The 41,365-nt window shown below is 72.2% G+C and carries 26 protein-coding genes and 1 tRNA gene; 12 read left to right on the plus strand and 15 right to left on the minus strand.

Features of this window, described 5'->3' with window-relative positions:
- The coding region (locus tag AB0B89_RS11375; RefSeq protein WP_358551131.1) for an aldehyde dehydrogenase family protein at window positions 1–1,226 on the minus strand (1,226 nt) is incomplete at its 3' end.
- Window positions 1,227–1,234: 8 nt separating this feature from the next.
- Window positions 1,235–2,152 (minus strand): proline dehydrogenase family protein, encoded by a 918-nt coding sequence (locus AB0B89_RS11380; protein ID WP_358551133.1) that lies wholly within the window; start codon window positions 2,150–2,152, stop codon window positions 1,235–1,237.
- Between the two features lie 95 nt (window positions 2,153–2,247).
- Here AB0B89_RS11380 and AB0B89_RS11385 point away from each other — a divergent pair, with 95 nt between their 5' ends.
- Window positions 2,248–3,321 carry a helix-turn-helix domain-containing protein gene (locus tag AB0B89_RS11385; protein ID WP_358551135.1) on the plus strand — a complete coding sequence of 358 codons (1,074 nt, stop codon included), beginning with the start codon at window positions 2,248–2,250 and terminating at the stop codon, window positions 3,319–3,321.
- On the opposite strand, the gene AB0B89_RS11390 is transcribed toward AB0B89_RS11385, so the two are convergent.
- Complete coding sequence (locus tag AB0B89_RS11390; RefSeq protein WP_358551137.1) at window positions 3,306–4,439, minus strand: glycoside hydrolase family 16 protein; 1,134 nt, start codon at window positions 4,437–4,439, stop codon at window positions 3,306–3,308. The two genes, AB0B89_RS11385 and AB0B89_RS11390, sit on opposite strands and share 16 nt — an antisense overlap.
- A gap of 85 nt (window positions 4,440–4,524) precedes the next feature.
- On the opposite strand from AB0B89_RS11390, the gene AB0B89_RS11395 reads away from it, so the two are divergent.
- Window positions 4,525–4,788: a hypothetical protein gene (locus tag AB0B89_RS11395; RefSeq protein WP_358551139.1), complete on the plus strand. Its 264-nt coding sequence runs from the start codon at window positions 4,525–4,527 to the stop codon at window positions 4,786–4,788.
- 36 nt (window positions 4,789–4,824) lie between these two features.
- Here AB0B89_RS11395 and AB0B89_RS11400 read toward each other — a convergent pair whose 3' ends face one another.
- Both AB0B89_RS11400 and AB0B89_RS11405 read right to left on the minus strand, forming a co-directional pair.
- A complete protein-coding gene (locus tag AB0B89_RS11400) occupies window positions 4,825–6,000 on the minus strand; it encodes a glycosyltransferase (protein ID WP_358551141.1) in 1,176 nt (391 codons plus the stop codon).
- 346 nt (window positions 6,001–6,346) lie between these two features.
- Window positions 6,347–8,242 carry a SpoIIE family protein phosphatase gene (locus AB0B89_RS11405; protein WP_358551143.1) on the minus strand — a complete coding sequence of 632 codons (1,896 nt, stop codon included), beginning with the start codon at window positions 8,240–8,242 and terminating at the stop codon, window positions 6,347–6,349.
- Between the two features lie 130 nt (window positions 8,243–8,372).
- Here AB0B89_RS11405 and AB0B89_RS11410 point away from each other — a divergent pair, with 130 nt between their 5' ends.
- Window positions 8,373–9,101 carry a GAF and ANTAR domain-containing protein gene (locus AB0B89_RS11410; RefSeq protein ID WP_358551145.1) on the plus strand — a complete coding sequence of 243 codons (729 nt, stop codon included), beginning with the start codon at window positions 8,373–8,375 and terminating at the stop codon, window positions 9,099–9,101.
- 26 nt (window positions 9,102–9,127) lie between these two features.
- Here AB0B89_RS11410 and AB0B89_RS11415 read toward each other — a convergent pair whose 3' ends face one another.
- Window positions 9,128–9,496, minus strand: coding sequence for an STAS domain-containing protein (locus AB0B89_RS11415; protein ID WP_358551147.1), 369 nt, complete (start codon window positions 9,494–9,496; stop codon window positions 9,128–9,130).
- Between the two features lie 225 nt (window positions 9,497–9,721).
- Here AB0B89_RS11415 and AB0B89_RS11420 point away from each other — a divergent pair, with 225 nt between their 5' ends.
- The 3 genes from AB0B89_RS11420 to AB0B89_RS11430 all read left to right on the plus strand — a co-directional run bounded on the left by AB0B89_RS11420 (window position 9,722) and on the right by AB0B89_RS11430 (window position 12,524).
- On the plus strand, window positions 9,722–10,504 hold the full coding sequence (locus tag AB0B89_RS11420; protein ID WP_358551149.1) for a SigB/SigF/SigG family RNA polymerase sigma factor: 783 nt from the start codon (window positions 9,722–9,724) through the stop codon (window positions 10,502–10,504).
- A 249-nt stretch (window positions 10,505–10,753) separates the two neighbouring features.
- Complete coding sequence (locus AB0B89_RS11425; protein WP_358551151.1) at window positions 10,754–11,116, plus strand: ATP-binding protein; 363 nt, start codon at window positions 10,754–10,756, stop codon at window positions 11,114–11,116.
- Window positions 11,117–11,159: 43 nt separating this feature from the next.
- The gene (locus AB0B89_RS11430; RefSeq protein ID WP_358551153.1) at window positions 11,160–12,524 is read left to right on the plus strand and encodes an NAD(P)/FAD-dependent oxidoreductase; all 1,365 of its coding nucleotides are present in this window, start codon (window positions 11,160–11,162) and stop codon (window positions 12,522–12,524) included.
- Between the two features lie 175 nt (window positions 12,525–12,699).
- Here AB0B89_RS11430 and AB0B89_RS11435 read toward each other — a convergent pair whose 3' ends face one another.
- The 5 genes from AB0B89_RS11435 to AB0B89_RS11455 all read right to left on the minus strand — a co-directional run bounded on the left by AB0B89_RS11435 (window position 12,700) and on the right by AB0B89_RS11455 (window position 15,597).
- Window positions 12,700–13,119: a CBS domain-containing protein gene (locus AB0B89_RS11435; protein ID WP_358551155.1), complete on the minus strand. Its 420-nt coding sequence runs from the start codon at window positions 13,117–13,119 to the stop codon at window positions 12,700–12,702.
- 53 nt (window positions 13,120–13,172) lie between these two features.
- Window positions 13,173–13,358: a hypothetical protein gene (locus tag AB0B89_RS11440; RefSeq protein ID WP_358551157.1), complete on the minus strand. Its 186-nt coding sequence runs from the start codon at window positions 13,356–13,358 to the stop codon at window positions 13,173–13,175.
- A gap of 3 nt (window positions 13,359–13,361) precedes the next feature.
- Window positions 13,362–14,225, minus strand: coding sequence for a hypothetical protein (locus tag AB0B89_RS11445; protein WP_358551159.1), 864 nt, complete (start codon window positions 14,223–14,225; stop codon window positions 13,362–13,364).
- Window positions 14,226–14,231: 6 nt separating this feature from the next.
- Window positions 14,232–15,011, minus strand: a complete 780-nt coding sequence (locus AB0B89_RS11450; protein ID WP_358551161.1) for a hypothetical protein — start codon at window positions 15,009–15,011, stop codon at window positions 14,232–14,234.
- A 133-nt stretch (window positions 15,012–15,144) separates the two neighbouring features.
- Window positions 15,145–15,597 carry a hypothetical protein gene (locus AB0B89_RS11455; protein WP_358551163.1) on the minus strand — a complete coding sequence of 151 codons (453 nt, stop codon included), beginning with the start codon at window positions 15,595–15,597 and terminating at the stop codon, window positions 15,145–15,147.
- A 215-nt stretch (window positions 15,598–15,812) separates the two neighbouring features.
- Here AB0B89_RS11455 and AB0B89_RS11460 point away from each other — a divergent pair.
- The 4 genes from AB0B89_RS11460 (at window position 15,813) to AB0B89_RS11475 (ending at window position 17,735) form a co-directional block, all read left to right on the plus strand.
- Window positions 15,813–15,886, plus strand: a tRNA-Pro gene (locus AB0B89_RS11460).
- Between the two features lie 409 nt (window positions 15,887–16,295).
- Window positions 16,296–16,496 (plus strand): hypothetical protein, encoded by a 201-nt coding sequence (locus tag AB0B89_RS11465; protein ID WP_358551165.1) that lies wholly within the window; start codon window positions 16,296–16,298, stop codon window positions 16,494–16,496.
- A gap of 291 nt (window positions 16,497–16,787) precedes the next feature.
- Window positions 16,788–16,925 carry a hypothetical protein gene (locus AB0B89_RS11470; protein ID WP_358551167.1) on the plus strand — a complete coding sequence of 46 codons (138 nt, stop codon included), beginning with the start codon at window positions 16,788–16,790 and terminating at the stop codon, window positions 16,923–16,925.
- Window positions 16,926–17,012: 87 nt separating this feature from the next.
- The gene (locus AB0B89_RS11475; RefSeq protein WP_358551169.1) at window positions 17,013–17,735 is read left to right on the plus strand and encodes a 4'-phosphopantetheinyl transferase superfamily protein; all 723 of its coding nucleotides are present in this window, start codon (window positions 17,013–17,015) and stop codon (window positions 17,733–17,735) included.
- Here the strand turns inward: AB0B89_RS11475 and AB0B89_RS11480 are convergent.
- From AB0B89_RS11480 to AB0B89_RS11495, 4 genes are all read right to left on the minus strand, one after another.
- On the minus strand, window positions 17,713–18,459 hold the full coding sequence (locus AB0B89_RS11480) for a pentapeptide repeat-containing protein (RefSeq protein WP_358551181.1): 747 nt from the start codon (window positions 18,457–18,459) through the stop codon (window positions 17,713–17,715). The two genes, AB0B89_RS11475 and AB0B89_RS11480, sit on opposite strands and share 23 nt — an antisense overlap.
- A gap of 502 nt (window positions 18,460–18,961) precedes the next feature.
- Entirely contained in the window at window positions 18,962–20,386 is a 1,425-nt protein-coding gene (locus tag AB0B89_RS11485; RefSeq protein ID WP_358551171.1) for an amidase family protein, read from the minus strand.
- A gap of 72 nt (window positions 20,387–20,458) precedes the next feature.
- A complete protein-coding gene (locus tag AB0B89_RS11490) occupies window positions 20,459–21,217 on the minus strand; it encodes an alpha/beta fold hydrolase (protein ID WP_358551173.1) in 759 nt (252 codons plus the stop codon).
- A gap of 653 nt (window positions 21,218–21,870) precedes the next feature.
- Complete coding sequence (locus AB0B89_RS11495) at window positions 21,871–22,050, minus strand: hypothetical protein (RefSeq protein WP_358551175.1); 180 nt, start codon at window positions 22,048–22,050, stop codon at window positions 21,871–21,873.
- Between AB0B89_RS11495 and AB0B89_RS11500 the strand changes: the two genes are divergently transcribed.
- Both AB0B89_RS11500 and AB0B89_RS11505 read left to right on the plus strand, forming a co-directional pair.
- Window positions 22,051–35,700 carry an SDR family NAD(P)-dependent oxidoreductase gene (locus AB0B89_RS11500; protein WP_358551177.1) on the plus strand — a complete coding sequence of 4,550 codons (13,650 nt, stop codon included), beginning with the start codon at window positions 22,051–22,053 and terminating at the stop codon, window positions 35,698–35,700.
- A partial coding sequence (locus AB0B89_RS11505; protein ID WP_358551179.1) for an amino acid adenylation domain-containing protein occupies window positions 35,697–41,365 on the plus strand: 5,669 nt, incomplete at its 3' end. The genes AB0B89_RS11500 and AB0B89_RS11505, both read left to right, overlap by 4 nt.

Genomic DNA, 41,365 nt, shown 5'->3' on the forward strand with positions numbered 1-41,365 from the left:
GTTCCAAGAAGGGCTGCGACCACGGGCAGTGCGGCGCGTGCACGGTGCTGGTGGACGGCAGGCGGGTGTGCCCGGTCGATGGCGGCCCTGTTCTTGGCGAAGGACCGGGAGTCGATGACGGCGCCCATGAACGTCGACAGGTCGGCGGCCACGTCGCCCACCGTCAGGGACTCGGCCGTGGCCACGAGGTCGTCGCGGATCGCCGACCAGATCGAGCGCGGGACGTACGCGCGGGACGCCGCCGAGCACTTCTGGCCCTGGTACTCGAACGCGCCGCGGATCAGCGCCGTGGACAGCACGGCGGGGTCGGCGGAGGGGTGGGCGAGCACGAAGTCCTTGCCGCCGGTCTCACCGACCAGGCGCGGGTAGCCCCGGTAGGAGGCGATGTTGGCGCCGACCGTACCCCACAGGTGCTGGAAGGTGGCGGTGGAGCCGGTGAAGTGGATGCCGGCCAGGTTCGGGTCGGTCAGCGCGACCTCCGAGACGGCCGCGCCGTTGCCGGTCACCAGGTTGATGACGCCCGGCGGGAGCCCGGCCTCCTCCAGCAGTCGCATCGTGAAGTGGGCCGCGAACTGCTGCGTCGGCGACGGCTTCCAGACGACGACATTTCCCATCAACGCCGCAGAAGTCGGCAAATTTCCGGCGATGGCGGTGAAGTTGAACGGCGTGATCGCGAGCACGAAGCCTTCCAGCGGCCGGTACTCCATGCGGTTCCACACGCCCGGCGACGAGATCGGCTGCTCGGTGAGGAGCTGACGCGCGAACGACACGTTGAACCGCAGGAAGTCGATCAGCTCGCACGCGGCGTCGATCTCCGCCTGCTGCGCCGACTTCGACTGGCCGAGGATCGTGGCCGCGTTCAGCGTGGCGCGGCGCGGCCCGGCGAGCAGGTCCGCGGCCTTGAGGAAGATCGCGGCGCGCTCGTCGAACGACAGCGCCCGCCAGGCCGGAGCCGCCCTCAGCGCCGCGTCGACGGCGGCGCGCACGTCGGCGGCCGAGGCGTCCGCCGTACGGCCGAGCACGTGCGCGTGGTTGTGCGGCTGCACGACGTCGATCACGTCGCCCGAGCCCATGCGCTGCTCGCCGTCGATGGTCATCGTCAGGTCGATCGCGGAGCCGGAGAGCTCCTTGACGCGGCCCTCCAGCGCGGAACGCTCGGCGCTGCCGGGGGCGTAGCCGTAGATCGGCTCGTTGGCCGGGACGGGGACGTTGCTGACGGCATCCATGGAAGACCTCACTTGGAGCGGAGTGAACGCAGGAAGAAGGCGACGTTGGCGGGGCGCTCGGCGAGGCGGCGCATGAAGTAGCCGTACCAGTCGTCGCCGTAGGGGACGTAGACGCGGACCGAGGATCCGGCGCGGGCGAGCGCCTCCTGCTTGTCGGTCCTGATGCCGTAGAGCATCTGGTACTCGAAGGTCTCGCGCTCACGTCCCACGCGGTCGGCGAGCAGCTCGGTGATGGAGATGAGCCGGTCGTCGTGCGTGGCCACCATGGGGTAACCCTTCCCCTCCATGAGGATACGCAGGCACCGCACGTAGGCCTTGTCCACCTCGCCCTTGCCCTGGTGGGCCACGGAGGCCGGTTCGGCGTAGGCCCCCTTGACCAGGCGCACCCGGGACCCCTCGTGCGACAGCTCGCGCAGGTCGGCCTCACTGCGGAACAGGTAGGCCTGGACGGCGACCCCGGTCGCGGGGAAGTCCTCGCGCAGCGCGCGCAGGATCGACAGCGTGGAGTCGACCGTGGTGTGGTCCTCCATGTCGAGGGTCACGGTCGTCCCGGCGTCGCGCGCGGCGGCGCAGATCTCCCGGGCGTGGTCCAGGGCCAGGTCGTGGCCGAGCACCTGGCCGACGGCCGACAGCTTGACCGAGACCTCGGCGCGGCCCCCCAGCCCGAGCGGGCTCAGCGCGTCGAGCAGGGTCACGTAGGCCTTGACGGTCTCGGCGGCGGCCTTGGCGTCCGTGGTCTCCTCGCCGAGGTGGTCGAGGGTGACCGACAGGCGGGCGTCGGTGAGGCGCTGGACGGCGGTCAGCGCGTCCCCGGTGTCCTCGCCGGCGACGAACCGGTCGACCACGCGCCGGGTCACCGGGAAACCTGAGACGGCGCGGCGCGCGAGCGGGCTTCGCGAGACCGCGAGCAGTACGGAACCGAGCATGTTCACCACCATAAATCCGCAGCTCAATAGCCTTCCATGGACATCCGCCACGGGCCACGACTACCCCCTTCATACAGATGTATGACAATGGGCGGGTGGACCTGCAGGAAATCGTCGACGACATCGCCCGCCTCCTGGACTCCTCGGCGACGCTGGAGGACCGTACGTTCCAGTTGCTCGCGTACGCGGCCCAGAGCGGCGACATCGACACGGTGAGGAGCGAGTCGATCCTGCGCCGCCGCGCCTCCGACGAGGTCCGCGCCTACTTCGAGGACTACGGCATCGCCTCGGCGGCCGGGCCGGTCCGCATCCCCGCCGACGAGGGCCTCGGCGTGCTCGCCAGGGTCTGCGTCCCGCTGCGCCACCGCGAGGTGACGTACGGGTACCTCTGGCTGCTCGACTCTGGCTCACTGAGCGACCTGCGCCTGGCGAGCGTGTCGCCCCTGGTCGGCCGGGCCGCGGCCGTGCTCGCCCAGGAGGCCCGCAGCCGCCAGGACCTCGGCGCCCGCCTGCGGGACCTGCTGTCGGCCGACCCGGAGGTCCGCGCCTCGGCCGGTCTGGACCTCACCGGCCCCGTCGCCGCGATAGCCGTGCAGGCCGCCTCGGGGCGGGTCGCGCCGCTGTGGACCCTGCCGCGCGGGGTGCTCGCCGGCGCGAGCGACCCCCTCACCGCCGTCCTCGCCTCCGCCGCGCAGGCCCGGGCCGTCGCGGTGAGGGTCCAGGGCATGTACGGCACGGCCGCCGGCATAGGCGGCCCACGCGACGACCCGGCCGAGGCGTGGCGAAGCTGGCGGGAGGCCACGCTCGCCCTGCGCGTGGCCCAGCGGGTGCCGAGGTTCGCCCCCGTCGCCACCTGGGCCGAGCTGGGCGTCCATCGCGTGCTGGTGCGCCTGTCGGGGGCCGAGCTGGCCGATCTCGCGGCCGAGGCGGGGGCGCTGGACGGTGAGCTCGCCCGTACGGTCGAGACCTACCTCGACCAGGGAGGGCAGGCGCGCGAGACCGCCGCGCGGCTCGGCGTCCACCGCCAGACGCTGTACTACCGGCTGGCGAAGGCCGAACGCGTGACCGGCCTCGACCTCGCCGACGGCGAGAGCCGCCTCCTGCTCCACCTCGGACTCAAGGCGGCGGAGCTCCTCAAGGGCCCCGGCGCGCGTCAAGGAGCGCGGTAGATCCTGACCCAGTCGACGAACATCGACACCGTCTTCGGCGTCGAGGAGTCGCGGCAGGGCGACCACTGGTTGCAGACCACGTCGTTCTGCAGCGTCAGGTGCATCGGCCGGCCCTCGGGAACGCGCGGGCCCGTGTAGTCCCAGGTCTGCCTGCCGTCGAGCCAGAAGGTCAGGCGGCCGGGCAGCCAGTCGACGGCCACCGTGTGCCACTGGGTGAAGTCGGCGCGCACCTGGCTCTGCGCCTGCTCGGCCTCGCCCCTGTGGATGTAGATGCCGCCGGTCCGCCGGGTGGGGTCGATCACCTCGGCGAAGTCGATCTCGGAGTACTCGCCGCCCTGGCTGCTCGGCCACAGCAACGTGACCAGGGAGTACCCCGCGCCCACCTCCCCGCGGAAGCGCACCTCCCACCGTCCGTACGTCTGGGACAGGTGGCTCGCGACGCCGCCCGAGAGGTCCTTGCCGCCGTAGAAGCCGCCGGTCATCTGGAGCATGCCGTCGTGGACCGCCGTCGCCCGCGCCGTGCGCGGGTTCACCTGGGCGCCGGGGGAGTCGTACACCTCCCACTTGCTCCGGTCGATCCCCGTCCCGTCGAAGTCCTCCACGAACACCGGCGTGCCCCACCGGGAGCCGGCCGGCGGAAGGGCGCCGGGCGGCACGGAGGCGCGCACGCCCGGCGGCGGAGGCGAACCCAGCCCACCGGGCGGGCGGCCCCCTGGCGGCGGAGGCGAGCCGGGCCCCCCGGGCGGACGGCCCCCTGGCGGCGGAGGCGAGCCGGGCCCCCCGTACGGGCTCTCGCCCGGGGGAGGCGGGGAACCGGGCCGCCCGTACCGGTGGTCGTAGACCGGGGGCGGCGGATAGCCCGGGGCGTCGCCCTCGCCCGGCGGGCCGCCGTCGTCACCGGCAGGGCGGCTCGCGTAGCCGCTTGGAGGGCGGTTCGCGACCGGGCCGGCGTGCGGAGGGTGGCTCCGCGCCGCACTCGGGGGAGAGGCCGTGCCGTGGACGGCGGGCGGGCGCGTCGCGCTCCGGGAGTGGCCGTCGTACGGCCCGCCGTCGCCGGGGCTGGGACACAGGCTCAACGTCGTCGCCGCTACGATCATGTATGCGTCACGAATCGACATGCGCCCATGAAAGCAAGCATCTTCCCGCGCTCACAGTGTTATAGCGATTTGGCGTTCCCAGAGAGCTCGCACAGTTTCACGGAACGTGCTCGTCGGCACCGGCAGGTTCGTCGACGCGCACACCATCGAGGTGGTCGACGAGCACGGCAAGGGAAGCAAGGTCCCCGCCGACAAGATCATCATCGCCACCGGGACCCGGCCTGCCCGCCCCGGGAGCGTCGAGTTCGACGACCGCACGGTCATCGACTCCGACGGCATGATCCGGCTTGATCGAGATCCGCCGGATGGCCCGCTTCGCGGAGTGAGCGAGACGTCCGGACATGGGGGAGCCCGTGCCACCGGAGGGTGACACGGGCTCGGGCCGGGCGGGGGAGCGTGCGCCCGCTCAGGCGGCCTCGGCCTCCTCGACCTCGGCCTCGGCCTGCTGACGGCCCGTCACGTTGTCGTAGACGCGGACCAGCTCGCGGCTGATGCGCTCCATCGAGTAGCGCGAGCCGGCGCGGTCGGCGCCGGCGAAGCCGAGGGCCGTGCGGCGGGTGAGGTCGCCGAGGAGCTGGCGGATGCGGCGGGCGAGGACGGCGGGGTTGTCGGAGCGGACCAGCATGCCGGTCACGCCGTCGACCACCGAGTCGAGGTGGGCGCCCACGGCCGAGGCGACGACGGGGACGCCGCAGGCCATGGCCTCCAGGGCCACCTTGCCGTTGGGGACGGCGATCGGCAGCGAGAGCACCACGTCGGCGCTGCGCATCAGCTTGGCGATGCCGTTGTGGGGGACGTGTCCGAGAAGGGTGACGCGGTCCTCGACGCCGCACTCCTTGGCCAGCAGGCGCAGGCGCTCCAGGTCGTGCTCGGTGTCGGGCGCGCCCGGCACCGGGCCGCCGGCGATCAGCAGCTCGGCGCCGGGGATGCCGTCGAGCGCACGGATCGCGGTGTGCGCGCCGCCACCGGGGGTGATGTGGCCGACGTGAACGAGGCGGGGGCGGTCGCTCCGGGTGAGGGACGGGCCCTGGCGGCGGAAGCGCTCGACGTCGACGCCGTGCGGGACGACCGCGATGTTCCTGCGCGGCACGCCCATGCGGATCAGCTCGGCGGCCTCGTCGTCGCAGGAGGCGATGACCGCGTTGGCCCGGCGGCCGATCGCGCGCTCCAGCCGGACCCGCGCGGCATGGCCGCGGTCGGCGCCGGGCCGGATGCGGGACGACCCGAGCTGGTGGAAGGTCTGGGTGATCGGCACGCCGAGGCCCTCGGAGCCGGCGATGGCGGCGAGCCCGCCCGTCCATGAGTGGGCGTGGACGACGTCGGGGCGGTCCTTGCTCCACCGCTGCCTGAGCTGCGCGCTGAACTCGGAGATGTACGGCATGAGCGCGTTCTCCGGAAGCGGCTCCGCGGGGCCCGCCGTCAGGTACTCGATGGTCACGCCGGCCGCCACCTTCACCCGCGGCTTACGGTCGGCGGCGTTGCGGCGGGTGTACACGGTCACGCGGTGGGCACTGCTGAGCTCACGGGCGATGGCCGGGATGTCGGCGGGAAGATCGTGCACGGAGACGATGGCGATGTTCATGGCACACCTCAGGGGAGTCGGGTCGCGTCGACCCACAGACGTACTGAGTTGTGCCTGCGTCTTAGGCACTGAATCTGTGACTCAGTGTACCGGTGTCCGGAACAGGGGAAACCCCCCAAGGTAAAAAAATCTCAATAGAGCGCCCGCGAAAGCGCCTGACCTGGGCGGACAGTCCCAAAGGAAACTTCTGTCCTGAGCGCACGGATGGTCACCGGATCTCACCCCCCGGCGACCCGCGGACCCGGTACGGCCTCACCGGCGGAACCCGCCCGGACGGGCGGGAAGCCGTGCGTGCCATGTCGAACGCAAGCCCGTTTCCTGGACGGGCGTGGGGGCGGCGGGCCCTTCAGCGGGTGCGGCGCAGGGCGAGGATGGTGGTCTCGTCGAGCACCTGACCGCCGCAGAAGGCCTGGTGGTCCTCCTCGACCGCCTTGACGACCGCGCCGGCCGACTGCCCGGAGCAGCGCGTGAGCACCTCGGTGAGGCGTCCCTCGCCGTACGCCAGCTCGGCCTGGCCCGTACGGCCGCGCGAGCCGGCGAGCCCGTCGGAGTACAGCACCAGGCTCTCGCCGAGGGCGACGCTGACCTCCTCGACAGGGATCTCCGCGCCCGTCTCGATGCCGAGCGGCATGCCGCCTCCCGAGGTGAAGCGCACCCCGCCGTCGCCCTTCAGGACCGCGGGAGGATGGTTGCCCGCCGAGGCCAGCCGGATGCGGCCCCCGCGCCTGCCGGGGGTGACGAACCCGGCGGCCACCATGACGAACATGCCGGTGTCCTGCATCACCAGGGCGTCGTTGAGCTTGGCCACCACCGATCCTGGGTCGTCCTCCCACACGCTGAGCGTGCGCAGGCCGCCGCGCACCATCGCGGTGACCGACGCGGCCTCGTCGCCCTGGCCGACCACGCCGCCGACGGCGAAGCCCCAGCCGTTCTTGACGCGGAAGACGTCGTAGAACTCCCCGCCGATCGCCCTCGGCCCGGCGCCGGTGTGGTACGCCGCCGCCGTGTCGTAGCCGGGGACGTCCGGCAGGGTGCGCGGCAGCACCCCGGTCTGCAGGGTGTCGGCGGCCTGTGACCTGCCCTGGAAGAGGCGCTGCGCGCGCAGGGCCAGCCCGATGTGGGCGCCGGCGTCCTCCATCAGGGCGAGGTCGGCGAGGCCGAACGGGGGCCGGTCGCGCAGCCGCAGCAGCGTGACGACGCCGTGGGTCTCCTCGCCCGCCTGGATGGGGACGCTCAGCACCGAACCGGCCCGCGTCGCGTGCAGGACCGGGATGCCGTCGGGCAGCACGCCGAGCACCGAGTCGTCCTCGACCATCTCCTGCACCACGCCCCCCTCGCTCGCGAGCACGTGGGCGACGAGCGGGGCCGCCGAGGGGTCCATGCGCTCCAGGGTCTGCACCAGGCGCGCCACCGGCTGGTTGGTGGGCCCGATGACCAGCGACCGCTGCGCCACGCCGTTACGGACCACGTCGGCGAACACCCAGTCGGCCGTATGGGAGGCCAGCAGCCGGCCCGCCCGGATCAGCGCCACCGGCTCGCTCAGGCTCTCCTCGTCCAGGAGCAGGCGGGTGAGCCGCGACATCAGCTCCTGACGCCGGGCCGTGGCCATCACGGCCGACTCCTCGGGCGCCGACTCGGGCTCGGCCCCCTGCCCCGGCTCCGGCATCCGCACCTCGACCGGCAGCGCCACCGCGGCGATCATCTCCTGGGGCTCCCCGGGCATGCGGAGCTGGGTCAGGACGAGCCGTACGTTGTGGGCGCGGCCCTGGTGGGCCAGCCGCGTCGGGAAGGCCGCCGTCTCCCCGGTGTGGAGCACGGAGGTCAGGTGCGAGCGGAAGGCGGCCCGGCGGGAGACGTCCACCAGCAGCGGGAAGGCCCGGCCCGTCAGGTAGCCGTCCGGGCTGCCGAGCAGGCGGGAGGCCTCGGCGTTCACGCGCCGCACCGTGCCCGCGGTGTCGAGGACGACGACCGGCACCGGCATGGTGCGGTAGATGGTGCGCAGCAGCTTCAGCTCGCGGTTGGAACTGCTCTCCTTGCCGCCCGACCTGCGTCGCGACTTGCTCAGCTCGCCGATCGAGGCGCGCAGGAGGTCGCGGGCGGTCTCCAGTTCCACGAGCGCCGCGTCCAGCGTCGGACCCGGGTCGCCGGGGTAGGCCGAGCGCGCGTCGCGAAGGGACGATATGCGGGCCGTGAGCCCGCTCAGCGCCTGTTCGAGCGCGGGAACATCAGTAGGGTCGGTCAATTGTGGTCCTTCGTATGGCCGAGGGGAGCGTGGGTTCCCCTGCTAGACCGTACGTCAAGAAGACGCTTCCCATCGATGAGCACCTCGCGGTTGGAATTAACCTGGCATTCAAGGGAAACGGGAGCCTTGTATGGAGACCATGAGGATGTTCAGCCCCGCCCTCGCCCGGGACCTCGCGGCCCTCGGCCGCGTCCACGAGGGCACCTCGATGGAGAGCGTGCTGCGGGGCATCACGGGCGCCGTGGCCGTCGGCGTGCCCGGCTGCGCCGGCGGCACGGTCGAGCTGCGCCGCGAGGAGCGGCTCATGCTCTCCGCGTCCCACAGCGACCTGATCGCGCTGGTCGACCGGGAGCAGGCGCTCGGCGAGGGTCCCTCCTCCGAGGCGCTGGCCACGGGCAGGAACGTCGTCGTCACCGATGTGCTGCTCGACCCCCGCTGGCCCCGGTACGCCGCGACGGCCGTCAAGCACGGTGTGCGCTCGATCCTCGTGCTGCCGATCGCCGTCGACGGCGCGACGCTCGTCCTCGGCCTGTACGCGGTGCGGCCGGGCGCGTTCGCCGGCGGCTCGGCCGAGTCGCTCGCCACCCTGCTCACCGAGCAGCTCACGGTGGCCCTGGCCAACATCTCCGACTACGACGACGTGCTCACCGACGCGGCGCAGCTCCAGGAGGCGCTCGCGGGCCGCGCGGTGATCGACCAGGCGAAGGGCATCATCATGCACGCCAGCGGCTGCTCGTCCGAGGCGGCCTTCGACGAGCTGCGCCGCCTGTCGCAGCACCACCAGGTCAAGGTCGCCGACCTGGCCCGCCTGCTGGTCAGCGAGCACCAGAGCAAGCACGGCGGGGCCGCGCCGTCCTGACCGTCCTTCACGATCGGCCGCGCCGTTCAGGCCCTGAAGGCCGCCAGCGCCTCGTCGAGGGTGTCGTACAGCGGGAGGCGCTGGGCGAGGCCGGTCACCCACATGACCTTGGAGTTGGAGTACTGCACTCCGACCAGGGCGAAGTGGCCCTGCGCCGCCATCGTGCGCTGCCAGTGGTGCACGATCAGCCCGAGCGCACGGGAGTCCATGAACGTGACGCCGGCCAGGTCGAGGACCAGATCGGGCCCGTAGTCGTCGGCGATCTCGGCGAGCCGGTCGGTGAACTGCTCCCGCGTGGTCGCGTCGAGGATGCCGGTCACCTTGACCACGGGCACCCCCTCGGCGACCGCCGAAGTAAGGGTCAGGGCCGAATCTGCCCTATCTGGAACGGTCACCACGCGCCTCCTCGCCGCTTCCCTGGCGCATGGCGCCAACCCCATCGGGGGGTCAATCGCAACATTACTGTTGCCTGGGGGGTAGCAATACTCTTGATTTTTAGGGAATACTGGAGCCGAGGTCCAGCAGAGGGCCTCGTCTCGACAGTAGTACGCGAGGCGATGTCGGCTCTGCATGGGCATTGCCGGTTGCGCCTCGCTTGCAAGGCATACGAGGGAGCAGCAATGGCTGCCGAGGACCGCACTTTCCCCCAGACCGACGTCACCGCCGAAGACCTCCTGCGCGAGCTCGTGGAGCCGGGCGTCACCGAGGACCGGCGAGCGCGGCTGCGCGAGATGATCGTCGAGATGCACCTCCCCATGGCCAGGGAGATCTCCCGCCGGTACCTCCACCGGGGCGAGCCCATGGAAGACCTGCTCCAGGCCGCGTACGTGGGCCTGATGAAGGCGATCAACGGATTCGACGCCGAGCTGGGACACAGCTTCAGAGGCTATGCCATGGTGACCATGACCGGCGAAGTGAAGCGGCACTTCCGCGACAGGACCTGGGCCGTCCGGGTCCCGCGCCTCTACCAGGAGCGGCGTTCCGAGCTCAACCGGCTCGTCGCCGACTTCACCCAGGAGCTCGGCAGGTTCCCCACCGTCGCCGAGCTGGCCAAGAGGATGGGCATCTCCGAGGAGGACATGCTCCTCACGATGGACGCCTCCGCCGCGTACAGCACCCTGTCGCTGGACGCCCCGATGGGCGCCGACGACGACGCCGCCGCGCTCGGGGACCTGATCCCGGACGAGGACGACGAGCTGGCCACGCTCGTGGACCGCGAGGCCATCAAGCCCCTGATCGACCAGCTGCCGGAGCGCGAGCGCAACATCCTGCTCCTGCGCTACTACGGCAACATGACCCAGGCCGAGATCGCCGCCGAGTTCGGCATCTCCCAGATGCACGTGTCCCGCATCCTGCGCAAGGTTCTCGACCAGCTCCGGTCGCAGCTGGTCGCCACTTGCTGATTAATCCGCCCCTCCCGGGGCACTCAACCGCCGAACAGAAGTTACGCGGAGGGGGCACTTCCCTCACGAACCGGCAACCCGGGGTATCTTCGTCGGTGTAAATCGGCGGCCCCGGGTGCAGGGTGACCTTTCAAGCTGATCGCTCTTGGAGGCGGTTATCGGGTGAACGAGGACGAAGTCCCTCCTCCCCGCTTCCTCACGGACGGGAGCGGCCCTTCGCCGCTTCCGTCCGGCGCGGCGGTCAGGGAAATGACGTTCTGTGTGGGAGACCTCCCGGACGTCCGAGACTTCGCCGCCCTCCAGGCCCGCCGGGCGGGCATGGTCGAGGGGGACATCGGCGACTACCTGGTCGCCGTCAACGAGGTCGCCACCAACGCCGTGACGCACGGAGCCGCCAAGGCGCGGGTGCGCGTGTGGTGCGAGGGCGGCGACCTCCTGGTCGACGTCCACGACGACGGCCACTGGATCCCCGGCGAGGCGCCGGGCATGATCGCCCCGCACGACTACTCGACCAGCGGGATGGGCCTGTGGGTGGCCAGGCGGCTGACGAAGAAGCTCACCCTCAAAACCGGCGCAAACGGGACGAACGTCGTAATGCGCTTCAAGCTCTGACAAATCTCTGTATGTCGCTCTCCGGTGGGGTACGTCCCGGGGTATGACTCAGCGAATCCCTCGGGTGCTCATCGTGGGAGGCGGCTATGTCGGCATGTTCGTGGCCCTCCGCCTGCAGAGGAAGCTCCGCCGGTACGAGGCCCGCGTGACCGTGGCCGACCTGGACTCCTACATGACCTACCAGCCTTTCCTGCCGGAGGCGGCGGCCGGCAGCGTGGAGCCGAGGCACGTCGTGGTCTTCCTGCGCCGCGTGCTGCCGGGATGCGAGATCCTCAGCGGCAGGGTGACCAGGGTCGACCTGGCCTCGCGCTCGGCCGACTTCGAGCCCTACGAGGGGCCGGGTCGCCGGCTCGAATACGACTATCTCGTGTTCGCGCCCGGTTCGGTCTCCCGTACGCTCCCGATCCCCGGACTCGCCGAGTGCGGAATCGGCTTCAAGACCCTGGAAGAGGCCATCCACCTGCGCAACCACGTGCTCGCCAAGCTCGACCTGGTGGCCTCGACCACCGACGAGCGGGTACGGCGGCGGGCGCTGGCGTTCGTCTTCGTGGGCGGGGGCTTCGCCGGTGTCGAGGCCCTGGCCGAGCTGGAGGACATGGCGACCGAGGCGTGCCGCTACTTCCCCGCCATCAGGCCGTGGGACATGCGCTGGACGCTCGTCGAGGCCAGCGACAAGATCCTTCCCGAGGTCGGCGCCGAGATGGGGGAGTGGACCGCCGAGCAGCTCCGCGGGCGGGGCATCGAGGTCCGGACGAACACCCTGCTCAGATCGGCCGAGAATCACCACATCGTGCTCAGCGACGGCGACGAGTTCGACGCCGACACCCTGGTGTGGACGGCGGGCGTCAGGCCGAACCCGCTGGTCAGGTCCGGCGACCTGCCGCTCGACGCCCACGATCGGGTCAAGGTCGACGCGTGCCTCCTCGTCCAGGGCACATCCTTCGCCTTCGCGGCCGGTGACTGCGCCGCGGTGCCCGACCTCACAAGACCGGGGGAGACGACCCCGGCCAACGCCCAGCACGCCGTGCGGCAGGCCGGGCGGCTGGCCGACAACCTCCTGGCCACCCTGCGCGGCGGGAGGCGCGAGCCGTACGTGCACAGGAGCGCCGGCTCGGTGGCGAGCCTCGGGCTCTACAAGGGCGTCGCCAACATCTACGGGCACAAGGTCCGGGGATTCCCCGCCTGGCTGCTGCACCGGGCGTACCACCTGTCGAAGGTCCCGACGTTCAACAAGAAGACCCGCGTCCTGGTCGACTGGACGCTGGGCTTCTTCTTCCGGCGCGAGATCGTCTCTCTGGGCGCCATGCAGGACCCCCGCCAGGAGTTCGAGTTCGCCGCCCGCTCCGGCCACCGAGAGGCCCGCGAGCGCCCTCCCGCCCACTCAGGAGCCGCCCGGCTCGGCGGCTAGCCCCGGCACGCGAAAGGGCGCCGCCCCGGCGGGGCGGCGCCCTTTCTCTCAGACCGCGCGACCCGAGGCCCGGTTGGGTCGGCACGGCGTCTTTGGCGCGCTTCCGGCTGAGAAACCCCGTCCGAGCCTTCGCCCGGCTCCAGAGCGGCTCCAGCGCGTCGCGGCCCCCGGCGGCTCAGCCGTTCGGGGGAGCGCCGCTGATCTCGGAGAGCGGCGAGGAGGGCTCACGCTCCAGCGCCATGTCCCCGAGGGAGACGATGCCGACGGGACGGCCGTGGTCCACGACCGGCACCCGCCGCACGGCCTTCTCCCGCATCAGCCGTATGACCTCGTCGGCGCTCTGGTCGGGCCGTACGGTGACCAGCTCGGAGCTGCACAGCGACCCAAGGGGCGTCGAGTCGGCGTCCCGGGCCTCGGCGACGGCGCGTACGACGATGTCGCGATCGGTGACGACCCCGCACAACCGGTCGTCCTTGGTCACCAGCACGTCGCCGATGGCCTGGTCCCGCATGAGGCGAGCGGCCTTGGAGACCGACGCGTCGGCGGGCAGGCAGATCGGCCGGTGCGTCATGACGTCCCGTACCTTCTGGTTCATCCTGGACACCCCATCTCTGCTTGGTCCGTGTATCTCTGGCTGGTCTCTGGCGCTCAGCGGCGGGCGCGTCCGCGCCAGCTGTGGCCGCTGACGGTCGAGGTGCCGATGCCGGCCTGGTGCAGGGCCAGCAGGCACAGCCCGAGCGCGATCAGCGCCGTGGTGGAGACGCCGATGCTGGTGCCGATGAGACTGAAGAGAAAGGCGATACCGAAGACGATCGCCGCGGCGATGGCGAGCATCGCTTACCTCACTTCCTGTGAAGCCGGGAGGCTTCCGTGCCCGGCGGTCGAGTAGGAGAGCCCTACGAGCTCTTCGAGCAGGGAGCGGTAGTCGCGCAGAGCCAGCCGGAGCTGCTCGGTGTCACCCTGGTCGCTGTTCTTCCAGCGGTCGACGAGCCCCTGCCTGCGCGAGGTGAGGGCCGTCACGGCCTCCTCGACGAGCTGGTCGGCCCGCTCGACGGCGTCCCGGGGGTCGTCGACGAAACCGGCCTGGACCTCGCGCCAGCGCTGCTGGAAGTCGGCGGATCCGGTTCCCTGCTCCGGGTGGCCGGTCTCGGAGCGATGCGCGTCGTTGTCGTTCACGCTGCCGCTCGTGGCCAGGACGGGCTCCGGCTCCAGGTCGGGAACCCCGGCCGTCAGCCCGCCGTCGTCGTCGGACCGGGTCGGGTAGTCGGCCTCGTCCGGGTACACGATGAGATCAGCCTGCTCGTCCTGCTTCGCCCGCACGGCTTCGGCGTCCGGCTCACCGAAACCCGGGACACGGTCCCGCTCGGAGACACCGTCCGCGAACCCGGTGCCCGCGGGCCCGTCCGGATCCGTGGGCTCGTCCCGCCCGGTCATGCCCCCCGGCTCGGAGAAGTCGTCGCGTCCGGTGAAGTCGTTCCGCCCGGTGAGGTCGTCGCGTTCGGTGAGCTCGTCGTCGTCAGTCAGCTCGTGCCTGCCCCGGTCGTGGTCCGCGTGGTCGTAGGCGGTATCGACCTCACCCGTACGGTCGCCGGCGCGCTCGCCGTCCGTACGGCCGTCCGCCGTGCCGGCGGGGTCAAGGACCTGGCCGGTCTCCGGGTCGCGGAGCGGCTCGCCTGTGGTGTCTCGGCGATAGGATTCCATCGCTGGTCAGCCTCCCTGGGTGTTGCGATGCGAGGTACGGTCCTCGGCCAGTCGAGCGTCGTTCACGGCTGCCCTGTGGTCGCGATCCACGGCCTCACGGCCGTTGACGTCCGCGGTTCCCCTGTAGCCGGGGTCCACGGCCTCACGGCGGTCGGCGGTTCCCCTGTGTGCGGGGTCCACGGCCTCACGGCGGTCAGTGTCGACGGTTCCCCGGCGGTCCGGGGTCATGGTCTCCCGGTCGCCACGGCCGGAGGCGGTGGTGTCTTCCAGCAGCTCCTCGAACAGGGCGCGGTAGTGCACCATGGCCTGTCGCAGCTCCTCGGTCGACGCCTCCTGCCTGGCCGCCCGGCTGCTGATCTCGTGGGCCTTGCGGTAGTGGTCGAGGGTCGGGCCGTGGACGACCGACAGGTCGGACACCTGCTGCTCGAATCCCTCGGTGGGGTAGCCCCGGTCCGCCATGACGGCGGTCACGAGGTGGTCGGCCTCGGTGACGGCGAAGCCGGGAGCGTCGACGAACCGCTCCTGCACCTCGGTCCACTTCTTGGAATAGGTCGATCGGGTCTCCGGAGCAAGCGGCCTGATGTCCAGCTTCGCGTGACGCTGCTCACGTTCGAGCAGCTCCTGCTCCGCCTCGCGACGGTTGTCGCGTTCGCTCACGGTCCGCTCGTACTCGGGGCCGAAGCGCTCTTGGAGCCGGTGCCTGCGCTGTCGCTGCGTCACGAGGTAGCCGACGGCCAAGATCGCCACCACCGCGGCTACAACGACGGCCACCCAGGTGATGGTCATGTCTGCCTCCGGTTATGTGTGCCTTTGTAACCCCCCGACTGCCCGAGATGGAGACCGCAAAACAGACTCGACGCATGCATTAGGTCAAGTGATCAGCCACGCCCCGTAGCCCAGGGGTCCCAGCCGGCAGCCCCTACCCGTCGTCCTCGTCCGCAGGGACGCCTTCCCGCTGGGCGAGCCTGTCCAGCGCGTCGTCCAGTACGGCCCGGATGTGGGAGCCCCCGCCGGCGGGCACCTCGTGGAACCCCTCTTCCGGGCCGTAGGCGATGTCCAGGTCACCGTCGACCAGCCTTTGTGCCCAGCGCAGAGCCGTGTTGATCTTGGTCTGTGGCACGGCGCCGCCCTGGGCGATCGCGGAGAGGTTCCTCAGATTGGTGGCGGGGCCGGTCTGGTTGTGGGCGCGATTCAGTTTCCACGGGATGGCCTTGCTGTGGTCGAGCATCGGCTTGGCGAGGCCCGCGTTCCGCTTCGCCTGCAGAATCCCCGACTCGGTCACCCCGAAGTGCCCGGCCAGCTCCGCGTTGGACCGCCCCTCGGCGACGAGCCGCCGCAGCTCTTCCCGCTCGATGTGCGCCTTCCGCCCCATTAGCCCATCCCACTCTCGAACGTCCCACCAGTCACACAGCCCTATGTTCCCCGCCGCCTGATCATCCGTCATCCCCAGACGTCCCCCCGCCGGCCACACATCGCGCGGTCCCGTAGGCATTCGTCGCGCGGCGGACGGGCCTCCGCCGCAGGGGCAGCCGTACACACGACCCCTAGATCTGCGCTAAGGTTGTTCTTGCTCGCCTCGGTGAGCAACGGGACGTAGCGCAGCTTGGTAGCGCACTTGACTGGGGGTCAAGGGGTCGCAGGTTCAAATCCTGTCGTCCCGACACTGTTTCGGCAGGTCGGAGCCGTGATCGCGAGGGATGCGATCACGGCTTTCTGTTTCTCGTTGCTCGTTTGTTGCTCGGACGAGACGTCAGTTGCCGACACCCGGCTGCCCGTCATTGCCGCAGGCTGCCGCCTGTTGCGGCGGCTCGAAGCCGATGGGCACGCGGAATGTTCAAATGGCTACTCGCAACTGGCCGTCGACCCGGTCTGATCTACAACGTAAAGGACGTGAGTGGATGATCTTCTTTTCCTCCTGATGGCATGGAACAGCAGGGTCGCGGAGAATGGTTCCACCGTGGATCCCGCAGGGGCTTGCGGCGGCCAGCCCGCAGGGTCACGGACGACGGAGGGCCGCCCACCCCAGATTCAAGGTCACCTACACGCCCAAGCACGCCAGCTGGCTTCTCGGTGCTGACCCGCCGCCTGCTCCGTCGTGGCGAGTTCACCTCCCGCGAGGACCTGATGGAGCAGATCGACACGTTCACCATCCGGCACAACGCCAGCGCCCAGCCGTACCGGTGGCGCTATGACGCCCACGCCAACCACGTCCGCTACCTCACCCGGCGCGATCAGGAACAGGCCCGCGCGAGTCCATCGGGAGGCCGTTGAGTCCGCGATCCGCGTCCGGCTCCAGCAGGATCGGCCGGAAGCCCAGCTCAGCGCCGAACCGCAGGAGGTGACCCGCCACCGGGGAGGCGAACACCGCGACGAGCGTCGGCCGCGTCCCCTCCAAGGGCGCGTCGCCGTGGGCGGCGTCGCACGCGGGGTCCTCATCATGGCTGTGGGTCATGACAGCAGTCTCTCAGGTGACGCGAGGGCTGTCCGGCCAGGCGTGGCGCCCGCGCCAAGATCCAATAGATCGGGGCCTCAGCCCTGGATCCGAAGAGCGGGGAGCCGGCCGTGTTCTCGGGGGATCTGGTCGACGGGGACGACGGCCGTAGCTCCTTCGACTTCCCGTCCGGGCTGCTGGACCGGACCGAGTGGGCCCATCTGCTGCTGCGGGGGGTCAAGACACTGAGCGACGGCGACGGCGCGTGAGGCGGGCAGGGGACGGTGCTGATCGCGGAGCGGACGTGGCGGCATAGGGTGTCACCCGGTGCCGCTGTTCAACTAGCAGGAGGCGATGTGTTCGACGCTACGGCGCCGGGCGGGCTGTTGGAGGGGCTGCTGCACGAGGACGTCGCCGTGGCCGAGTTGTTCGACGCCGTCGACGGGGTCGAGCTGTTTCCGCAGGAGGCCGAGGCCGTGGCCAGTGCGGTGGAGAAGCGGCGGCGGGAGTTCGGCTCGGTCCGGCTGTGCGCGCGCCGGGCGCTGGCGCGGATCGGTGTGGCGCCCCGGCCGCTCGTGCCCAGTGGGAGCGGCCCGGAGTGGGCCCGCCGGGCACCGCGCTGGCCCGGGGGCATCGTCGGCAGCATGACCCACTGCGTGAGATACCACGCGGCCGCCGTCGCGCGCGGCGCGTCCATCGCGGCACTCGGCGTGGACGGGGAGCCCAACGAACCCGTCCCCGAGGGCGTGCGCGAGCTGATCACGCTGCCCGAGGAGCGGTCCGTACTCGAGCGGCTCGGCGCCGCCCACCCGGACGTGCACTGGGACCGTCTGCTGTTCAGCGCGAAGGAGAGCGTCTACAAGGCGTGGTTCCCGCTGACCGGGCGCTGGCTGGACTTCGGCCAGTGCGCGATCACGCCCGACCCGGAGCGCGGCACGTTCACCGCGGTCCTGAAGGTGCCCGGGCCGGTGGTGGGCGGGGTGCGCCTGGACTGCTTTGACGGGCGGTGGCGGGTCCGGCACGGGCTGGTGGTGACCGCCGTGGTGATCCCCGCGCCTACCAGTGAGCAGGTCGGCTGAGCGCGGGAGGCAGCTCGGTGGCCGCGTCGCCCTTGGCCGCGTTCAGCTGCGCCTGGGTGAGGAACAGGGCGCCGGTGAGGTCGGCGCCGCTCAGGTCGGCATCGCGCAGGTCGGCCCCGATCAGGTCGGCGTCGCGCAGGTCAGCCCCGATCAGGTCGGCGGCGATGAGGAGGGCGCCGCGGAGGCTCGCCCCCCTAAGGTCGGCGCCGGACAGCTTCGCGCCGATCAGATCGGCTCCGCGGTGGTTCTTCTTGCGGCCCGGGACCTGGGCCCGGACGAGCTCGCTGGCCCGCAGCAGCAGCGTGTTGACCTCGCCGCGCAGCGCGTTCACGTCCAGCTCGGTGATCGACTCGGGGCTGCCGCGGGTCAGGCCGTCGATGTGGGCCAGCGCCCGCCGCAGCTCCTTGTGGACGGGGTGGGCCGGTGCGAGGTCGAGGGCCTCGGTGACGTACCAGAGCAGCTCGTGCAGCTGCCGCATGACGGGGAAGACCTCGAACATGGAGCGCGCCGTCTTCGGCGCCTGACGCCAGTCGGTGCCGCCGAAGGTGATCTGGGACACCTTCTGCCCGGCGCCGAAGCAGTCGAAGACGGTGCAGCCGGGGTAGCCTTTGTCGCGCAGCTGTGCGTGGATGCCGCAGCGGAAGTCCGACTGGAGGTTCGAGCACGGCTGCCCGGCTGGCTTGTTGACGGCGAAGTCGGCGGAGCGGGCGAAGGGCAGGGCCACGCAGCACAGGCCGAAGCAGTTGGCGCAGTCGGCCTGCAGGTCCTTGCGGTCCTGGGAGGCCTTGCGGTCGCGGGGTGCCCTGCGGTCCTGGGCCGTGTGGTCGTGGCCGGCGGTGGCGCGCTCTCGGCCCTGGCCTGCGGACGCGGCACGCTCGCGGCCCTGCGCTGCGGACGGACGCTTGCGCTCGCGCGCCTGGGACGGGCGCCCCTGCCCGCCGGCGGCAGAAGACCGCTTGGGTTCACCGGCAGAGGAGGGCTGCTCGCGGTCCTCGCCCCCGGAGGGGCGCTTGCGCCCCCCGGAGGAAGAGGGGGCTCCGTGCTGTGGCGACACCGTGCGTGCTCCTGATGGGCGTCGAGCACCGCATACCGCGGCGCTCCGAGAGGGCTTTCATTCTCGCAGACGGCGCGCGATGCCCGAGCGGCCGCCGGGACCGCGGCCGTCCGGTCTCGGTCGGCCGGCACGCGGTGCCCGTGCGGGCCCAGGCGCCGAGGTCCCGCCGCTCTCAGTCGATGTAGACCGGCGGCTGCCGGTCCTTCCACGGCACCGCCTGTTCCAATTGGGCGGCCACCTGGAGCAGCAGATCCTCTCGCCCGTGGGCGGCGATGAGCTGGACGCCGATGGGCAGGCCCTCCCGGCTCTGCCCCAGCGGGAGGCTGATCGCGGGGTGGCCGGAGACGTTGAAGGCGGCCGTGAAGGGCCCGTGGGCGAAGATGCGGCGCAGCCAGGAGCGTGCGGTCTGGCCGGGGGCGTCGTAGGCCAGCGTGCCGTGCGGTGCCGGAAGGGCGGCCAGTGTCGGGGTGACCAGCAGGTCGTGGTCGAGGAAGAAGCGCCCCACGGGCCGGGTCACGCGGTCCTGGGCCTCCATCGCCGCCAGCACGTCGAGCGCGGTGAACGCCTCGGCCTCGGCGAGCACCGTACGCGACACGGCCTCCAGCGAGGCCGGGTCCGGGCGGCGGGGGGCGCCCCTGAGGACCGCTCCGCCCGTGGAGACGACGCTGAGCATGGCCGCCTCGATGATGTCGTCGGCGTCGATGCCGGGCCGCGCCTCGGTCACCGAGTGCCCGATCCACTCCAGCACCTTGCCGGCGTTCGCCGTGACCTCGGCGACCTGCAGGTCGACAGGGGTGCCGAACCACGGCGTGGTGGCGAGGGCCACCCGCAGTCGGCCGGGGTCGGTGCGCAGCGCCTCGGCGAAGGGGCGCGCGGGTGCCGGCGCCTGGTACTTGTCGCCGACCGGCGGCGCCGAGACCGCGTCCAGCAGATGGGCCGTATCCCGCACGGACCGGGTGAGCCCGAACTCCACGAGCTGCCCGAACGCGGCCTCGCCGGTGAGCGGGCCGCAGGGGGTGCGGCCGCGGCTCGGCTTGAGGCCGATGAGCCCGCAGCAGGACGCGGGCACGCGGATCGACCCGCCGGCGTCGTTGGCGTGGGCCACCGGCACGGCACCGGCGGCGACGAGCGCGGCCGCCCCCCCGCTGGACCCGCCGACGCCCCGGCCTGGGTCCCACGGGTTGCGTGTCACGCCGTACCGCACGGATTCGGTCGCGAAGCTCAGGCCGAACTCGGGCGCGGTGCTCTGGCCCAGCGCCACCAGGCCCGCCGCCCGGAAGCGGGCCATCAGGTCGTGGTCGACGGCGGCCACGGCCCCCTGGATGCTGCGGCTGCCCAGGGTGAACGGAACCCCCTGGGCGAACGGACCGCTGTCCTTGATCACGAAGGGGACTCCTGCGAACGGGCCGTCGGGATCGTGGACGAGGGCCGGTTCGAACAGTGGACGGGTGAGGGCGCCGAGTTCGGGGCCGACCTGGGCCAGGGCGCGCCGGGCGGCGTCCTCGACCTCGGCCGCGGTCACCTCGCGCGCCTGGATGAGGTCGCGCAGGCCGACCGCGTCCAGGGAGGCGTATTCATGCGGTTCCAGCGGTCCCACTCCTCGACTCCGTGGCCGACGTCAGCCTGACCCACTGCGCCGCGCGATCGTGGGCCGGGTATCCCGGCGGGGTCAGCACGTGCTCACGGCCGCGATGTGGTCGCGGATCTCCTGCCGGACCGCGTCGGCGTGGTCGTCAAGGAAGAAGTGGCCGCCGCGGAAGACCCGCATCCGGAAGGACGCCGAGGTGTGCCGCGCCCAGAGCTCGACGTCGGCAACGTCCGCGACGGGGTCGGCGTCTCCGGTCAGCGCGACGATCGGGCAACGCAACGGGAGGGCCGACGGATTGTGGTAGAGCTCGATGGCGCGGTAGTCGCTGCGGATCGTCGGCAGCACCATGCGCAGCAGCGTCTCGTCGGCGAAGACCTCGGCGTTGGCGGCGTTGAGCTTCTTGAGCTCGGCAACCAGGTCCGCATCGGTGGCGAGGTGCACGCGCTGGTCGCGGCGGAGCGAGGGCGCGCGCCGCCCCGATGCGAACAGCCCGAGCGGCACCACCCCGCGGCGCTCCAGGCGGAGCGCGACCTCGAACGCCACGGCGGCCCCCATGCTGTGGCCGAGAAGGACCAGCGGGCGGTCGGACCAGGGAACCAGCTCGTCGACGAGCCGGTCGGCGAGTGTGGGTATGTCCTCGATGCACGGTTCGCCGAGGCGGTCCTGCCGCCCGGGGTACTGGATCGCCAGCACGTCCGCGTCCGGCGACATCGCCTGGGAGAGCGAGTGGTAGTACGTGGCGGCACCGCCGGCGTGCGGGAAGCAGACCAGGCGGACGGGGGCTTCGGGCGCCGGGTGGAACCGCCGGATCCAGGCGCTCCTCATCGACGGTTCGGCCACGGTCTGTTCCCCTTCGTCGTGCGAGAGCCGCCCTGACGGGCCTTCAACCACGGGGCTCGCGCCCGCGAAGGCATGTTTGCGGCGACGGTCACCTTAGAGGGTATGCGGGGGGAGCGCCGCCCCCGGGGGCACAGGGCGACCCGCAAAGTCGTTTCCGCAGGTAGATCAGGTAATAGGTGAGGTGTTCGGCTGCGTCACGAATGGTCGTGAGCCGGTGGATGATCCGCCAATCCGGGACCCGGAAGATCGCCGCGACCATCCGCAAGCTCAAGCACGACCCGCACCACCTCATGGCCGTCCTAGGGCTGGAATTTCACCCGAATAGAGGCTTGACCTGCGATGAAGACTATGCGGGTCACCCTGCCCGGGGGCATGGTTTGACTAAGTGATCTCCGGGTGAAATAGTCGCAAAGCCGTCAACGGCAGGAAATGCGTTCACCCTCACGGTGGACATATTTCATGTCCAGGTGGTTTCACCTTCGGCGGCGAGAAAGATAGTCGTTTGGTGTGTCCGGGACGGTCTGGCACGCGGGGGAACGGACCATCTCATCATGCTTTGGCAGCGCCATGCAGTCATTCGCCGTGCGGACGCGTCCGACCTCACCCGGCTCATTGAACTCGAGGAGCTGTGCTGGCCCGAGGGATTGCGGGTTTCACGCGGCATCATCGAGCGCCGACTGGCCGTCAATCCCGCCGGGCAATTCGTCGTTGAGACCGATGACGGCGTGTGCGGGGTCATCTACTCGCAGCGCATCGCCGACATTGGCGAACTGGGCTCCGCACGGTTCGACACCGCGGACCGGCTGCACCGCGCGGACGGTGCCATCGCCCATGTGCTGTCCCTGAACATCGACCCCCGCATGCACAGCTTCGGCTACGGGGACGCCCTCCTGGAACACCTCCTGACGTGGTGCCATGAGGAGGCGAAGGTCTGGACCGTGGTCGGCGTCACCCGCTGCCACGACTTCGAGCGGCACCCCGGCTGGGAGCTCGCCGAGTACATCAACGCCCGTAACGGGCAAGGGCGTTGCCTCGACACCGTGCTGCGGATGCACCAGCTGCACGGCGCCGAGATACGCCGACTCGTGCCGGATTACCGGCCCGCCGACACCGTCAACCGGGGAAACGGCGTCCTGGTCGAATACGACCTTGACGGCCGCCGGGAACGGGTCCGGCAGTTGGAGCGGACCGCAGCCGAAAAGGCCGCCGACATTCCTCCGCTTGAGGTGCTGACCGATGAGGTGCGGGAATTCCTGGAGGAAACGGCGGGTGCCGCGGAATCGGACCGGTCCGGTGAAATCCTGCTGGAAAGCCCGCTGTTCGAGCTGGGAATCGACTCGGCGAGTCTTCTCGATCTCCAGGACAGGATACAGGGCCGGTACGGCATTCAGCTCGGAGCGCTGTTCTTCTTCGAGTGCAACACCGGCTCGAAGATTGTGGATTATCTCGACGGTCTCCGGGAGGAGACCGATCCGGAGCAGCCGGACGTCCGCAGCACACCGGCGCCGGGTGGGCAGGACATCGCGATCGTCGGCATGGCCTGCCGGCTGCCCGGAGGCATCGACCACTATACCGAGCTGTGGCGCCTCCTCGCGGACCGCGGCACGGCCGTAGGGCCGCTGCCTGACGGCCGCTGGCAGTGGCCCGACGGCATCGGCCCCGAGACCCACCCGGGAATCGACCGGGGCGGATTCGTCACGGACGGTGATTGCTTCGAGGCCGGGCTGTTCCGGATCACGCCGAACGAGGCCCGGCGCATGGACCCCCAGCAGCGCTGGATGCTGGAGCTGAGCTGGGCCTGCCTGGAGGACGCCGGATGTGCGGCGAGTGCCGTCTCGGGCGCCTCGATCGGCGTGTTCATCGGGGCCAGCGGCTCGGACTACCAGCGCGTCATGGACACCCGGCAGCTGCCGGTGCGCGCGCACAGCGGGCTGGCCACCTCCATGGCGATCATCGCCAACAGGGTCTCCTACTTTTTCGACCTGCGCGGACCGAGCATCCAGGTGGACACCGCCTGCTCCAGCTCTCTGGTCGCCGTCCACCAGGCCGTCCGGGCGCTGCGCGCGGGCGACTGCGAGGCCGCCCTGGTCGGCGGGGTGAACGTTCTGTGCCATCCGGCCGCGAGCGTCGCCTACCATCAGGCGGGCATGCTGTCGCCGGACGGCCTGTGCAAGACCTTCGACGCGTCCGCCAACGGCTATGTCCGCTCCGAGGGCGGCGTGGTCATGCTGCTCAAGCCGCTGGCCAACGCGCTCGCGGACGGCGACCACGTGCACGCCGTGATCAAGGGCAGCGCCACCAACCACGGCGGCCAGGCGGGCGGGCTGACCGTGCCCAGCGCGCGGATGCAGGCGAGCCTGGTCTCCGCGGCGCTGGCCGACGCACGCGTGACGCCCGCCGACGTGACGTACGTCGAGGCACACGGCACCGGCACCGCGCTTGGCGACCCGATCGAGGTCCAGGGCCTCACCCGTGCCTTCGCCGGCAGCACCACCCCCTGCGGGCTCGGCTCCGTCAAGACCAATCTCGGCCACCTCGAAGCCGCCGCGGGCATCACCGGGCTCCTGAAGATCGTTTTATCCCTGCGGTACGGGCAACTGCCCGCCTCGCTCCACTATGAGCGCCTCAACCCCAAGATCGCCCTCGACGGGACGCCGTTCTCCGTCGTCGACCGACTCCGTGACTGGCCGCCCGTGGCGGACGGCGTGCGCGTCGCCGGGGTGAGCAGCTTCGGCTCCGGCGGCAGCAACGCACACGTGATCGTCGCGGAGCCCCCGGTACCCGCGCCCCGCTCGACGCCCGCTGACGCGGCGGTGGCCCCTGTGGCGGTCGTACTCTCCGCGGAGAGCGGCGAGCAGCTCGTACGACAGGCCGAGTCGCTCCTCGCACACCTTCGCGCCACGCGGCCCGACCCGGCCGCTCTGCGGGACCTGGCCCACACGCTCCAGGTGGGCCGGGAACCCCTGACCGAGCGGCTGGCGCTGCTGGCCACCGACGCGGCAGCACTCGAAACCCTGCTGGCACGTGTGGTCTCCGGTGAGGACGTGGCGGCGCCCGCCGGTTTCCGCGGCCGAGCCAAGCGCGTCGGCCGTGCCACCACCCCGAGCCCGGCCGGGCGCGACGTGGCGCGGCTGGCCGAGGACTGGGTGCTCGGCGCGGCCGTCGACTGGGCGGTGCTGTACGAGGACGGCGCCGAGCCCCGCCGGGTCCCCCTGCCGACGCACGTCTTCGCCAGGACCCGCTACTGGCTCGACGCCGAGGAGCCCGCGCGCCCGGCGGGGAGCCACCCGCTGCTGCACGGCACGGCGACGGACGAGGACGGCGCGCGGACGTACCGGTCCGTGTTCACCCGGCAGGACTTCTTTCTGCGCGACCACCGCGTCCAGGACGAGCCGGTCCTGCCCGCCGTCGCCTTTCTGGAGCTGGCGCGCGAGGCCGTTTACCGTGCGCTGCCCGCGTCGGGCGAGGGCGCGTCCGTACGCCTGGACGACGTGGTGTGGTCGCGTCCGGTCGTCGTCGGGGACGCTCCGCGCACCGTCCACACCACCGTGACGTACGGCGCCGACGACCGGGTCGGCTTCGAGATCCGCACGACCGGGCCCGACGGCACGACGGACACGGTGACGCACTCACGCGGACGGGGATCGCGCGGCCCCGCGACCGCCCACGCCCCGCTGGACCTCGCGGCGCTGACGGCCTGTATGGACACGGCGGTTCTCGGCGCAGACGAGTGCTACGAGGCCCTGCGCGCCGCCGGACTGGACTACGGACCCGCCCACCGGGCGCTGCGCGAGGTGCGCCTGGGGGAGCGAGAGGTGCTGGCGACCCTGGTCGTACCCGACTGCGTGGCGGCGACACGCGACGACTACGTGCTGCACCCCAGCGTGCTCGACGGCGCGCTCCAGGCGGTGTACGCGCCGGAGATCCACGCCGCCCGGCCGGACGGCGCCGCGCAGGCGCCCGAATGGAACGCGGCGCTTCCGTTCACCCTCGACTCCCTGATGGTATGGGGCTCCACTCCCGCCACCGCGTACGCGTGGCTGCGTGAGGCCGCCGGCTCCTCGGACGACGTGCGGCGCTGGGACATCGACCTCTGCGACGAGCACGGCCGTGTGTTCGCGGCGCTGCGCGGCTACTGCGCGCGCCGACGCCCGGATGCCGCGCCGCGGGCCACCGAGCGGGTCACGCTGCTCCGGCCGACGTGGAGCGAGCGGGCCGCCGCCTCCGGCCAGGCGCCCCGCTACACCGCGCGCGTCGCGCTGGCCTGCGGCTTCGAGGAGCGCCTGGCGGAACTCCGTACGCTGGCCCCGCACATCACGTTCCTCGACCCGGCGGAGCCGGAGGCCGTGTCCGGGCCGGCCACCCCCTCCGACCCGCGGACCCGGCCCGAGCAGGCCGTCGCCGCCCGGGCGATCGAGCTGTTTCAGGCGCTCAAGGGCATCCTGCTGGGCAGGCCGGCGGGCCCGGTGCTCGTGCAGGTGCTGGTGCCCGCCGACGGCGCCGGGCGGCTGCACGAGGCACTGTCGGGTCTGCTGCGGACGGCGCACCTGGAGAACCCCGCCCTGGTGGGCCAGCTCCTGTCCATGCCGGCCGACGCCACGGCGGCCTCCCTGGCCGCGACGCTGGACGACGACAGCCGTTCCCCGCAGGACCAGCGGGTGCGCTACGAAGGCGGTCGACGGCACGTCCTCGGCTGGGAGCCCCTGGCCGCGCTGCCGGCGGACGGCGCCGGAGAGGTCCCGTGGCGGGAGCGGGGCGTGTACCTCGTCCCCGGCGGCGCCGGCGGCCTCGGCCTCGTGTTCGCCGCGGAGATCGCCCGCCGGGCACCGGGCGCGGTGCTGTGCCTGACCGGCCGCTCCCCGCTGACCGCGGACAGGGAGGCGCGGCTCGCGGCCCTGCGCGACGCGGGCGCGACCGTCGAGTACCACGTGCTGGACGTCGCCGACCGGCAGGGCACCCGCGACCTCGTCGCCGACCTCGTGCGCCGCTTCGGCGGTCTGCACGGTGTGCTGCACTGCGCGGGCGTGCTCCACGACGCCTTCCTGCTCAAGAAGTCGGCGGCGGAGTTCGGCCGGGTCCTGCACCCAAAGCTGGACGGCGCGGTGAGCCTGGACGAGGCCACCCGGGACACGGAACTGGACTTCTTCGCCCTGTTCTCGTCGATCATGGGCACGACCGGCAACGTCGGCCAGGCCGACTACGCCGTAGCCAACGCCTTCCTCGACGCCTTCGCCCACCGCAGGGACGAGCTGGTCCGGGCCGGCTCCCGCAGCGGCCGTACCGTCGCCATCGGCTGGCCGCTGTGGGCGAGCGGGGGCATGGGCGCCGACGACACCACACGCGAGGCGCTCCGGGTGCGCACGGGGCTCGTGCCGATGACGACCTCGGCCGGCGTCGAGGCGTTCCACCGCGCCCTGGCCTCGGGCGAGCCGCACGTGCTTGTCGGCGCCGGGGACGAGGCGGGACTTCGCGCCCTGCTCGGTGCCGTACCCGAGCCCGGTCAGGCCGGGGACGGCGCCTCCGGGGGCGGCACCCGCCCCGAACTCACCGAGGAGACGGTCAGGTTCCTCAAGCAGGCGCTGGCCCGCGTCACGGGCCTGGTCGCGGACGGCCTCGACGCGGACGAACTTTTCGGGGCCTACGGGATGGACTCCATCCTGGCGACCGAGCTGACTGCCGCACTGGAGTCCACCTTCGGCTCGCTGCCCAAGACGCTGATGTTCGAGTACCACACGCTGTCCGAGCTGGCCGGCTACTTCGTCGACCGGCACCGGCCGGCCCTGGAGCAGCTGTTCGCCCAGCCCGGCGCGCCCCGCGAGGCCGAGCGCGAGCCACTGCCGCCCGTAGCGGAGCGGACGGCCGTACACGAGCCCGCCCAGCCGGCGACGTCCGCCCTGGACATCGCGATCATCGGTGTCTCCGGCCGCTACCCCGAGGCCCGCGACCTGCGCGAGTTCTGGCAGAACCTGCGCGACGGCCGCGACTGTGTCGTGGAGGTGCCCGAGGACCGCTGGGACTGGCGCGCGTACTACAGCGGGGACCGCACCGAGCCCGGGCGCCACTACAGCAAGTGGGGCGGCTTCATCGCCGAAGTCGACCGCTTCGACCCGCTGTTCTTCAACATCTCGCCGTACGAGGCCGACTTCCTGGACCCGCAGGAGCGGCTCTTCCTTGAGCACGCCTGGGCGGCGCTGGAGGATGCCGGTCACACGCGCGAGGACCTGCGGCGCATCGACGGGCAGGTCGGCGTGTACGCGGGCGTCATGTGGAGCCAGTACCAACTGCTGTTCCAGAACGGCGGCGGCACCCCGCACGGCAACCCGAGCGCGGTCGGCAGCAGCTTCGCCAGCGTCGCCAACCGCGTCTCGTACGTGATGAACCTCCACGGCCCGAGCATGACCGTGGACACGATGTGCTCCAGCTCGCTGACTGCGCTGGGGCTAGCCTGCCGGGACCTGCGGGACGGCCGCACCAGGCTGGCGTTCGCGGGCGGTGTCAACGTGACCGTCCACCCCAACAAGTACTTGAGCCTCAGCGCGGGTCAGTTCATCTCCGGCAAGGGCCACTGCGAGAGCTTCGGCATCGGCGGGGACGGCTACATCCCGGGCGAGGGCGTGGGAGTCGTCGTACTGAAGCCGCTGCGCGACGCCGAACGCGACGGCGACCACATCTACGGCGTCATCAAGGGAATCGGCATCTCGCACGGCGGCCGCACCAACGGCTACACCGTGCCCAACCCGCGAGCCCAGAAGGCGGCCATCGCCGACGCGCTGCGCGAGGCCGGAGCCGACCCCCGCGCCGTCAGCTACATCGAGGCGCACGGCACCGGCACCAAGCTGGGCGACCCCATCGAGATCACCGGACTCAGCCAGGCGTTCGGCGAGGACGCGGAGCGGCAGTACTGCCTCCTCGGCTCGGTGAAGTCGAACATCGGCCACTGCGAGAGCGCGGCGGGCATCGCCGGACTCACCAAGGTCCTGCTGCAACTGGAACACAGCCAGATCGCCCCCTCGCTGCACTCCCGCACGCTCAACCCCAACATCGACTTCGCCGCGACCCCGTTCGTCGTCAACCAGGAACTGCGCGAGTGGGTACGGCCCGTCGTCGACGGCCGCGTCCGGCCCCGGCTCGCCGGTGTCTCGTCGTTCGGCGCGGGCGGCTCCAACGCCCATGTGCTGGTGGAGGAGTACACCGACCGGCGCCCGGCGCCGCCCTCCGGGCAGCCCGTGCTGTTCCCGCTGTCCGCCAGGGACGAGGACCGCCTGCGCGCCTACGCGGCTCAACTGCTGCGATTCGTACGGGAGAAGGACGCCGGCTCCGGTACGGCTCTACCCGCGGACCTGGCGTACACCCTCCAGGTCGGGCGCGAGGCCATGGACGAGCGTCTTGCGATCGTGGCCGGCACCTGGGCGTCGCTCGCCGACAAGCTGGAGCGGTACCTTGCGGGCGACGGGGACATCGAAGACGTCGTCAGCGGCAACGCCAAGCGCGCCCGCGACACCCTCGCCTCCCTCCTGCCCGCCGACGAACTCGCCGAGACCACGCGGCGGTTGCTGGAGCACGGCAAGCTGTCCCGCCTCGCCGACCTCTGGGTGCGCGGCGCGTCGGTCGACTGGCGCGGACTGCACACCGCCGGCGCACCGCGCCGGATCAGCGCACCGACGTACCCCTTCGCTCGGGAACGGCACTGGGTGCCGGAGGCGCTCGCGGCGAGCGTGACCGCACCTGTGCCTGATGCCACCCCCGCCGAACCGGCCCGCGGCGAGGTCCGTTTCCTCACCAAGCGGTGGCGCCCGGCGCCGCACTCCGCCCCGCGGCCGGGCGACGCGGCCGCCTCCGTCGTCGTCCTGCATGACGCCGCCACCGCGCCCCTGGCCGCCGCGCTGGCCCGGCTGTGCGACGGCGCGACCCTGGTGGAGACGGGTCCCCGCGCCGAGCAGCGGCTCGGACGCCGGGCCGAGGACTGCTCCGCCTGGATCGACCTCACCGGCCTGTCCGCGCACGATCGGTCCGGCGAGTCGCTCGCGCTGCTCCAGACGCTGCTCACCGCCAAGGCGGCGCGCGACCTGCGGCTGCTGTACGTGACCCAGGGACTGGAAGCCCACCCGCGCACCCGGACCGACCTGGCCGGCGCCTCGCGCGCCGGGCTCTACCGGATGCTCCAGAGCGAGTACGGCGGCCTTGTCTCACGCCATGTCGACCTGGACCCCGCGGTGTCCGGCGACGAACGGCTGGCGGCCGTCATCCGCCGCGAACTAGACGAAGCGGACGACGAGGTGGAGGTCTGCCACCGGGACGACGTCCGCTACGCCCCCGTGCTCGACGACCTCGAACCGGCCGCGCCGACCGACGCCTCCGCCTTCACCTTCGCCGACGACGAGGTGCTCCTGGTGACCGGCGGCACGCGCGGCCTCGGGATGCTGTGCGCGCGGCACCTGGTGCGGCGGTACGGCGTCCGGCGGCTCGTGCTGATCGGCCGGGACCCGCTGCCCCCGCGCCAGCTGTGGGACGACCCGGACGCCTGCGAACCCGCCGTGCGCGGCAAGATCCGCGCGGTACTGGACCTCGAGGCCGAGGGTGTCGAGGTGCGCGTGCTCGCGCTGCTGCTCGACCGGGGCGACGAGGTCGGCGCGGGCCTGCGCTCCGTAGAGGAATCGATGGGCAGGATCGCCGGTGTCGTCCACGCGGCCGGACTGGTCGACACGGAGAACCCGGCGTTCGTCCGCAAGTCCATCGCGGGCATCGCCCGAGTGGTCTCCCCTAAGACCGAGGGCACGCGCAACCTGCTGGCCGCCCTGGACGCCTCGGCGCCGCGGTTCGTGCTGCTGTTCTCCTCCGTCTCCGCGGCCGTGCCCACCCTGGGCGCCGGGCAGAGCGACTACGCCATGGGCAACGCCTACCTGGACTACGTGGCCCACGCGTACGAAGGAACCCTGCCGGTCACGAGCATCCAGTGGCCCAGCTGGCGTGACACCGGATTCGGCGAGGTCACCAACCAGGCCTACACCGACACCGGCATGCTCAGCATCACCGACGCCGAGGGCCTCACCCTCCTCGACGAGATCCTGACGTCGAGGCGCGCCCCGGTCGTCATGCCGCTGGTCGTCGACGCCGCCCGCTTCGACCCCGCCGCCCTGCTGCGCCCCAGGCGCCGCCCGGCCGCTGCCCCGGGTCCCCGCCCCGCCACGCACCCCGCCGGTCCCGCGCCCGCCTTCGACGACGGCGGCTCCGCCCTGGCCGAGCGGCTCATGGCGTTCCTCGGCGAGGCCTTCGAGGCCGAACTCCGGCTGAAGCCCGGGGTGCTCGACGCGCGCACCTCGTACGCCGACTACGGTGCCGACTCGATCCTCCTGGCCCAGGTGCTGCAGAGGATCCGGCGACGCCTGGATGTCACTCTGGACCCCTCGGCGCTCCTCGAACACTCCACGCTGCACGACCTGACGGCCTGGCTGCTCGACACGTACGCGGCGGAGGTGGCCTCCGAGTTCGGCGCCCCGAGCACCACCGCGGAGGGGGAACCCGCATCGCCGGCCACCGCGCCGCCTGCCCCGATGGCCCTGGAGCCCGCGCGCCCGGCCTCGGAGGCCGCACCCCTCACCCCGGAGCCCAGGAGCCCGGCGTCGGCTTTGGAGCCCGCACGCCCCGCCCCCGCCGGACCCGCCGAGCCCGCCGCGGCGCCCGTCGCCGTCATCGGCATGGCCTGCCGCCTGCCCGGCGCACCCGACCTCGCCGCCTACTGGGACCTGCTGTCCGAGGGCAGGTCTGCCATCCGCAGGGTCCCCGAGGACCGGTGGGGGAGGCCCGCCGACTTCTCTGCCGGAGTTGTCGACGACGTGTACGGCTTCGACCCGGGCTACTTCATGCTGCACGCCGAGGACGTGCGGGCCATGGACCCGCAGGCGCTGGTGCTGCTGGAGGAGAGCCTCAAGGCGATCCACCACGCGGGATACCGGTTCGACGACCTCGACGGCAGCAACACCGGTGTGTACGTGGGGGCCCGGGGCCGCGGCCGTGCGGACGCCGGGCTGGTGGACGCGGCCCGCAATCCGATCATGGCGGTCGGCCAGAACTACCTGGCGGCCAACATCTCCCAGTTCTTCAACTGGCAGGGCCCGGCCATGGTGCTGGACACCGCCTGCTCCTCCTCGCTGGTGGCCATGAACCTGGCCACCGACGCCCTGGTGGCGGGCTCCGTCGACCTCGCCGTGGTGGCGGGCGTCAGCCTGCTGACCGACCCCTCGGACCACGAGCTGTTCCGGCGCCGCGGTCTGCTGCGCGAGGACGGCGAGTTCCATGTGTTCGACCGCCACGCGGCCGGGGTCGTGCTCGGCGAAGGCGCCGGTGTGGTGGTCCTCAAGCCGCTCGCGCAGGCGGAGCGCGACGGGGACACGGTGTACGCGGTGGTCGAGGGCATCGCCGTCAACAACGACGGACGTACGGCTGGCCCTGCCACGCCCAACCTCCAGGCGCAGCAGCGGGTGATGCGCGACGCGCTGCGCCGGGCGGGCCGCTCTCCCGGGCAGCTGCGCTACCTGGAGGCCAACGGCTCCGGCTCCCAGCTGACCGACCTGCTCGAACTCAAAGCCGTCCAGGCTGTGTACCGCGACGGGGCGACCGATACGAGCCCCGTGCTGCACCTCGGTTCCATGAAGCCCAACATCGGGCATCCGCTGTGCGCCGAGGGCATCGCCGCCTTCATCAAGGTGGCGCTGATGGTGCACCACCAGCGCCTGGTGCCCTTCCTGTCGGGCCACCAGCCGATGGAGCACTTCTCCGTCAACGCGGCCGGCCTCGCCTTCCCCCGCCGGGCCGAGGCGGCCGACCTGTCCTACGCGGCGCTCAGCAGCTTCGCCGACGGCGGCACCAACGGGCATGTCATCGTCGGCCGGTACAGCGCGCCTCCCGGCGCGGTGCGCCGAGGGCCGGTGGCCCTTCCCGAGCTGACGCGCACCGACGTGCGCACCGCGGGCCCTGTCGTGCCCGACGACACCACCGTATGGATCAGGCGCCTCGATCCCGCGCACCCGGTCCTGGATCACCACCGGGTCTACGGCCGCCGGCTGCTGCCCGGACTGGCCTGGATCGACCTGTTGTACCGGTGCTTCGCCGAGTCCGGTGCGGCCTGCGAGGGGCTCGAACTGCGAAACTTATCCATCTACCGTCCGCTCGCGGTGGATGACAGCGCCCTGGACATCCGGATCGAGGCACGCCGCGATACCGCGGACAGCTGGCGTATCGAGGCCGGCGATGCCGCCGGGCGCTACATCACGGCCGAGATGCACCGAGTGGCTCCGACGTCCTATGACGAGCGCGCCCAGGTCCCCGAGGACGCCGGGGCCAAGAGCCTCGACGAGGTGTACCGGGGCTACCGGGAGCTGGAGCTGGCCCACTCGGGCCCCATGAAGGCCCACGGCTCGGTCGCCGACACCCCCGAGGCACTCTGGGTGCGGGTCCGTGCAGACGAGGGGGAGAACCCGGAGGACCACCTCTTCCACCCCGCCCTGATCGACGGCAGCGCGGTCGCGGCCAGCGACGTCCTCGCCGGGCCGTCCCGCGGCGAGTCACGCCTGTTCCTGCCGTTGTTCTACAAGTCCTTCCGGGCTACCGCGCCGCTGCGCGACGCCTGTGTGACGCGCATCCGCCGGGACTCCGTCGACCTGCACGCGGAACTCCTCACCTTCACCATGGAGTTCTTCGACGCCGACGGGCGGAAGGTCGGCGCGCTGGCGGAGTACACCGGCAAGGCGGTGCGCCAGGCTGGACACATCAACCCCGCGCGCGGGGGTGCCGACACGGCTCGGCCGTCCGCTCCCGCGACGGCGGCCACGGTGGTGGAAGTCGACGGCCGCCGGGTCACCGAGGTGGTCCGGTCCGTGGTCGCCGAGCAGCTCGGCGTCCCCGCGAACCAGGTCTCCACGACCACGAGCTACTACGAGATGGGGCTGGACTCCGCGAAACTGCTCCAGGCGGCGACCCGCCTGGAAGAGGCGCTGGACACGCGGCTCTCCCCGACGCTGCTCTTCGAGCACCCCACGGTGGCCGAGCTGGCCCGGCATCTCGCTGGTGCGCACCCGGTCACCGGGGCCGAGGGTCCGAGGGCCGATGCGGCAGCGGGCGATGAGCAGACCCCCGACGTGAGCGGCACAGGCGGCCCCGGGGACATCGCCGTCGTCGGCATGGCCGGCCGCTATCCCAAGGCCCGGGACCTCGCCGAGTTCTGGGAGAATCTGAAGGCGGGACGGGACTGCATCACCGAGGTCCCGGAGACCCGCTGGCCGCACGGCGAGGTGCCGGATGGGTCCCGCTGGGGCGGGTTCCTGGACGACGTCGACTGCTTCGACGCCGGATTCTTCGGCATCCCGGCGGACGAGGCCGCCCTCCTCGACCCGCAGGAACGCCTGTTCCTGGAGGTCTGCTGGGAGGCGATCGAGGACGCCGGCTACACCCCGGCCGAGCTCGCCGGGGGCCGCGGCACCGGCCCGCGGCGCGCCGTGGGCGTGTACGTCGGCGTCATGCACCAGGACTACGCACTGCTCCAGGAGGAGGCCGTGCGCCGGGGGCAGCGCATCCCCCTGGCCCTCAACGCGGCGACCGTCGCCCACCGCGTCTCGCACGTCTGCGACTTCCACGGCCCGTCCCTGGCCGTCGACACGGTGTGCGCCTCCTCGCTCAACGCCGTGCACCTGGCCGTCGAGGCGCTGCGCCGGGGCGAGTGCGAGGCGGCGATCGCCGGCGGGGTCAACCTGTCCCTGCATCCGGCCAAGTACCGGACGTACGGCGGGCTCGGGCTGCTCGCACAGGACCGGCCCGCACGCTCCTTCGGCGCCGGGGGAGACGGCTATGTTCCGGCCGAGGCCGTGGGTGCCGTGCTGCTGAAGCCGCTGGAGAAGGCACTTCAGGACGGCGACGCCGTCTACGCGGTGATCAAGGGCAGCGCGGTCAACCACTCCGGGCGTACCCCCGGCTTCCGTGTGCCGTCGGCGGCCGCGCAGGAAGCGGTGATCACCGACTGCCTCGACCGGGCCGGCGTCGACCCGGCCTCGCTCGGCTGCCTGGAGGCCCACGGCACCGGCACCGAGATCGGCGACCTGATGGAACTGCAGGGCCTGGAGCGGGCCTTCGGCAGGCGGACGGAACGCACCGGCTTCTGCTCCCTGGGCTCCCTCAAGTCCGCCATCGGGCACGCTGAGGCGGCCGCCGGCATCGGCAGCCTGACCAAGGCCGTGCTCCAGCTCCACCGCAGGACGCTCACCCCGCTCGTCCGGGCGGAACGGGACAACCCGTACCTCGACCTCGACGGCTCACCATTCCGCCTCCAGACGGAGACGCAGGAGTGGACCGTCGTCACGCCCGGGGCGGGTTCCCCGCGCCGGGCGGGCGTCAGCGCCTTCGGCGCCACGGGCGCCAACGCCCATGTCGTGCTCGAAGAGGCGCCCGGTCCGTGCGATCCGCGGCCCGCCGCCGCGTCCGGCGCTGTGCTCGTCCCGCTGTCCGCGAAGAACGAGGACCGGCTGCGCGCCTACGCCGAGCGGCTCCTGGGCTTCCTCGACGCGCGGGACCACGTCGACCTGGCGGCCCTCGCCCACACCCTGCAGAGCGGCCGCGTGGCGCTGGAGGAGCGCCTGGTGCTGCTGGCCCACGGCCTCGACGAGGTGAAGGACGCCCTGCGTGGCTTCCTGCGGGGCACGCGGCCGGCGAACGTGTGGTGGGCCCGCGCCGAGGACCTCCCGCGGGAGTCGCGGCTGCTGGATGAGGACGACGTCCTCGACGACCTGGTCTCCCGGTGGTCCGCCCAGGGTCACTGGAGCAAGATCGCCGAGCTGTGGCTGGAGGGCTACGACGTCCCCTGGCACCGCCTCCACGGGCGGACGCCGCGGCGACTGCACCTGCCCACGTACCCGTTCGCCAGGGAGCGCCACTGGATAGCTGCGGCCGCACCGACCACCGAGTCGCTGCCGGAGCCGTCGGCCCCGGCCGCCGCCACGGAACCCGAGGCCCGTCAGCCCCGGACCCTCGCGGCTGGCCCGGTCTGGCGCTTCGCCGCCGCGAGCGAACCGCTCCCGGCGCAGGACCACGCGTCCTCTGAGGCCAGGGCGCGCGGTTTCGTGCGGCAGCTGCTCGCCGCTCAACTCGGCCGCGCCGCGGAGGAGATCCCCGTACACACGGGCTTTCTGGAGCTGGGCCTCAGCTCGCTGGGCGCCGTCAGGCTGACCCGGGAGCTGGACGCGACCATCGCGCCCGGCTTCGTGCCGAGCACGCTCTTCGAGCACACGACGGTCGCCGGGCTCGCCGCCCACCTCACCGGCGCCCACCCCGACCGGGTGGCCCGTCTGGTCCGGGACGACGCGGGACCGCAGCCGCTCACGGCACCAGCCGCCCCACCGCGGCCCGAAGTCCTCAGCCTGCTAGAGCGGTTGGGGACGGGCGCCTTGGACCTCGACGACGCGATAGCGCTCCTCGACGCAGAGAGAAGCACGAAGTGAAGCACGAGCTCAGCGCCCTGATCGCCGACTACAGGGCCGGGAAGATCACCGACACCGAGGTCGGGGACCTGCTGAGGCGGCTCAGGTCGGGAGCGCGGACGTACCCGCTCTCCGAGGGTCAGCGCGGCCTGTGGGCGCTGCAGAAGGCGTACCCCGGGGCCACCGCCTACAACGTGCCGCTGTGCTTCCGCGTCCGTAGCCTGGACACCGCCGCGTTCCTGCGGGCATGGCGTGCCGTGGCCGAGTGCCACCCGGTGCTCACCACGGTGATCGGCAGCGACGAGGACGGGCCGTACCAGTCGGTGGACCCCGGTCGTGAGCCCGACTTAGCCGAGGTGGACCTGTCGGCTCTCCCGGACGCCGAAGCGCTGGCCGCCGTCGAACGCGAGCACAAGCGCCCGTTCGCGATGGAGGGGGAGGCGCTGGTCCGCATCCGCGTCTTCACCCGCCCCGCGGACGAGTCGATCGTGCTGGTCAGCGTCCACCACATCGTCTTCGACGGCACCTCGGCCCGGATCCTGATGCGCGCGCTGTTCGAGGCATATGCGCGCGTCCTGGCCGGAGCCGAGCCCGACCCGGCGGCACCGGCGGCGGCCTTCCACGACTTCGTGGACCGGCAGCAGGCCACCCTGCCCGCGCGGTGCGCCGGGTTGCTCGCCCACTGGCGTCAGAAGCTGGCGGGGCCGCTGCCGACTCTGAACCTGCCCACCGACCGGCCGCACAGCCAGGTCGTGGACCGGTTCGCCGGAGACACCTACCTGAGCGAGCTGCCGGCCGCGCTGGCCTCCGGGATCGCGGAGTCGGCCGCCCGCTGGAGGGTGACCCCCTCGGCGCTGATGCTGAGCGCCTATGCGGCGGTACTGGCCACGTACTCGGACGACCGGGAGCTCGTCGTCGGCGTGCCCGTGAATGAGCGCGCGGACGAGGCGCTCGCCGAGGCCATGGGGCTCATGATCAACATGGTGCCGGTGCGGGTGAGCCTCGACGAGGACGAGCCCTTCCGGCAGATGGCGGGCCGGGTGCAGCGCGACCTCGTCGACGGGATGCTACACAGCTACCCCTTCGCGGCCCTGGTCGGCGAACTGCCGCAGGGCCAGGCCCCGGAGCGCTCCCCGATCTTCCAGACGGCGTTCATCTACCAGGACGTCCTCGACGGCATCGGCGGCCCCGGCCTCCCGTACGAGCTGGTCCACGATGTGCACCAGGAGGGCGAGTACGAGCTCTCGGTGGAGGCGTGGCGCACCGGTGACGGCTACACGCTGCACTGGAAGTACCACCCCGAGCTGTTCACCCGGGACTTCGTCGAGCGGCTCGCGGACCGCTATCTGCGCCTGCTCCAGGCCGTGACCGGCGAGCCGGCGGTCCGGGTCGGTGAGCTGTGCCGGATCTCCGACGAGCCCGGCACGGCTCAGGGCGACGGCCCGTGCGTGCACGACATGGTCGAGGCGGCCGCGCGCCGCCACCCCGACGCCGTCGCGGTCGAGGCCGACGACGAGGTCCTGACGTACCGCGAACTCGGCCGCCGCAGCGACGCCCTGGCGGCGCACCTGGTGGCGCGCGGCGTGCGGCGGGGCGATCTGGTGACCGTCCTGCTGGACCGGTCGGCGGCCGTGGTCGTGGCGCTGCTGGGCATCCTCAAGGCCGGTGCGGCCTACGTGCCCCTCGACCCCGAACTGCCTGCCGCCCGCCTGTCCGACATCGTCACGGACAGCGGCACGTCCCTCGTCGTCACCCAGTCCCGCCACAAGGAGCAGGCCCGGGCCCTGTTCGCCGGCCGGGGAGCCAGGGCGGCGGGCGGCCTCGTGGTGCTGGACGAGCAGCGCGCCGAACTCGCCGAGGCCGCGGCCCGGGGCGACCGCGCGGAGGTCACGGCGACCGAGTCCGACCTGGCGTACGTCATCTACACCTCTGGGAGCACCGGAAAGCCCAAGGGCGTGATGATCCCGCACCGCGGCTTCACCAACCTGCTGCGCTCGCTGGCCGAAGAGCCCGGACTGGACCGTACGGACACGCTCTTCGCCGTCACCACGATCAGCTTCGACATGGCGCAGGTGGAGCTGTTCCTGCCGCTGGTCCGCGGCGGACGCTGCCACGTCTGCGACAGCGCGACGCTCAAGGACGTCGAGCGGCTCAAGGAGCGCATCGCGCGCGTGCGGCCGACCGTTATGCAGGCCACACCGGCCGCCTGGAGCATGCTCTTCCACTCCGGCTGGCGCAACCCGGAGGGCCTGAGGGCCTTCTGCGGCGGCGAGGCCCTCTCCCGCACGCTCAAGGAGCAGTTCCTAAGCACCGACACCGAGCTGTGGAACCTCTACGGCCCGACCGAGACCACGGTGTACTCCACCGGCACGCTCGTGCGCGCCGACGCCCCGATCACCATCGGCCGGCCCCTCCCTAGCACCGAGGTCCACATCCTCGACGGACGGCTGCGGCCGGTGCCCGCCGGCGAGAGCGGGGAGCTGTGCATCGCCGGCACCGGGCTCGCCGACGGCTATGTGAACCGCCCCGAGCTGACCGCGGAGAAGTTCGTCGACCACACGACCGCGCTCGGCGGCCGGATCTACCGCACCGGTGATCTGGCCCGCTGGACCGACGACGGCGAGATCGAGTACCTCGGACGGCTGGACTTCCAGGTGAAGATCCGCGGCTACCGCATCGAACCGGGCGACATCGAGTACCACCTGGGCCGGCACGAGGACGTCGCGCAGTGCGTCGTCGTCGCGCGCGGCGAGGACGCGGCGAAGCATCTCGTCGCGTACTACGTGCCCGCCCGTGAGCGGGCGGGCGCCGCCGCGGCCTTCAAGGAGCATCTGCGTGCGAGCCTTCCGGCGTACATGGTCCCCGACTTCTACGTCGCGCTCGACGCCGTCCCGCTGACGGGCAGCGGCAAGGTGGACCGCAACGCGCTGATGCGGCGTGAGATCTCGCTCGCACCCGAGCCGAACCGGCCCGCCCCACACGCCTCGCGGGCCTCGCACGCCGCGTATGCCTCGCGTGCCGAGACCGAGGAGGGGGTCCTCGCTTGCTGGCGCGAGGTCCTCCAGGTCGCGGACATCGCCCCGACGGACTCCTTCTTCGAGGTGGGCGGCAACTCGCTGACGGCGGTGCTGCTAGCGCAGCGCATCGGCAGCGAGTTCGGGGTCCCCTTCGCGGCCGCCGATCTGTTCAAGCACAGCAGCGTCCGCGCCATCGCCGAGTACGTGTCCACGACGGCGGCGCCGCGCGACGAGGCGGACGACGACATGCCGGCCGAGGCCGACCGCCCGGCCCCGGAACAGGCCCAGCCGGTGCCGCCGGACGCGATCGCGGTCGTCGGCATCGCCTGCCGCTTAGCGAACGCCGACGACCACTGGGAGTTCTGGGAGAACCTCACGCGAGGCGACGCGGCGACCCGCTGGTGGAGCGAGCGGGAGCTGCGCGACGCCGGAGTGCCCGAGCACCTCATGCGCGATCCGCGCTTCGTACCGCTGCGCTCCTCCATCGACGGCAAGGAACTCTTCGACGGCGAGTTCTTCCGGCTGTCACCGCATCACGTTGCCCTGATGGACCCGCAGTTCCGCCAACTGCTCCTGCACGCCTGGAAGGCCGTCGAGGACGCCGGGTACAACCACCGCGACATCCCCGACACCGCCGTCTACGTCACCCACGGTAACCACTTCTACGGCGCGCCCCCCGACGGGGCGCCCACCGGCGTCGTCGAGACCCCGGAGCAGTACCTGTCGTGGGTGATGAGCCAGGGCGGCACCGTCGCCTCGATGATCTCGCAGCAGCTCGGCTTCGGCGGACCGAGCATGTCCGTGCACTCGAACTGCTCCTCGTCGCTGACCGCGCTCTCGCTGGCCGCCCAGGCGGTGCGCTCCGGCGAGACCGACTTCGCGCTGGTCGCCGCGGCGTCCGCGGCGAGCGCCGACAGCCGGGGCTACGTCCACCAGCCCGGCCTCAACCTCTCCAGCGACGGCCGCGTCAAGGCCTTCGACGCCGAAGCCGACGGCATGGCCGGCGGCGAGGGCGTCGCCGTGCTACTGATCCGCCGCGCCGCGGACGCCGTGGCCGCGGGCGACCACATCTACGGCCTGCTGCGCGGCATCGCCACCAACAGCGACGGCGCCGACGCCACCGGTTTCTACAGCCCGAGCGTCACCGGGCAGAGCCGCGTGATCCGCGCCGTCCTTGAGCGCACGGGCATCGCCCCCCGCTCGATCGGCTACGTCGAGGCCCACGGCACCGGCACCAAGCTCGGCGACCCGGTCGAACTGGCCGCGCTCACCGAGGCGTACCGCGACTTCACCGACGCGACCGGCTACTGCGGCATCGGCTCGGTGAAGTCCAACCTCGGCCACCTCGACTCCGCCGCGGGGCTCGCCGGCAGCATCAAGGTCCTGCTGTCCCTCTACCACCGGCAGATCCCCCCGACCCTCAACTACACCCGCCCCAACCTGGAGCTGCGCCTCGACCGGTCGCCGTTCCACGTCGTGGACACGCTGCGGGACTGGCCCTCCGGCCCGGCCCCGCGCCGGGCGGCGCAGAGCTCCATTGGACTGGGCGGCACGAACGCGCACGCCGTCTTCGAGGAGTACGCCGCCGACCACGCCGCCCCAGCCGACGACGGCTCCCCGCAGCTCGTGCCCCTGTCCGCGCGCGCCAACGCCAACCTGGACCGGTACGCGCGCGACCTGCTGGCGTATCTGCGCGCCCCCCGGGCGGCCGGCGTCCGGCTGCGCGACCTCGCGTACACGCTTCAGGTCGGCCGCGTGCCCATGGCCGCACGGGTGGCGTTCGTCGTGCGGGACCTCGGCGAACTGGCCGCCGAACTCGCGCTGTTCGTCGAAGGCGAGGACTCGCCGCGGCGGTTCACCGGCGACACGGCGCCCGCCGCCGCCTCCGGGGAACCCGAGCCGAAGCTCGCGCGCTGGTGGGAGAAGGGCAAGCTGAGGAAGCTCGCCAGGGCCTGGGCAGGCGGCGCCGACGTCGACTGGCGGCGGCTGCCCCGGCCCGTCGCGGGCCGGAGGCTCAGCCTGCCGACCTACCCCTTCAGCCAGGTCGCCCACCCCTGGCCGGCCCGCCCCGGCACCCCGGCACCGCAGACCGCGGCCCCCGCGCATCCGCTGCTGCACGAGAACGTTTCCGGCCTCGGCGCCGTCCGCTACCGCACCCGCTTCACCGGCGAGGAGTTCGTCCTCCGCGACCACGTGGTCGGCGGCGGACGGCTGCTGCCGGCCGTGGCGAGCCTGGAGATGGCGTACACCGCCGCCCGACGCGCGGTGCCCGGCGCCGCACAGCGCGGCATCACGCTCAGGAACGTCACCTGGGTGCGCCCGGTCGCCGTCGACGGCGACGGCCTCGACATCGAGTTCACCCTGGCCGAGGAGCGCCCGGGGACGGCGGACGGCCCGCTGCGCTTCGAGCTGACCGCCTCCGCCGACGAGAGCGGCCAGGTCTATGTGCAGGGCCGCGCGCTCCTCGCGGGCGCCGCCCCCCGGCCGTCCGTCGACCTCGACGGGCTGCGCGCCGCCCTGACACGGCGGTCGATGACCGGCGCCGAGTGCTATGACCACATCGCGCGCGCCGGCGTCGACTACGGGCCCGGCTTCCGCGTCGTACGGACGCTCTGGCGCGGCGGGCGGTACGGGCACGGCGGGTACGGGCACGGCGCCGGGCGGGCCGT

The sequence above is a fragment of the Sphaerisporangium sp. NPDC049002 genome, assembly GCF_040649355.1.
In the GTDB taxonomy this organism is placed as follows: Bacteria; Actinomycetota; Actinomycetes; order Streptosporangiales; family Streptosporangiaceae; genus Sphaerisporangium.

Coding starts and splice junctions, on each gene's coding strand:
- AB0B89_RS11380 (WP_358551133.1), bottom strand. CDS start 2,152: ATGCTCGGTTCCGTACTGCTCGCGGTCTCGCGAAGCCCGCTCGCGCGC.
- AB0B89_RS11390 (WP_358551137.1), bottom strand. CDS start 4,439: ATGTCGATTCGTGACGCATACATGATCGTAGCGGCGACGACGTTGAGC.
- AB0B89_RS11400 (WP_358551141.1), bottom strand. CDS start 6,000: ATGAACATCGCCATCGTCTCCGTGCACGATCTTCCCGCCGACATCCCG.
- AB0B89_RS11410 (WP_358551145.1), top strand. CDS start 8,373: ATGGAGACCATGAGGATGTTCAGCCCCGCCCTCGCCCGGGACCTCGCG.
- AB0B89_RS11420 (WP_358551149.1), top strand. CDS start 9,722: ATGGCTGCCGAGGACCGCACTTTCCCCCAGACCGACGTCACCGCCGAA.
- AB0B89_RS11425 (WP_358551151.1), top strand. CDS start 10,754: ATGACGTTCTGTGTGGGAGACCTCCCGGACGTCCGAGACTTCGCCGCC.
- AB0B89_RS11430 (WP_358551153.1), top strand. CDS start 11,160: ATGACTCAGCGAATCCCTCGGGTGCTCATCGTGGGAGGCGGCTATGTC.
- AB0B89_RS11435 (WP_358551155.1), bottom strand. CDS start 13,119: ATGAACCAGAAGGTACGGGACGTCATGACGCACCGGCCGATCTGCCTG.
- AB0B89_RS11440 (WP_358551157.1), bottom strand. CDS start 13,358: ATGCTCGCCATCGCCGCGGCGATCGTCTTCGGTATCGCCTTTCTCTTC.
- AB0B89_RS11445 (WP_358551159.1), bottom strand. CDS start 14,225: ATGGAATCCTATCGCCGAGACACCACAGGCGAGCCGCTCCGCGACCCG.
- AB0B89_RS11450 (WP_358551161.1), bottom strand. CDS start 15,011: ATGACCATCACCTGGGTGGCCGTCGTTGTAGCCGCGGTGGTGGCGATC.
- AB0B89_RS11455 (WP_358551163.1), bottom strand. CDS start 15,597: ATGGGGCGGAAGGCGCACATCGAGCGGGAAGAGCTGCGGCGGCTCGTC.
- AB0B89_RS11495 (WP_358551175.1), bottom strand. CDS start 22,050: ATGGGCGATGGCACCGTCCGCGCGGTGCAGCCGGTCCGCGGTGTCGAA.